Source organism: Nocardia sp. NPDC005745 (assembly GCF_040630775.1).
In the GTDB taxonomy this organism is placed as follows: Bacteria; Actinomycetota; Actinomycetes; order Mycobacteriales; family Mycobacteriaceae; genus Nocardia.
Window position 1 is genome coordinate 1 of sequence record NZ_JBEXYF010000029.1, and the last position, 56,271, is coordinate 56,271.

Genomic DNA, 56,271 nt, shown 5'->3' on the forward strand with positions numbered 1-56,271 from the left:
GCGCGGCCACCGCACCGTCACTGCGATGACGGCGGTCCGTCGGCCGAATTCACCGTAGAGAGCACGATCGTGAGACAGCGACCTCTGCGCCCGCATCGGGCCGCTACGCCCCCATCATCTGTCCGCTACGCCCCCAGTACTCCCTTGCCCGCCGCGTGGCCGGGTTCGGCGAGGCGTGGTCAGCCTGTACGCCAGAGGAGTTCACGACCGGGGAAATCCGCGCGCATCCGGCCGAGATCTACGGGGCGGAGGTCTCCCAACTGTTTGAGCGATCGGATGGTAGGCGCGGCCGCGGCGGGTCAAGGTGCCGCAGTGCGAACACGCGGGAAACCGGTCGACGCAGCGGGGGCAGGCGCGGTGCGCGCCGGCGATGTAGCGGATATCAGTGGTGTAGCGGCTGCACTGGAAACAGATGTCGAACAGACCGGAGGCGTTCTCCGGTCTGGCGTTCAGGGGCAACAAGGGGTTGGTGAAGTGAGTTGACGCACCGCAAACAGCGAGTCGGCGGGCTCGCGTGAGGCGTTGTCACCGCATTCGTCGGTTACGACAGAACCCTGCCGACCGACCGGGGGACTGTGGCTATGCCGCGTCGCCGACTGTCACGACCGCGTGGGCGGCGTGTTCGAGAGCGAGCAGGCGGTCGTCGGCGTGGCCGTGCCAGCGGGCCTCGAGGTCGCCTCCCCAGCGTGAATGTGCGAGAACGAGTGGGAAACCAGTTCGCCGCCTCCGGTGATTGACCGGCGCCCGGCGGTGGGGGAGGGTGGAGCGATGGCGGGAGGCGAGCTGCGTCACGGGGTCGAACTGTCCAATCTCGATCAGCCGTTGTTCGACGAGGCCGAGGCGAGCAAACGGGATCTGGTGGACTATCTGGAGTTCGCCGGGGAACGGTTGCTGCGGGTGCTGCGCGGACGGCCGCTCTCGGTGGTACGGGTGCGGCCGGGACAGGAGCCGTTCACCCAGAAAAATCTCCCGAAGTACACGCCGGAGTGGGTGGCGCGGACGAAGGTCTGGGCGGAGAGTTCGCGGCGGGAGATCACCTACGCGCTCTGCGACGACCTGCGGACTCTGATCTGGTTCGGCAATCAACGGGCGGTCGAATACCACCCGACCCTGTTCCTCGCGGAATCCGCACCGGAACCCACACATCTTGTGCTCGATCTCGATCCCTCACCGGGACAGACTTTCGCCGACGCCGTGGCAGGTGCCCGGCTGATCCGGGAAGCGCTGGCTGCCGACGGGTTGTCCGCAGCGGTGAAGACGAGCGGTTCCAAGGGTTTACATGTGTTCGTGCCGGTGGTGCCGGGGACCGATGTCGAGGACGCAGCCGCGGCGACGCGGGCCGTGGCGGCGCGAGCCGAGCGGATCGATCCGTCGATCGGCACCACCGCGTTCATCCGGGAAGATCGTCACGGCAAGGTCTTTCTCGACGCCACCCGTGCGGGCGGCGCCACCGTGGCCGCCGCATACAGTCCGCGTATCCGTGCGGGTGTCACCGTGTCGTTCCCGCTGCGCTGGTCGGATCTCGACGAGGTGACGCCGACTGATTTCACTGTCCGGACCGTGCCGGGCCTGCTCGGCGACGACGATCCCTGGCAGTCGGAAATGCCTGCCCCGCAGCATCTTCCTGCGGATCTGGTCGAGGAGGGACATACGATTCCAGTGGCCCGGGTTCAGGCGATGCACGAGGGCAAACGACGTGCCAGGGCGCGGCGGAGCGAATGATCGGTGCAGGATCGAGCGTCCCGTCCATGCCGCCGGGGCAGGCGTTTCAGGTTGCCGTCGTCGGCGCCCCTGGACCGGTCCGCTGACGGGTCCGGCGTGCAATCTGCGTTTCGATCCAGGGCGCAAGGCCGCGATCAGCAGCGATGGGCCTCGCCGCATCCGCCAGCGGTCGCGAACTCGCTGTGCGGTCGGCTAGGAGCCGTGCCGCGGAGTGATCCAACCGGCCGGCGTGCGGGCGAGGACAGGCCGCCCAGCTGACTTCGATGGGTGCCGGGCGAGAAATCGCCGAACGTCACGCGAGGCAGATCAGGAACGCGTTGACGTTAACGGCCGGCGGAAGGATCAAGGGTAAGCACGGCGGGGCCGAGAACCCGGCCATAACTTCTTGTCGCTCCGGTGCGGGCATGGGTTCGGCGGTGGCCGTGGCCGAAGCGGCTGCGATGGCGGCGGCGATCACCAGGGCCGTCGCCCCGGCGCGCAACTTCTTGTGCATGACGAACCTCGCTGTCGTCGGTGCCGGGCTCCTCGCTCCCCGGCGAATTCGGCTGCTCGATGGATGCTCGGGCCGCCGGGTGACCGGACCCGGCGACAGAGCGGATTCGGTGCTCACCCGCTCTGATCGATTACCTCGCTCTTCGAGGCCATCCGCAAGGGCCGCTCGGCGAACTGCACCATCGCGTGTAAGACTATTCTCTCTATTAGAGAATCTCGATATCAGAGATTCCGGAGGAGGGAGACCCGATGTCGGCACCGAGCACGCGCGAGGCGACCCTGGGCGCGCTGCGTGAGGAGTTGCGTAAGCATGCGACCCAGACGGTGGTGTTCCATTCGGCCGTGGCCGCACGGCTCGGCATCACGGTCACCGATCTCAGTGCGCTGAACCTGCTGAGCATGCTGGGGCCGCTCACCCCGGGGCAGTTGGCGGATCGGCTCGGCATCACCCGCGGCGGCGCGATCACCACCGTCGTCGACCGGCTGGAACGCGCGGGATACGTGCGCAGGAGCCGGGATTCGGAAGACCGGCGGCGGGTCCGGGTGGAACTCGTCGCGGTGCGGGCGGAGGTGGCGGTGGCGCCGCTGTTCGGTGAGCTCGCCGCGCTCGACGGAGGCCTGCCGGACGATGACGCGACCTTGCTGACCCTGCTGACTTTCGTTCGCGACGTCAACTCGGCGCTCGTCCGCGCGACCGGCCGTGTCTCCGAGGCGCACGCGGTCTGACCGCGCATCGACACCGTCCCGAAGTGTCGCTTTCTAAAATGAGAATGCTATTCTCAAACTGGTGCAAGCGATGCCGCGACAGGGAAGAGGGCCGAGATGCTGTTCGAGTTCGACGCCGACCAGCGACTATTGCGCGAGACGGCGCGTGAGGTCACGGCGAAGCAGTGTCCACCCGCCCTGATCCGGGACATCGTGGACAAGGAACTCGAACCCGGCCCGTTGTGGCAGACCTATGTCGACGTCGGCTGGACCGAACTGACCGATCCGGCCCTCGGCGTCGAATTGGCCATCGTGCTCGAAGAACTCGGACGCGCCACCGACCCCACTCCTTTCCTGGCGTCGATGACCCAGTTCGCCCCGCTCGTCCCGGGCGCGGGACGGATCGAACGACCCTGCACGGCGGTGCATTCCGGCGTCGCCGTCCGGCGCGACGGCTCGGGTTGGCGGTTGGACGGCACCGCGCGCAACGTGCTCGACGGCGACCGGGCGGAGCGTTTCGCCGTGGTCACCGCCGCCGGTGTGTTCGTGGTGCCGGCCGAGGCGGTAACCGCCGACCGCACGTCGGTCTTCGATCCGGTGCTGCATGTCGCGGAGGTCCGGTTCGCCGGTGTGCGGGTCACCGATGCGGATCGCAGCGGGGCAGATCCCGAACGCGCCCGTCAGCACGCGCTCACCGGGCTCGCGCTGACCACCGTCGGCGCCTGTCAGCGCATTCTCGATCTCGCCTTGGAGCACGTGCGCGGCCGTCGCCAGTTCGACAGGCTGATCGGATCGTTCCAGGCGGTGCAGCACAAGGCGGCCGATATGCACATCGCGATCGAGCGCGCCCGCGCGCTGGGATTCTTCGCCGCGTTGTGCCTTGCCGCGGACGACCCGCGGCGGCGGATGGCGGCGTCCATGGCCAAGGCGTCCGCGGGGGAGTGCCAGGCGCTGGTCTTCCGCCATGGGCTCCAGCTGTTCGGCGCCATGGGATTCACCTGGGAGAACGACCTACAGTTCGCGCTCAAGCGGGCCAAGGCCGGCGAGCTGATGCTCGGCGGCGCGGCCGAACACCGGGCGCTGATCGCCGAGGAGTACCGTGCAGCTCACCTTTGATCCCGACGTCGAGGCGTTCCGCGCCGAATTCGTCGCGTTCCTCACCGCCCATCTGCCGAGCGAAGCCGAGGCCACGGAGCGCTCCCTCTCCAGCGCGCACGTGCCGGAATGGGCGCGGCGCTGGCAACGCCTGCTGTTCGACAACGGCTGGCTGCTTCCGGCGAATCCGCCGGAGTTCGGCGGGCGCAACGCCACGGTGCTGCAGCAGTACGTGCATCTGGAGGAGCTGTCCAAGCGGCGGATCTACCACAGCTTCAATCCGCAGGGTGTCGGGATCGTCGCGGCCTCGCTGCTGTCGTTCGGCACCGAGGAGCAGAAGCGGCGCTGGGCGGTGCCGATCCTGCGGGCCGAGATCACCGCCGCGCTGGGCATGAGCGAGCCGGGAGCCGGTTCGGACCTGGCCTCGCTGCGCACCAGGGCGGTGCGGGACGGGGACGAGTACGTCGTCGACGGCCAGAAGGTGTGGACCTCCGGCGCCCATGCGGCCGACGTGCTGCTGACCTTCGTGCGCACCGATCCCACGGCGCCGAAGCACCGGGGCATCAGTGTCCTGCTGATTCCGACCGACTCGCCCGGCGTGACGCGACGCCCGTTCCCCTCGGTGTGCTCGCCGGACGATCTGGATTTCAACGAGGTCTACTTCGAGGGTGTCCGGGTGCCCGCGGCGAACCTGATCGGCGCGCCGAACCAGGGCTGGTCGGTGGCCACCGGCTCCCTCGGTCACGAACGCACGCTGCTGTGGCTGGGATACGCCGACCGGCTGGAGGATCTGCTGGGAGACTTCCGGCCCCGGACCGTGTTCGACCGCGACGCGTACGCGAAGCTGGTCATGGACGCGTACGCCCTGCGATTGCTCGGGTCGGCGGCCCTGGCGCGGGAGGCTCGCGGGGAGCAGGATGTGCCCGCCCTCTCGATTCTCAAAGTTCTGGGTTCGGAAGCCGTGCAATCGGCGTCGGAACAAGCGCTGAACGCCGTCGGGGTGGAGGGGCTGGCCCACCCCGCGATGAGCTCCCGCCCGAATTTCCTGAATCTGGACCACTTCTCCGCCGGTTGGTTCGAGCGCTACATCCGGAGTTTCGCGGGCACCATCGCCGGCGGCACCTCGGAGATCCAGCGGACGATCATCGCCGAGCGCGTGCTCGGTCTGCCGCGCGGCTGAACCGCGAAAGCCGTTGCCGCCTCGGCACTTCCACGCGGAAGGGCCGAGGCGGCAACGACGGCGAGCGCTAGTGTTCGACTTGGACGCCGAAGGTGTTGAAGGCCATGGCCAGCGTCGTGTAGCCGCCGACCGTGAAGACGAGATCCATGCGTTGGCGCTCGTCGAGACGTTCGCCCAAGGCGGCCCAGGTTTCATCGGACAGCGCCGACTTCTCGCCGAGTTCGTCCACGGCCCGCAGCAGCAGGCGGTCGAAATCGTCGTCGGCGGCCGCCTCGCCCCGGGCCGCGGCGACATCACCTTCGGTGAGTCCGGCCGCGGCGCCCATTCGGGCGTGGTGATGCCACTCGTACTCGCACCCGCGCTGATGGGCTACCCGCAGGATGGCCAGTTCGCGCAGCCGTGGCGCGAGCGTGGACCCGAACAGCAGATGGACATTGAAGCCGAGGAAGGCCTTCGTCAGGGCCGGATGGCGGACCATGGTCGCGAGGGCGTTTCCCGCCGCCGCGGGGTTGCGGCGGTCGGCGGGCAGCATGCGGGACAACGCGGCGTTCACCGTGTCGTCCCACTGGTCCTCCGGAAGTGGGCTCACCTTCATCGCCTTCTCCTATCCTTTATGAGAATGTCACTTTCATATTTGGTTACTACGTTTTCAAACTCTTCCACCGTAGTCAACGTACGAGGCACGCAGCCGTTCGGCACCGACTGTCGCGAAGGACGCAGGGTGATTCGTTGGGTGAAGTCCGCCTCCTCTCCCGCCCGTCGCTCCGGGCGCCGCCGAGTATTGATTCTCTCTCGAAGAGAAGATACCTTTCATTTGGCGAGAGTGTGTTACCGAAGGTGGTCGGCCGCCTCCGCGGGGCATCACCCCGCCGCTCGGAGATCGGCCGATGGCCCAGTGCAGGGAGGGTGAGCATGGCTGCTCGAGACTTCGAATCCGTCGACCGGGGCTTCGGTGGAGCGCAGTCGGTCACCGGGTGGCGCGCCCACGCGCGCAAGCATCTGCTGCGATACCGGCTGGCGGTGGTCGCGGCGAACGCCGTCGATGTGGTGCGCCACGCCGGCGGCTGGCTGTGCGACCGGACGATGGCGGGCTGGGAGGTGACCGTGCTGCTCGCGGACTGCACCGACGCGCGAGCGCTGCAAATCCTCGGCGCCACCGTCCTGGATCTCGAGCGCTCGCTGGCCACGCCCGTGCACGACACCTGGCCGCATGCGGTGGCGGTGGCCCCGGAGCTGTTCGCCGCCGACGCCCGGGTCCGGCAGGGGGTACTGGACTGCCTGGACCACGGGCTGATCGAAGTCGCGCTGTGGGGCGAGGGGTTACCCGCGGAACTCGACCGCAGGCTCGGTGCGGTGCATCACCCGCTGAGCGTCGCCGCGCAGGCATTCAAGAGCTGTGCGCTGACCGCGGCGGGTGTGCCCGCTTCCGACGTCGGCGCTGCCGAGGTGTTCCGCAGCGGGGAACTGCTATTGACCGGACTTTGGGGCGGCACCGACCTCGTCACGGCGGGCTGAACGCGAGAAGCGCGGACGGGGCCGGGATTCGCCCGCCCGGCCCGCGACTCGGACTATGGCCGCGCCGGAGTCGGACCGGTGGGGCTCGTGGAGACCTGAGGGTTCCCCTGCCAGCCGCATGGAAGCCCACAACTCGGCCTGACCTCGGTCTCGACCCGTCCGTCGCGCAGTTCCCGCACGGTCGCCGACGCCTGGGCGGGGTATCCGCAGTCGGGGCATTTCGCGAAGTAGTCGAGCACCTCCCGCACCGTCACGCGCAGCGGAGCGTCGGTGTCCGGCGTGGCCTTCCTCGGCCGGTCGTGTTTCCACAAGCGTGCGCGGATTTCACGGGCTCGCGGTGCGCCCGCCCGGGTGCTCTCGGGGCGGCGCGGTGAACCAGAAGCGGGCAAACTCTGCTCGGTGTGCCCGAAGGGCACGGAATGACCCCGTGCGAAACCGGTTTCGCTGTGCGCGGTCGGCGCGCTGCCTTCTTCCATATCTTCGAGAATATCATTCTCCTGTTTGGAAAAAAGTATTCCGAACATGGGGAGTGTGAACCTGGCCGCCGGATCGCGCGTGCATCGCCGGTTCGGGCTGTGCGCGCCCGCGAGCCGCAATCAGCCGAGGTTCGCGGTCAACGGGGGCAGATCGAGGGTGGTGCGGATCCCGGGCGGCGCGGCGCAGAGGTAGGTGACGGCGTTGACCGCGCGGTTGGCCGCGTATCGCGGCGACATAGCGCTCATCCGGCTCGGGTCCACCGGGTAGCGCAGATCCATCTCGATCGGTGTCTCGCCGTCGATGGCCACATGCCATCCGGTCTCGCGCACCGGCCAGCCCGGCCGCAGCGCGGAGGTGCAGTACCACGTGGACCGCAAGCGCAGCAGGACGCGGCCGCCGCCCCGTCCGGAGAGCGTGATGCGCTGTGCGGCCACGGTCCCCGCCGCCAGCGTGGTGAACTCCAGCGGCACGTCGTGCTCGGCGAGCGCGACCTCGCCGACCACTTCGAACGCGTCGAGGGGCAGGCGGACGGCGTCGGCGACGAGCCGCAACGACGGACCGAAGGTATGGGTGGCGTGGGCGAGGCGCTGTTCGTCGAACGGTGCGGGCGCGGTACCGAAACCCATTGTCTCCACGAGCAATCGCGACGTACCCGGGCGGGCGAGGTCGACACTCTCCTCGATCGTCAGCCGGTCGATCCTGCGCTGGACCGAGCTGAGTGCGACGGGAAGCGTTTCGGTCACGAAACCCGGCGCGATGCCCGTGCTCAGGATCGAGGCCCCGCCGAACCAGCACGCCGCCTCGATCCGCGCGCATACCTCGGGGTCCACGGTGTCGGGGTGCCGCAGGTCGCCGTGCGTGGTGACCACGTTGACGCCGGCGACCAAGAGACGGCAGACGTCGTCCACGTCGAAAATGCGCGGCATGTACAGCACGCAGTCGGCGCCGAGTGCCAGGATCTCTTCGACGTCCGTGGTCGCGGCGACGCCGGTGGTGCTGCCGGATCCGCACAGGACGCCCGCGTCGACGCCTGCCTTGGCGGGATCGTGCACCCGAACACCCGCGAGCACGAGGTCGGGATGGTCGAGCACGGCGCGCAACGCGTGCGCCCCTACGCCGCCGGTTGCCCACTGGATGACCCGATAGGGGCCTCGCGTGGCGTCGTGACCGTGCGGCCGGCGATTCGGGTCCATGGGGCATCCGTTCCGTAGTCGGGGAGGGGGAGTTACGGCCGGAACCTGAGCAGGCCCTCCTGCGCGAACGAGGCGACGAGCGTCCCGTCTCGGTCGAAGACGTCGCCCTTGCCGAAACAGCGGCCGTGTGCGACGAGTGGACTGTGGTGGCGCAACAGCAACCACTCATCGGTGCGGAACGCGCGGTGGAACCAGATCGAATGGGTGATCGTCGCCGAGGTGAACGCGGTGCCGTTGCCGCTCTGGCCGAATCCTTCCAACGGGCGCAACGCGGTTCCGATGGGGCTCAGGTCGGTCGCGTAGGCGGTCAAAGCGGCGTGCAAGTCCTCGGGTACCCGCGGGGTTCGCATCCACAGCTCGTAGTCGGGCGGATGCGCGTCGGTCGAATCGAGGTCGGTGGTCGATCGGGTCTCCCAAGGCAGGATCGGCAAGTCGGTGCGGTGCCGCGGTCCGGGCACAGCCGGGATGCCCGGAACGGTCTGGTGCTCCGGACCGTCCTCATGGGCATGCATCGAGACGACCGCGGTGGCGACGACGTCCCGCTTCTGCCGGGCCGTGACGGTGAGCGCGGCGAACGAGCGGCCTTCGTGCTGGCGCTGCACGATGTAGAAGACCGGCGAGTCGCCCTTTCCCTCGTGGGCGAACACCACGTGCAGGGATTTGACCGCCTTGGCGGGGCAGGCGCACATGGCCGCACGCACGATCTGCGCCAGTAGCTGCCCGCCGTACAGCCAACCGTGGTCCAGCCGCTGGCCGGGACCCTCGTACACGGTCAGCGTCTCGCGGCGGCGGCCGCCGGTCCCGGGCCGGGTTTCCGCCCCTCCAGACGACGGTGAGGTCGGCCGCTGGCGGAGGTCGAGGCAGGTGAGCAGCTCACTCCAGAGGTCAGGCATACCTAAATTGTATGCCGATTCTCGAAAAGGAGAATAAAATTTCCCGAAGCGGCCGCGACCGGCTAGACCGGGTCGAAGGCCGAGATCCGCCATGCGCTGTCGGCTTTGCGTAGGGTGACCCGGACGCTGCTGGCGGCCAGGGCCGGGTCGGGTTTCTCCGCGCTCGTGGTGCTCTGGTTGATGAACACCAGGACCACCGCCTCGTCCTGCCGCTGTTCCGACACCGCGGCGCGCACGACGGTGGCGGTGGTCCGGACCGACTTCTGCTTGGCGGCGGGCGCCACGACCTGCTGGGTGAACTGGCTGTAATACGACAGGAAGTCGCCGGTGAGAAAGGACTTCGCGGAATCCAGATCCCGGTCGAGGGTGTCGGGGGCGTAGGACAGCAGCGCCACCGTGCCGCGCGAGGCGGCATCGAGCGCCGCCGCGGCGTCGTCATCGGTCCGGCTGTCGGGCCGGTACTGCAGGAAGAACAAACACGCCGCGGTAGCGACCGAGGCGACGACGAGTACGGCGAGCAGGACCGGAACGTACTCGGTCCGCAGCGTGCGGGACAAACCGCGCGCTGAGCCCGACTTCCGGATGCGCGTCGTTTCGGGAGATTTCGTGTCCGTCGGCTCGTGCGCGTTCTGCTCGGTTCCGGTCTCGCGCGCGGCGACCGATGCGCTGTCGGTGGTCACGGTACGAACTCGACTTTCGACATCTTGAGCTGATCTCCGTCCCGGGTCACGGTCACGCTCAGCCGCCAGGCGCGAGGTTCTTGGCTTGCCCCGGCGGAATTGGTGACCTGCGAGGTCGCGGCGACGAGGACGACCGCGGAATCCTTCGTCATCGACTCGATCGCGGTGGCGTTCACCCTGCCCTCGGTGGCGACCTGCGATTGCTGGATCACCGTCGTGAAATCGGCAGCCCGCGCTTGGAAGTCGCCGCGGAAGGATCCGGTGGAATTGTCCAGGACCCGCTGCACGTCCTCGTTCGCCCGTTTGAAGTCGAGGGTCGTCAAAGCGACGACGCCTTGCCGTGCGGCGGCGGTGAATTCCGCTGCGCGCCGGTCGTTCTCGGTGATGTCGCGATGGTGCCGGATCGAGTATCCGCTGCCGGCAAGTGCCAGGGCGATCACGACGAGGGCGGCGGCGACCATCGTGGAACGACTGCGGAGGCGGCGAACGAGAGTGAAGCGGAGGCGGGCGCTGCGCGGAAGCGATTCGGCCCCGGCCGGATGCGTGATGTCACCGGGGGCGTCGTCCGTCGAGGTGATCGGCTGCGCCGGATCGGCCGAGTGCGTTTCTGGGAGGTGGCCCGGCGTCTGCTCGTCGCCGGGGCCGTCCCCTGCGGTCACCTGCGGTGAAGGCGCTTGTGCGCTCTTCGTTTCCGCGGCGATGGGCCGCCGTGGGGCGGTGCGCGCTCGGCGGCGGGACTCGGCCGCGCGAACGCGGGCGCGGGCCGCCTCGGCGAGCGCCTCGGCTGCTCGTGCCTCCGCCTCCGCGGCCTCGGCGGCCAGCGTGAGTTCTTCGGCGTCGGCCTCGTCGAGCGGGCTGCCGGCCGGGGCCTGTTCATCACCGTCCGGCAGGGGTGGCGATTCGACGGTGCGTCCGGTGCTCGGGCTCATCACCACCTCCGCGGTGTCGCAACGGATCGTCGAGCGGGACTGTCGTCACGAGTCCGATTGCGTCGATTTGACGAGAATGACGTTATCACAGTGGCGGGTGTACGAGCCCGAATCGGCCGCCGATACTGCCAATAAAGGCCAATTGGCTTGCGAAAATGTCATTTTCAGATAATTGCGGACTGCGGCCGCGCCACCTTCGGTCAGGCCACCGGTCCGCGCATGCGGATCAATCCTCACGTGAGAGTCGCGCGGCCCTCACGTGAGAGTCGCGCGGCCCTCACGTGAGCGTCGCGCGGCGACGACCTGCCGGACCGCCGTGGTGTCCGCGCCGAGCGCGGAGGCGCGCGAAGCGGGGCGGGGTGGCGGCGTCGGTGCGAGGGCGGCGTACGGCGCGTCGGCGGGGCACGGTTGCGTCGCCGCGTACGTCGCGCGACGGCGGCCATGGACACCTCGATCAGCTCGCCTCCGCCGCGGGCGAGCGACTCGGCGACCGCGCGTGAGGACTCCGACCCGGTGAGTGGATGGGCGATCGCGTTCCGACGCCGACGGAGCTGCATTGCGGGAGCTGCTCGAGGTTGCGGACGTGGTACTGGAGGGTTTCCGCCCGGCCGCCCTGATGCGCAGGGGGCTCGGTCCCGATCGCATCGCGCACCGCCCCGGCCGGGTATGGCTGCGCGCCACCGCCTACGGCACCGACGGCCAGGACGCCGACCGCCTCGGATTCGGGGATGACACTGCGGTGGCCGGTGGGCTGGTCGGCGTCGGCGATGCGGGCCCCGTCTTCGTGGGGTTCGTGCCGACCGCCACGACGACTCCCGGTGGCGCCGCGTCGGTACCCGCGTCCGGTGCGGTGGTCGCCTCGATCACTCGGAACACCAGTCTTCGGCCTTCCTCGTGCGTCGGCATCCTCGCCGGTGGCGGCTGCGAAATGGCTCCCCGGCCGCCCTTCCCTCCAGTGTGAATATGTTATTCTCCAAGATCGAGAATGACAATATCGTCGTGCGGAGGGTGCGGAATGAGCGTTTCGCTCTTGCTGGACATGGCTGCGTCGAGCAACCCGGATCGGCTCGCGGTGGTGTGCGACGAGGTGCGCTGGACCACGTCCGAGCTGAGCGCGCGCGTCCAGGGTGCGGCCGCGGCGATCGCGAACTCCGGCGCGCGGAGCGTGGCCTACGTCGGTACCGGCGGACATCTGCTGCCGTTGTTGATCTTCGGATCGGCGGGCGCGGGTATTCCGTTCACGCCCTTGAACTATCGGCTCGCCGCCGACGCCTTGGCCGAACTGATCGCTCGGCTGGAGGATCCGCTGGTGGTCTGTGACGAGGAGTACCACGACATCGTGGCGGCCTCCGGCGCCAGGATCATGCGCTCGTCCGCCTTGGGCGGGGCGGCGGCCGCCGCCGTCGATCCGGTCACCGACGCCGAGCCGCCCGATCCGGATCAGGTGGCCGTCGTGCTGTTCACCTCCGGGACGACCTCCAAGCCCAAGGCGGTCGAGCTCTCGCACAACAACCTGGTCAGCTACATCACCGGGACGGTCGAATTCGACTCTGCCGAACCCGCGGACGCGGCGCTGATCTGCGTGCCGCCCTACCACATCGCCGGTGTCGGCGCTGCGCTGTCCAACCTGTACGCGGGCCGAACGATGGTGTACCTGCGGAACTTCGACGCGGCGCGGTGGATCGAGCTGGTCGCCGGTGCGTCGGTCACCACCGCGACCGTGGTGCCGACCATGCTCGATCGCATCGTGACGGAATTGGAGCGCTCGGGGGCGAGGTTGCCCACCCTGCGCACCCTCGCCTACGGCGGATCCAAAGTCGCGCTGCCGCTGGTTCGCAAAGCACTCGACCTGCTGCCCGAAGTGGGTTTCGTCAACGCCTACGGCCTGACCGAGACCAGTTCCACGATCGCGGTGCTCGGACCGGAGGACCACCGGGCCGCGTACCGCTGCGCCGACCCGGCGGTCGCGCGGCGGCTCGGCTCGGTGGGGCAGCCGGTGCCCGGTATCGAGGTGCAGATCCGGGACGGTCACGGCCGGGTGCTGCCCACCTGCGCGACCGGGGAGCTGTTCGTCCGAGGGCCTCAGGTGTCCGGCCGGTACACCGGGATCGGCTCGGTGCTGGACGACGAAGGGTGGTTCCCGACCAAGGATGTGGCGATGCTCGACGCGGACGGCTACCTGTTCATCGGCGGCCGCTCCGACGACACGATCATCCGCGGCGGCGAGAACATCGCGCCTGCCGAGATCGAGGATGTACTGGTGGAGCACCCGGCGGTGCGCGAGGTGGCGGTGATCGGCGTGGAGGACGCGCAGTGGGGCCAGAGCATCGTGGCGGTGGTGGTGCCCGCCGACGGCGCCGCACCGGACCCGGAGCAACTGCGCGACTACGTCCGGGCCGGGCTGCGCGGCTCCCGCACGCCCGACCGGGTCGTCTTCCGGGATTCGCTGCCCGCGACACCGACCGGGAAGGTGTTGCGCCGCGCACTCGTCGACGAGTACGGCCCGCAGCCCGCGGCGGATGTCGCCGTCGATACGTAGTCACCGTCAGGAAAGGATGACAATGGTCAAGAACGGCACTCGCCTGCGCAGCCAGGTGTGCGACACCGAGGTGATCGTGGTGAAGGCGGCGGACAGTCTCGCGGACCTGCGCGCCGGGGGCGTTCCGATGATTCCGATCGGCGCCGAACGTCCTGCGGGCGCCGAGCCCGCCGCGGGCTGCGCCGACGGCAATCTGATGGGCAAGCGCTACGTCGACGATTCCGGCGCGGAGATCCTCGTGACGAAGGCCGGGATCGGCACGCTCAGCGTAGGCGCCACACCGTTGGCGCTGAAGGAAGCAAAGCCCCTCCCGGCCAGCGACTGACCTGACCGCGGGCCGTGGGAAGGCCGGATCCGGTGCTTCCCACGGCCCATCGTCGTCTCCCGGAAAACAGCGTCGCAGGCAGTCTGCGGCACATGGGTGCAGCCCGGTGGAAACGGCTTCCGCGCAACGATTTTCGCACTGGCCGCAGGGCACTCACCGCTGGATGTCTCGACCCTCGCCGTGTCGGTGTAGCGCCCGCGGCGGACTGACGGATCCACCGGGGGCGCGTCGAAGGCGTCGCCCCGGTGACTCATCGCCGTGCCACCGCCAGCATCTCCTCGACGGAGAAGAACTTGACCCGGGGCCGAGCGGCCGCGGCGCCGCGCTCGCGCTCCGCGGCATCGATGGCACGCCACCCCGGCCAGCCGACCGCGTCGGCGCCCCGCTCGGCCAGCCGCGCGCGCAAAGCCGCCCGGTCGGCCACCTCACGGGACAGGGCTCCACTGTGGAAGTCGGCCAGCAGCGCCGCGACGGTTTCCCCGGCGCAAGCGCGGTTGGTGCCGATCACACCGCGCGGCCCGCGTTTGATCCATCCGGTGACGTAGACGCCGGGAAGCGCGACGCCGGTGCCGTCGACGACACGGCCCTGGTCGTTGGGCACGGTGCCGGTGCGCGCGTCATACGGAAGGCCGTCGACCGGACTTCCCGTGTAGCCGATCGACCGCAGCACCAGAGCGGTCTCGATCGAGTCGGTGTCGCCGTCGGGGGAGGCCGCGACGAACGCTCCCTCGGCGGTGATGTGGTTGCGGACGATACGCACGTGCTCCACCCGTTCGCCGCCGACGATCTCGACCGGCGAGGTAAGGAACCGGAACAGGATCCGCTTGTTGCCGGAAGTGGTGGAGCGTGCGGCGAATTCGCGCGCGATCTCCAATTTGAGCGTCGTCTCCACGTCGTCGTCCGGGTGCGCGGCGAGGTCGCCGCCCTCGATGATCACGTCGACACCGGTGAGATGTCCGAGCGCGTGGAACTCGCCCACCGAGAACGCGGCGTCGCGCGGACCGCGGCGCCCGAGGACGACGACCTCCTCGATGCGGCTGTGCGCCAGGGCTTCCAAGGCGTATTCGGCGATATCGGTGGCGGCGAGGTCCTCCGGCGTCATCAGTAGTACCCGGGCCACGTCCAGCGCGACGTTCCCGTTTCCTACGATCACCGCCCGGCGCGACGACAGGTCGAATCGGTGCGCGGCATGGTCGGGGTGACCGTTGTACCAGCCGACGAAATCGGCGGCCGCGTGGTGGCCGGGCAGATGCTCGCCGGGGATGCCGAGATCGCGGCTCGCGGAGGCGCCGACCGCGTAGATCACCGCGTGATGGTGGGCCAGCAGATCGGCATGGGTCAGCGTCCGTCCGATCTCCACATTGAGATGGCAGCCGAAGCGATTGTCGGCGAAGGCGGCATCGAAGATTCGCACCACCGACTTCGTGCGTTGGTGGTCGGGCGCCACGCCGGCCCGGATCAGGCCGAACGGCGTCGGCAGGCGCTCGAAGAGGTCGACCTCGACGCCGCTGTCGAGGAGTTCGGCCGCGGCGTAGCAGGCCGCGGGCCCCGCGCCGACGACCGCCACGCGCAGTGTGCCCTGAGCGATCGGCGCGCGGGTACTCGGCGGCTCGATCACCCCCGGCTCCAACGGGTGGCGGCGGAAGTACGCCGCGTTGATCTCCCTGAACCGTTCCAATTCGGGCGGAAGGTCGTACTCGGAGTAGATCGCGTCGACCGGGCACTCATCGACACAGGCGCCGCAATCGATACAGGTCTCCGGATCGATGAACAGCATCTGGGTGCCGGGTGCGTCGGCCCCCTCGGTGGGGCGGATGCAGTCGACCGGGCATGCCGCCACGCAACTGGCGTCTTTGCAGCAGTTCTGTGTGATGACGTAAGCCACCGGCTGACCTCCTCGAAGCATGGCGCGAACCGCCAGGGCCACCGGAAGTGTAAGTCAGATTGTCTCTCTGCCAGAATATAATTCTCTCTCAGGGCATGCGGCGGCCCGTGATGCCGTGGGCGCAGAAGGTCCAGACCTCCTCGGGCGTGAGCGGTTTCGCGTCGGGATCCGCGTTCGCCGGCTGCGAGGTGAACATCACCGTATGCATGATCATCGCGGCGAGACGGCGCGGATTGGCGGCCGCGGTGAGCCTTCCCGCCGTCTGCGCGTCCGTCATCAGCTCGGTGAACAGGGCGAACAGCGACGCATGCGCCATTCTGACCTCCGTGGGATGGGAGCTGAGCAGCTGCGGTGAGAACTCGGTGAACAGCGGCCGCCGCGCGTCCGGATCCGGCCGGCACAACTGGAACAGCAGCTCCACCGCCGTCCGCAATCGGTCCAGTGGTTCGCCGCTGTTGATGGTGGCCGCCCGGATCTGCTCCACGGTGCGGCCCAACGCGTCCTCGTAGAGTGCGAGCAGCAGTTCGTGCTTGCCGTCGAACTGTAGATAGAAGCTGCGCAACGACTGCCGCGACCGGTCGACGACCTCCTGGACGGTGAAATCCGTACTGCCCTTCTCGGTGATGATCGCCTGCGCCGCGTCCAGGAACCGTTGCACTCGCTGACCGGCCCGCAGCTTCGCTGTTCGCAGCGATCGCTCCACCGCGCGCTGCTTCCAGGCAGGCTCGCGCCGCCCCTCCACGTCAGTCATGGTCGCCGCGTCCCTCGCGCCGACTCGCCCGCATTCGCCGCGAATCACGCATCACCGCATGGTACCCGTTCGGAACCCTCATTCTTCGCCTCCGGCGCTTGGTATCTGAGAAGTGAAACTTTTATTATCTTGAATGAAGAATCTTATTCTCAATAAGATGCGAGGGAACGGGTTTCCCGGACAGTCGTCGAGGAGGACGATCGGATGTTGCTGGAGTTCGACTCCGATCAGCGTTTGTGGCAGGACACCGTGCGCCAGGTGCTCGCGCGGCACTGTCCCGCCGCGCTGATCAGGGACATCGCCGATCGTGGCGCGGATGCCGGGCCCCTCTGGAAGGTCTATCGCGACCAGGGGTGGACCTCGCTGACCGACCCGGGTGACACGGTCGAGCTGACGATCGTGCTGGAAGAACTGGGGCGAGCCACCGATCCGACCCCGTACCTGGCCACGATGACCCACTACGCGCCCCTGACCGGTGAGCCCGACCCCGCGACGGCGGCAACCGCGGTGTTCGACGGCATCTCGGCGCACCACGACGGCGCGACATGGATCTTGAACGGCACCGCCCAGGTGCTCGACGGCGACCGGGCCGAACGGGTGGCGGTCGCTACCCCGGCCGGGGTGTTCGTACTTCCCGCGGATCGAGTCGCCGCGCGCCGGATCACGGTCTTCGACCCGCTGCTGCACGTCGCCCAGGTGACGCTGGAACAGGTACGCGTCGACGCGGGCGACCGGCTCGACCGCGATGTGCGGCACGCCAGGGAGGTCGCGCTCACCGGCCTGGCGGCCACCATGGTGGGAGCGTGTCAGCGGGTGCTGGACCTGGTCGTCGAGCATGTCGGCGTGCGCCGCCAGTTCGGGAAGCCGATCGGCGCGTTCCAAGCGGTCGCGCACAAAGCCGCCGACATGCACGTCGCCGTACAGCGTGCGCGCGCGCTGACCTATTGGGCCGCGTTGACCGTCTCCGCGGGCGATCCGCGCCGGCATCTGGCCGCCGTCATGGCCAAGGCGGCCGCGGGCGAGTGCCAGGCGGTGGTTTTCCGGCACGGCCTTCAGCTCTTCGGCGCCATGGGCTACACCTGGGAGAACGATGTGCAGTTCGCGATGAAACGGGCCAAGGCCGGGGAACTGCTCCTCGGTGGCGCCGACGAGCATCGCGCCACGATTGCGAGGGAGTACCGTGCAGCTGAGCTTCGATGACGATGTGGAAGCGTTCCGCGCCGAGTTCGTCGAATTCCTCGACCGGCATCTGCCGCCGCAGGCCGCGGCGGGCGAACGTCCGCGATCGACCTCCCATATCCCCGACTGGGCGCGGCGGTGGCAGCGGTTGCTGTTCGAGCACGGCTGGCTGGTGCCGGGCTACCCGCCGGAGTTCGGCGGCCGCGACGCGGGAATCCTCCAGCAGTACGTGCACCGGGAGGAGCTGGCCCGGCGCGGCATCTACGAGAACTTCAATCCGCAGGGCGTCGGCATCGTCGCCGCCTCGCTGATCACCTTCGGAACGCCGGAGCAGCAGCGGCGCTGGGCGGTGCCGATCCTGCGCGGCGACCTCACCGCCTCGCTCGGGATGAGCGAGCCGGAGGCGGGCTCGGATCTGGCCGGCCTGCGCACCAGGGCGCTCCTGCGCGGTGACCGGTTCGTCGTGGACGGGCACAAGATCTGGACCTCGGGCGCGCACGATGCCGACGTCGTGCTCGCGTTCGTGCGGACCGATCCCGACGCGCCGAAACACCGGGGCATCTCGGCCCTGCTCGTGCCGACCGATCTGCCCGGAGTGCGCTGCCGTCCGTTCGCCTCGGTGTGCGCTCAGGACGACCTGGATTTCAACGAGGTGTTCTTCACCGAGGTGGAGGTGCCCGCCGAGAACCTGGTCGGCGAGCTGAACAAGGGCTGGCGGGTGGCCAACGGATCGCTCGGGCACGAGCGCACCCTGCTGTGGCTCAGTTTCGCCGACCGGCTCGACGGCCTGCTGGCCGACTTCCGGCCGGACACGGCCGTGGCCGCCGATCGCTACGCCGGTCTCGTGCTCGACGCGCACGCGCTGCGCCTGCTCGGATCCGACGCGCTTGCCAAGGCCGCCCGCGGCGAAGACGACGGGGCCGCGCTCTCGGTGCTCAAATTGCTGGGATCCGAAGCGGTGCAACGCGGGGCCGAACACGCCCTGGCGGCCGCGGGGCCGAACGGTCTGCCGCATCCCGATGTCACCGCGCGGCACAGCGTGTTCAACTTGGAAGAGACCGCGCCGGGCTGGTTCGAGCGGTTCGTGCGCAGTTTCGCGGGCACCATCGCGGGCGGCACCTCGGAGATCCAGCGCAACATCATCGCCGAGCGGATCCTCGGCATGCCCCGGCAGTGACGGCCCCGCCGGTCGGCGTCGGCTCACGCCTCGGCCGCGGACCGATGAACCCGTTGCGCACCCGCGCATTTCGAATCGACCGGCCGACGGTCGGGTACCGGCCGGTCGCCCGGATCACTCGATGAGCGAGATGGCGGCGCGCGGGCATTGCGCCACCGCGTCACGCACGGGGGATTCGACTTCCGGGGTCACCTCCGGCCGCAGAACGTGCAGTTCGTCTTTGTCGTCCAGTTCGAACACCTCGGGGATGATGCCCATGCAGATGCCGTTGCTCTCGCAGGCCCGGTAATCGACCTGGATCCTCATCGCGCCGCCTTCGTCTCGCAGTGTGACCGGCCCGACGTGCGAGCCGACGATGCCGTGGTTGCGGTGTGTTCGCTCACCGAAGCGGCTCCTGGTCTGCCCGGCGGATCGCCGCCGCGGTGTGCCGATGTGCGCCGCCCCGCGTGCCGTGCTCATTCATCGAAGCGGCTCCAGGCCCGCCCCGTCGGTCGCCGGAACCGACGTCGAAGCCGATGGGGCAGGGGCGGTTCCGGGTTCGGGCATCGCGATGATGGCGTGCGCGGGGCAATCCAGCAGCGCGCGCAGCACCGCGTCCTGGTCGGCCGCGGCCACGACACCGGTCCCCTCCAGCGAGGCGTAGCCCCAGTCGTCGAGCGAGAAGTGCGCGGGCGCGTGCTTGGCGCACAGGCCGAATCCGTCACACAGCGTGCGGTCGAGACGAATCCTCATCAGGCCACCCCTTCCACGTCGAAGGGCCGCTCGGCCACCCGGACACCGCGGGCGCAGAGGGGGCACCGGCCGTCGAGATGCCCGCTGACCTCCGCGCCGAACCGTGCCAGCAGTGTGGCCGCCATGTTGGCCGCGCCGTCGAGGGTTCCGCACGCGCCGCGGCCGCGCAGCACCACCGACCATCGCCGCAATCGTTCGATGTCCGCGGCGCTGGCCTGCCCGTCCCGCAGCGCGGTGGCCGCCGCCGCCATCGCGGCGGTCCCGTTGAAGCAGGACCCGCACTGGCCCGCGTTCTCGCGGTCGAAGTAGCTCAGCACCGCCGCGGCCACGGCGACGGGGCATTCGTCGGTGAGCACCGAGATCGCCCCGCACCCGAGCCCGCTGCCGAGGGCTCGGATCGACTCGTGGTCCAGGGTGGCCGTCAGCACCGCGCGGTCGAGCATGCCCGCGAAATAGCCGCCCATCAGTGCGCCGCGCACGCTCTCGGACGCCACGCCGTGCAGGGCGAGGACATCGGTGAATCTCGTGCCGTGCGGCAGTTCGTACAGTGCGGGCGGACGCCCGCCTCCCGTGACGGTGGCCAGGAAGGTTCCCGGGGATTGCTCGGTGCCCACCGCACGGAACGCGGCGGCGCCGTGCCGCTGGATGAACGGCAGATGCGCCAGGGTCTCCACATTGCCGACCATCGTCGGCAGCCCGCCGACCCCTTGTTCGAACGGGCGCGGCGGCTTGTCGGAGGGCTTAGCGGGGCCGCCGTTGATCGCCCGGATCGCCGCGGTCTCCTCACCGGCGACATAGGCCGGGTCGACGGTGACCAATTCGATGGCGACCTCGCCGATTCCGGCGGCGTCGAGTTCGGACAGCGCGGCATCGATACGGCGCGCGGCCGCCGGATCCGAGACGTAGACGTAGGCCCGACGCGCGCCGACGATAGCCGCTGCCAGGCGCACTCCATCCAGCACCAGGTGCGGGCGGTGACGCATCAGCCACTTGTCCTTGACGGAGGCGGGTTCGCCCTCCTCGCCGTTGGCCACGACGACGGTCTCGCGCCCGCGCCGCCCGGCGGCCCGGACGCCGGTGAGTTTGATCGCGATCGGGAATGCCGCGCCGCCACGGCCGAGCAGCCCGCTGCCCCGCACCTCTTCCAGCACCGCCTCGACCGAGCCGAGCGGCAGATAGCCTCCGGCCCCCCGGTACGCGGCGAGATCTTCGGCGCTGTCGCTCATCCGCAGCAGGCGCGGCACGCAGCCGGGCGCGGGGGCCACGGTGAGCCCTGCGACCGGCTCGGCAGTTTCTGGCATGGCAACCTCTTCTGGCTGTATTCCGAGCGAGGGACGCCCCGTCGTCCGGTTGCGGCGGTTACGCTTTCCGCCATGAGAACCGCGGTGCTGCGTATCAATGTCGACCCGGCCGGGCAGCTCACCGCGGCGCAGATGGTGGACGGGTCGGCCGAGCTGCGCGCCCACGCCGCCTCGATTCCCGCCCAGCTCATGGACGACGATCCGGCGGCGCGGCCCGCGGGAGGACGTGAAGTCCGATTGCTGGTCGAGACAGACGATCCCGACGCCGCGATGGGCGAGGCGGTGCGGGTGTGCGCCGCGGCGTTCGGCACCGCCCCGGTGGCGGGTGTGGTGACCTTCGTCAGCCGAGGGACCGATGACGACGCCCACGGCGTCCTGGCCGGTTTCGGCGTGACCGGTGAGATCACCCGGGCGCCGGACGCCGACGGCTTCGACGTGGTGTCGGTGACGCTGCTCGAGTCCGACCTGGAACGGGTGCCGGAGAGCCGGATCCACACCGCCCTGGAGGCATCGTTGAACTGCGAGGTACGGATCCTCACCCGGTGAACGGGGCGGGCGGGGGCGGGGCGACGATGGGGGCCCGGCCATCAGCCGTCCAGGAACTTCAGGATCGCGGGCGCCGCAAGCACCCAGGTGTCGAACATGTTGTAGCGGCCGGCCTTCCCGGCGGCGCGTTCCTCGATCGCGCGCTCCCAGGCATCCTCCGGCCACGGTGGATCGATCAGCGTCGAGCCCTCGATCAGGCAGCTCACCTCGAGTGACGTGCGTTTGGGATGGTCGAGATCGCCCGCCCCGCCACGGATGATCAACGTGGGGACGCGGATGCGGTCGAACATCTCGTCGTCCACGCCGGGGATCGTCTGTCCCGGCTTCGGGACATAGGCGCCCAGCCAGCGCAACGACAGTTTCACGAACTCGTCGCGGTCCAGGTTCAGCAGGCGTTGCTCGTTCGCGGGGTTCGCGGCGATGCGCTCGCGCCACTCCCGCATCCGCGGCAAGCCCGCGACGCCGCTTCCGCGCACGACCTGCAGGCTGGGCAGCACGTAATACGCGCCCAGGTTGAACACCCCGTAGATGCCGCCCACGATGTTCCAGAGGACCAGTTTGCTCACCCGGTCGGGGTAGAGCATGGCCGTGAGCATCGAGTCGCGGGCGCCGCCGGATCCGCCCGCTAGCACGCACGGGCCCGCGCCCAGCGCGGCGAGCAGGCCGTCGAGCGTCTCCGCCCGCATGTGCGACTCCGTCTGCCCGTAGAACTGCACATCGGAACCGCCGCAGTTGGGGCGGTCCCACAGCAGCACCGTGTAGCCGCCGGCGACGATGGCTTCGGCCAGCGGGCGTAACCCCGGCACGTCCATGCCGAACCGGCCTCCCGGCGTCAGGACGACGAGTTCGCCGCGGTCACCGAGGACCTCGTACACCACTCTGCCGCCGTTGATCTCCACCGAGGACACGCCCGCGGCGCCGATTTCGCTGTTCACGCGGCGCCTCAGGCCATGACCACGACGTCGTCGCCGACGATCCGGACGGGATAGGTGCGAATGCTCCACTCGGGTTTCACCGCGGTGGTGCCGGTCGCCAGTTCGAAACCCCACTGGTGCCAGGGGCAGTAGATGTATTCCTTGTCCCGCACCATGACCGCGTCGCCGGGAACGGACTCGTCGAGGACTGTGCGTCCGCGGACGCGGCCCGCGCACAGCGGACCTCCTTCGTGCGGACAGTAGTTCGCGATGGCGTAGAAGGTCCCGTCGACGTTGTACACGCCGACCCCGTGCCGGCCGATCGGCACCACCTTGGACGAGCCCGGGGGGATCTCGTCGACGGTCGCGACGACGTGCTCGCGCCCTTGTGCCAGCCGTGGCGTCTCGGATTCGTCCGGCACTCAGAACACCCGCCTCTGGCCGTCGATTGCGGGCACCGTCTCCGGAAGGTGATAGGTCTCGATGCCGTTGCGGTACATCACGCGGTCGCGGGCGTATGCCGGGAGGTGTTTGACCAGCCATCGCGGGTCGTCGAAGGTCCAGTGCGGGTAGTCCGAGGAGTACAGCAGGATCTTGTCCGCCTCCATCCATTCGAACGCCCGGGTGAGTTCGGTCTTGTCCTCGGGATAGTCCAGCGGCTGGGTGGTGAATCTGATGTGCTGCTTGACGTATTCCGACGGCTTGCGCCGAATTCCGGTCCAGGACTTGCGCGCTGCGTAGATCGCGTCCATCCGCCACATCAGGGGCAGAATCCAGGTGAAGGCATGCTCCACGAACACGATTCGCAGCGTCGGGAAACGGTCGAACACCCCGTCGAAGATCAGGCTCATGATCTGGTTCGCCGCCAGCAACGAGTAGGTGACCATGAAATCGTGGTTGTAGCTGGGGAATCCGACCGGCGGCATGGGCATCGTCTCGTAGGCGCCGCGGCCGAGATGGCAGCTGACCACCAGATCGTGCTTGGTGGCCGCCGCCCAGATCGGGTCGTACCTCGGATCGCCCCAGGCCGGGCGTGGTTCGGCCTTGATGAGGATCTGCGCCATGTACGGGTGCCCGGCCCAGTGCTCGATCTCGCGGACCGCCCCCTGCGGGTCGTCGATCGCCGCGCAGATCGAGCCGCGCCACCGCTGGTGCCAGTTGTTCTCCGGGTCCAGCCAGTGGTGGGCCAGCCAGTGGTTGACTCCGGTCGCCAGCGCCTGGGTGGCCTCGGGAAGGCGGGTGGCCTTGACCGTGGGCTCGAGGATCGCGATGTCCGAGCCGGCTTCGACGATCAACTGCCGGAAGGCCAGTTCCGGGTCGCTGCCGGGGAATTCGCCGTCGGCGGGAAAGGTGTCCACCCGCATCGCGAAGGAATGCGCGTAGTCGGGCGCGTCGTAGATGATCGTCTCGCCGACCCGGTGGCTGAGAAAGTACGAGCTGCGATACGGCTCCGGGATGTACTCCACGAGTTCCCGGCGCCGTGGCACGGGGTGCACGTCCGAGTCGACAACCCGGACGGCGACCTGATCGGGCGCCGGGGCGCGGTGCTGCTGGTGCGACAGCGTCATGGTCGTCTCCCTTGTTCGCGACTACTCGGTGACCAGCCCGGCCGGGACATCGATCCCGTAGAGCTGGGCGGCGTTGCGCCAGCCGAGCTTTTCGCGCTGCTGGGTGGTGAGCGTGGACGGCAGCACATCGACATTCGCGCAGTGCCAGTGCGGATAACTGGAGCCGAACATCACCATGTCCTCCTTGCCGGTGAAACCGAGCCATTCGGAGGCCCATTCGGTGTCGCCCGGCCCGTCGAAGCTGCCGTGGACGAAGAAGACGTGACCGGGCAGGTAGTCGCTGGGCATCCGTGGCGCCCAGGGCGTCTGCTCCAGATGTGGCCTGCCGAAGGTGTCCATCCGCCAGGTGAAGGGGGTGAGCAGATCGGCCGCGCCGTCGGCCCAGACGAACCGCAGGCGAGGCAGCCGCTCGAATACTCCTTCGGCGATCATGTTCATCAGGTGGTAGACGTAGTTCAGCGACATGAACCCGAGGTACTGCTCGTAGGTGCGGGTGTGCCCCGACGGCGTGGGCGGGAAGCCGATGCTCTCGCCGGTCTCGATGTGCGCGGCCACCGGCAGCCCGGCTTCGGCCGCCGCGTCCCACAACGGCCAGAACTGCGGCTTGCCGTACAGCTCGCGCGACTGCAACGGGACACCGACCTGGACCACGCCGGGATGGTCTGCCCACCTGCGGATCTCGCGCAGCGCGCCGGGGATGTCCTCGGGGTTCACCCGGATGGTGCCGCGATAGCGGGACGCGTACGTCCCGGAATCCAGCCACCGCGACACCATCATCTCGTTGTGCGCGGACAGCATCGCCGTGGTCAGGTGCCGGTCGGGCAGGATGCCCCGGGTCATGGGATGCAGGATCGCGACGTCGACGCCCCGCGTCTCGAACAGGTGCTCGCCGACCAGGTCCGGATCGGAACCCGGGTATCCGCGGGAGGGTCGCCTGGTTCCCTCGGCGTATTCCCCGCCGGGAGCGCCGTACCAGTCCAGCTCGGCATCCGGGATGCCACGGCTCTTGTACGGCTCGCGCAGGAAGCCGCGCATGTCGTCGTTCGAGGCGAAGAAGATGTGCACGCTGGCGTCGATGAGGGGCGTGCTGGCGCCGTCGGAAAGCGTAATCATCCGATGTCTCCCGGTGGCGTCAGTCGATCCGCGCGACGCCGGGGCGCTCGGTCACCGGCGCCGCCAGTCGCTGCTCGTCGCAGATCCGCTGCAATCTGTCCAAGGTCTCCTCCAGTCCGGCGCCAAGGCGTGGCCCCGGTGTGAAGGCGGCGGGCAGATGCCGCATGCCCTGGATCACCCCGATGGTCTCGTAGTGCACGGTGCCCTCGGGATCGCAGCGGTAGTCGGGCATCCGGTCGAGCACGGCGGTGAGCATGGACTTGAACACGGTGCGCGCGACGTTCGACCCGATGCAGCGATGCACGCCGAGGCCGAAACTGAAGTGCCGGTTGCCCTTGCGATCCAGGACGACCTCGTTCGGATCGGGGAAGATCGCGGGATCGCGGTTGGCCATCGCCCAGGAGAGCCACAGGCGGTCACCCTCTTCGAACCGGGTGCCCTCGACGACGCAGTCGGCCGAGATGGTGCGCCCGTCACCCGGGGCGGGGGTGAAGAAGCGCAGGAACTCCTCGGTCGCCGGGGCCAGGAGGGTGTCGCGTTCACGGCTGAGCAGCTCGCGCTGGTCGGGATGATCCGACAGCCATTCCAGCGAGTGCGCGGTGAGTGCGGTGGTGGTGTCGAATCCGCCGCCGATGATCAGGCCGAGCATGCCCAGCAGTTCGAGGTCCGGCGCGGGCTCGCCGTCGATCCGCAGCTCCGTCAGGGCGTGCACGAGGCCGGGCCGTGGGTTCTGCTTGATCTCGGCCAGGTTGGTCAGCAGATCGATGCCCATCGCGCGGTGCATTTCGGCGACCCGTGCCGCGTCGGGCGAATCCTCCGGCGTGTACACCGAGGCGTGCACCGGCTCGCTGTAGACCGACCACTGCCGCAACGGGATTCCGAGCATGGCCAGGGTCAGCACGGCGGGAACGACATTGGCGAGGTCGTCGACGAAATCGATGCGCCCGCTCTCGATCCGCTCGTCCAGGCTCGCCCGCACGATCTCGTCGATGACCGGCTCCCAGCGCCGGACCGCGGCGGGGGACAGGTAGGGATTGAGCACTTGGCGGTAGAGCCGGTGCTCCGGATCGTCCATCTCCAGCATTCCGCCGCGCACCACCTGCGCGCGCCGGGCGGGCGGTATGGAGATCCCTTGGTAGCCCTTGCGTTCGCCGTGCAGATCGTGGTCGTTGGAGACGTGCGGGCAGCGGGCGAGTTCGAAGACCGCGTTGCCGCCGCCGGCCACCCAGTGACCGTCGTAGGTGTCGCTCCACGCGATCGGGCACTTGGCTTGCAGTTCCTCGGTGATCTCCTGGAACCGGTGCCGGTATTCCGGTGTGTGCCGGTCGAACTGGTACCGGTTCTTCTTGCGGTCCTCGTCGGCGACTGCGTCGTCAATGCTCACAATGTGTTCCTCTGCTGCTCACGGAATGCGGCGCTCCCGACGCCGAGCGCCTCAGGCGAGGGAGATGGCCCGTTCGGGGCACGATCGCACCGCTTCCCGCACCTGCTCCTGCTGGTCGCCCGGGACTTCGCCCGCGATGGCCGTCGCGTGTCCGTCGACGTCGTTCAGCTCGAATGCCGCCGGTGCGTTGATCGAGCACAGGGTGTGTTGCTGGCAGCGAGCCGGATCGACTCGGACCTTCATTGTTCGTTCCTCCGCAATCGTCGTGGGGCCACGGGCCCGGCGCGTCGATCAGCTAGGCGCCGGTGATGAACGCGACCTCGCCTTCGGCACGCCCCACAGCCGAACCTTCCGTTCTCTTCGACGGCCACGCCGTGACGACCGATCACGCATCGACCGGCACGCCGAGGCGAACACGCCGCGGTGTGCCCATACAGGTGGTGCGTCCGCCGGGCGGCCGACGTTCGCGCAGCCGGGGTCCTTGCGCACGGCTCGTCGCCGGACCGGGTGTGGGCCATCCGTCTTGTGCAAGAATCATACTTGCCGTCAATGAGAACGGTACTCTACTGAAAGTTTCGCCGCAAGCCGCGCCGGGTCAGCGGATTTCACCTGCTCAGGCGGCATTCGCGTGCGGCTCGGTGGATCGGCCGGACATTTGAGGCAATGCTGCCGACGCATTGTCGGATGAATTGATCTCGATTTAGGAGAATGATGTTTCCGTCATGGTGGGAAGAAGTTCGTCCGGACGTCTCGGCCGACGCCGGCCGTGCGGCAGGGTCGTTGCCCGCCGATGCCGAACGGCCGCGCACGACGGCGCGCCGGTCCCGAGAAGTGAGTGAGAGTGCCGAGATGCGAACGGTTCCCGAGGAATTGCGAGTCCGCTACGAGCGGGAGGGCTGGTGGCGCCGGGAGACGCTGGGTGAGCTGCTGGTCCGTGGTCTCGCCGCCGCCCCCGGTACCGAGTTCCGGGTGCATTCCGATGTCCGCCCGTGGTCGGGCACGTTCGCCGATGTCGAACGCGTCGCCCGGAGGCTCGCGGCGGGCCTGCGGGCGCGTGGCGTCGGTCCGGGTGACGCGATCGCGTTCCAGTTGCCGAACTGGATGGAGGCCGCCGCGACCTTCTGGGCCTCCGCGATCCTCGGCACGGTGGTGGTGCCGATCGTCCACTTCTACGGCCGCAGAGAAGTCGGGCACATCCTCGAGGTCGTCCGTCCCGCCGTGTTCATCACGGCCCACCGGTTCGGCAGGCTGAGTTTCGACCCCGAGGTGAGCGCCGGGGTTCCGCTGGTCGGGCTGGTCGAGATCGATTTCGATCACCTGCTCGCCGACGAGCCCATGGCGGGGGTGGCCGCCGTGGATCCGGCGAGTCCCGCCCTGATCGCCTTCACATCGGGAACCACCAGCGCGCCGAAGGGCGTCGTGCACAGTCATCAGACACTGGGCTGTGAAGCCAGGCAGCTCGCCGAGCGGACCGCGTCGGATCGGGGCAAGCAGCTCACGGCCACCCCGGTGGGGCACTTCATCGGCATGGTCGGCGCCTTCCTGATTCCGGTGTTGCACGCCGAGCCGGTGCACCTGGCCGACGTCTGGGACCCGGGCCGCGCGCTGGCGCTGATGCGCAGCGACGGCATCTCGATCGGGGGCGGTCCGCCCTACTTCGTCACCAGCTTGCTCGACCACCCGGACTTCACCCCCGAGCATCTGCGGCACGTCCGATATGTCGGACTCGGCGGATCCGCTGTCCCGGTCTCGGTGACCCGCAGGCTCGCCGATCTCGGCCTCGTCCCGTTCCGCGCCTACGGCAGTACCGAGCATCCGTCGATCACCGGGTCGCGGTACACGGCGCCCGAGGCGGAACGGCTCTACACCGACGGCAGGCCGATGCCGGGTGTGGAGATCCGGCTGGCCGAGGACGGCGAAATCCTCAGCCGTGGGCCCGATCTGTGCCTCGGCTACACCGATGACCTGCTCACCGGCCGCGCCTTCGACGCGGACGGCTGGTATCACACCGGTGACATCGGTGTCCTCGGCGCGGACGGCTGCCTCACGGTCACCGACCGCAAATCCGACGTGATCATCCGCGGCGGCGAGAACATCAGCGCGCTGGAAGTGGAGGAGGTGCTCGCCGAACTGCCCGCGGTCGCCGAAGCGGTGGTCGTGGCCGTGCCGGACGAGCGCTTCGGCGAGACGGTCGGCGCCGTGCTGCGCATCCGGCCGGGGCGCGTGCTGCCGTCCGCGGAGGAGGTGCGCGCGCACTTCGCCGCCGCGGGCATCGCGCGCCAGAAGTGGCCCGAGCGGTTGTTCGAGGTCGAGGACTATCCGCGGACGGCGAGCGGCAAGGTGCAGAAACATCTCGTCCGGGCGGGGATTGCCACATCCGCGAGATGAGAATACCATTCTTCTCAGATGCGAATGGAGGTCTCGCTACTTCGGGCGACCACGGGTCGCTCGAAGCATCCGCCCGGCGGATTCGCCGTTCCCCACACGCATTCCTCCGGGCCCCGGCTCGGAGTCGACCGTGCCGATCCGATCCGGGCGCCCGCGCGGTCTCGACTTCGAATCCGTCGGCTCGGTAGGGGCCTCGAAGCGCCCGCCGAGTCCGGCTCGAACGAGCGGGTCCGGAGCGCCAGAGGCTCACCCGTGCAGCCGAAAGGAAGTCGCGCAGTGCCTTCGCAGCAGCAGGAACGGTCCGCCACCACGGCGGACACCGAGGTCGACGTCGTGGTCCTCGGGACCGGCGCCGCCGGCCTGACCGCCGCCCTCGGTGCGGCGGTGCACGGCGCGTCGGTGGCGGTCTTCGAGAAGGCGGCGACCGTCGGCGGGACGAGCGCGGTGTCGGGCGGAATCGCGTGGATTCCCGCCCACGACCGCTGCGTCGACGGACCGCTGAGCGTGGCCGACGCGCTGAGTTACCTGCACGCCCAATCGCTGGACTCGATGGACGACGAGCTGGTCGAGGTCTTCGTGCGCACCGGTGCGGCGATGGTCGACTTCGTCGAGGCGCACAGCGGTGTGCGCTTCGAGATCGCCGACGGCTTCCCGGACTACAAACCGGAACTGCCCGGCGGCAGGCCCGGCGGCGGCCGCTCGCTGAGTCCGGTCGCCTTCGACCCGGCCCGGCTCGGGGTGTGGCGCGACCGCATCACCGCCTTCCCGGCGGACTGGAGCAACGTCGGATTCGACGCCGAGACGCGCGCCCGGCTGCACGCCACGGTCGCCGACGAGTCGGCGGACCTCTGCGTAGCCGGAACCGCGCTCGTCGCGGGCTTGCTCGCCGGCGTGCTCGACGCCGGAGTGATCCCACGAACCGGGGCAAGGGCCACGGAGTTGATCGCCGAGGACGGCGCCGTCACCGGTGTCCGGATCGTCACGGCCGCAGGGGAATCGACGATCCGGGCGCGCAGCGGTGTCGTCCTGGCAACCGGCGGATTCGAATGGGACCCCACCCTGATCCGCTCCTACCTGCGCGGCCCGATGCACGGCGCCGTGTCGCCGCCGAACAACACCGGAGACGGGCTGCGCATGGCGATGGCGCTCGGCGCGGACCTCGGCACGATGAGCGAGGCATGGTGGGTGCCGATCGTCCGGATTCCCGGCGACACCATCGAGGGCAAGCCGCGCAGCCGCAGTGTGCGCCTCGAACGGACGCGCCCGCGCAGCATCATGGTCAATCGCGCGGGCAGGCGGTTCGTCAACGAGGCGTCGGAGTACAACTCGATGGCAGGTGCGTTCCACTATCTCGATCCCAAGGGCGGCTACGTCAACGATCCCGGCTGGATCGTCTTCGACGCCGTCCATCTGCGACGCTACGGCTTCCTCGGTATCGCGCCCGGCGATCCGGTCCCCGAATGGTTCTGCGAATCCGCGGATCTCGCCGAGCTCGGGAAGAAGACCGGTATAGACCCGGACGGTCTCGCCGCGACCGTGTCCGAGTGGAATCGTCACGTCGCCGCCGAGGTCGACCCCGATTTCGGGCGCGGCTCGAGCGCCTACGACGGCTGGTGGGGCGACGAGCGCGCCGCCACCGTCGCCGGCCGCACCCTCGGTCCGATCGATACCGCTCCCTACTACGCCGTGCCCGTCACCGTCGGGGCGATGGGAACCAAGGGCGGCCCGCGCACCGACCGGGACGGACGGGTACGGCACGTCAGCGGGAGGGTCATCCCCGGGCTGTTCGCCGCGGGCAACGCGATGGCCGGGGTGACCGGCCGGGCCTACGGCGGAGCGGGCGGAACCATCGGCCCCGGGATGGTGTGGGGCTTTCGCGCCGGATACGCCGCGGCGACCGGCAAATCGGTCGAGATCTGAGCACAGAGCGAGAGGCATCGCGCCTGCCCCGCCGCGATGGCGAACAGGCCGGGTTCTACGGAGGATAACGAGTTGCCGGAATACGAGAGCATCTGGAGCGATCTCCAAGGCGTCCCCTTCACCCAGGGATACCTGGACGTCGGCGGCGTCCGGACCCGCTACCTGCACGCGGGCGATCCGACCTACCCGGCTCTCGTTCTGCTGCACGGGTCCGGGGGGCACGCCGAAGCCTACGTCCGCAATCTGGAGTCCCACGCCGCGCACTTCTCGACGTGGTCGATCGACATGCTGGGACACGGCTACACCGGCAAACCCGGACATCCGCTGGAGATCTCGCACTACGTCGAGCACGTCATCGGATTCCTCGACGCGGTGGGCGCGCGCCGCGCCTGCGTCAGCGGCGAGTCGCTGGGCGGCTGGGTGGCCGCCCGCGTGGCGATCGATCATCCCGAGCGCGTCGGCCGCTTGGTGCTCAACACCGCGGGCGGGTCCCAGGCCGACCCGGAGGTGATGCGCCGCATCGTCACACTGTCGATGGCGGCGGCCACCGATCCCACCTGGGAGACGGTGCAGGCCAGGATCAAGTGGCTGATGGCCGACAAGTCGAAGGACTACGACGACGTGGTCGCCAGCAGGCAGCGCATCTACCGGCAACCGGGCTTCGCCGCCGCCATGCGCGACATCATGGCCTTGCAGGATCCGGAGATCCGGCGGCGAAACCTGCTGGGGCCCGGTGACTACGGCCGGATCACCGCACCGACCCTGGTGCTGTGGACCAGCGACGACCCCACCGCAGACGTCGGTGCGGGCAGGCGGATCGCGTCGATGATCCCCGGTGCGCGCTTCGAAGTGCTGCCGGACTGCGGGCACTGGCCGCAGTACGAGGACGCCGAGACCTTCAACGCCCTGCACCTCGACTTCCTGCTGGGCGGCTGACCATGGCCGAGCGGAGGATCTTCACCGCGCCCGACGTCGACGTGCTCGTCGTGGGTGCGGGCCCGGTCGGCTTGACGCTGGCCAACATGCTCGGGATGTACGGTGTGCGCGCCCGGGTGGTCGAGGAACGCCCGAGCCTCATCGACTACCCGCGCGGCGTCGGCCTGGACGACGAATCGCTGCGCACGTTCCAGGCGATCGGGTTGGCCGACCGCGTTCTGCCGCACACCACCCCGAACCAGATCATGCGGTTCGTCGACGCCCGGCGCAGGCTGCTCGCCGAGATCGCCCCCACCGACGAGCAGTTCGGCTGGCCGAAACGCAACGGGTTCGTCCAGCCGCTGGTCGACGCCGAACTGCTCGCCGGGCTGGCCCGTTACCCGCACGTCGAGGTGGCCTGGGGGACGGCCATGACCTCGTGCGCGGAGGCAGGCGGGCGGGTGACGGTCGAACTCGCCACCGACAGCGGGCCGTCCACCGTGACCGCGCGATACGTGGTGGGCTGCGACGGCGGGCGCAGCGCCACCCGGCGGCAGATGGGGGTCTCCTTCGAAGGCACCACCTCGCCGACGCGCTGGCTGGTGGTCGATCTCGCCTCGGATCCGCTGGGGCATCCCAACATCGAGGTCGCGGCCGATCCGGCGCGGCCGAACGTGTCGGTGTCGATCGCGCACGGCATCCGGCGCTTCGAGTTCATGATCCACGACGACGAACCCGACGAACTGGCCGAGGATCCGGCGTTCGTGGCGCGGATGGTCGCGCCGTTCGTCCCGCATCCCGAGCGGCTCGAGGTCATCCGGCGCCGGGTCTACACGCACCACTCCCGGATCGCGAGCGCCTTCCGGCGCGGCCGCCTGCTGCTGGCGGGCGACGCCGCGCACCTGATGCCGGTGTGGCAGGGGCAGGGCTACAACAGCGGGATCAGGGACGCGGCCAACCTCGGGTGGAAACTCGCCGCCGTCGTCCGGGGGCAGGCGGGCGACGCCCTGCTCGACAGCTACGACCTGGAGCGCCGCAAGCACGCCAGGGCGATGATCGATCTCTCGACGATGGTCGGCCGGGTGATCTCGCCGACCGATCGCAAGGTGGCGGCGGTCCGCGACGCGCTGGTTCGTGCCGCGGCCGCGATTCCCCCGGTGAAACGCTATGTGCTGGGCATGCGGTTCAAGCCGATGCCACGCTACGAGCGCGGGGCGGTGGTGCACGACTGGTCCCGTTCGCCGAGGTCCTCGGTCGGCACGCTGTTCGTGCAGCCCCGGGTGGACACCAGAGACCGCCCCGACGTCCTGCTCGACGAGGTGCTCGGACCGTGGTTCGCCGTGCTGTGCTGGAACAACCGGCCCCGCGATGTGCTCGGAGCGACGGCGTTCGAACGATGGAAAGCCCTGGGAGCGCGGTTCTTCGAGGCCCGCCCGTCCGCCCAGTTGCGCTGGACCGGTCACGACGACCCCGACGTCGTCATCGTGGGCGACCGCACCGGCGCGCTGAAACGCTGGTTCGACGGCCAGCTCGACTCGGTGGTGTTCCTGCGGCCGGACCGTTGCGTGGCGGGGGCGTCCATCGCGCAACAGGCGCCGGAACTGAGCGCGGCCCTGCTCGACACGCTCCACCTGCTCCGAGGAGGAAACGATGCCGCTGGCCGTGTGCTGCGTCTCGCACAGCCCTCTTCTTGACCTGCCCGGACCGGAACGGGAGCTGCTCGAGGACATCGAGTCGGCCCTCGACGAGGCGTCGCGGTTCGTGCGCGACTTCGACCCGGAACTGGTCGTGGTGTTCGCGCCCGACCACTACAACGGGTTCTTCTACAAGCTCATGCCGCCGTTCTGCATCGGCACGGCGGCTACCGGAGTCGGCGACTACGGCACGCACGCCGGGCCGCTGGACGTCCCCGCCGACCTGGCGGCCGAGCTGGCCGAGGCGGTGCTCGCGGCCGGAGTCGACGTGGCCGTCTCGATGACGATGGACGTCGATCACGGGACGGTCCAGCCGTTGCAGCGGCTGCTGGGCGCCGCGACCGCGCGACCGGTCGTCCCGATCTTCGTCAACTCGGTGGCCGTGCCGCTCGGTCCGCTGCGTCGCGCCAGAGCGCTCGGCGCGGCCGTCGGCGCGCACCTGGCGACACTCGGCAAGCGGGTGCTGGTGCTCGGTTCGGGCGGGCTCTCCCACGACCCACCGGTGCCCGCGCTGGCCACGGCCACCGGACCCGTGCGGGAGCGGATCGTGCACGGCGGGCACATAACGCCGCAGCAGCGAAATACCCGGCAGGAGAGGGTGATCGAAGCCGCCCGCGAATTCGCCGCCGGGCGCGGCGGGCTCCGGCCGCTCAACCCCGAGTGGGACGGGCGCTTTCTCGAGATCCTCGACCACGGGCGGCTCGACGAGTTCGACGACTGGGCCAACGCGGCGATCACCGAGGCGGCGGGCAACTCCGCGCACGAGGTGCGCACCTGGGTCGCCGCCTTCGCCGCGCTGGCAAGCCAGGGACCGTACCGGACGACGGTGCGCTACTACCGATCCGCTCCCGCGCTGATCGCCGGATTCGCCGTGCGAACCGCCCTCACGGACGTGGGCCGGGACAACGATTCGACCGCCGGGAGGCGAGCGTGACATCCGAACCGATCGACGCACCCGCGTCCGGCACCGCGAAGTCCGGAAACGCTGGAGAACCAACCGGTTTCGACCGTTCCGTCGATGTCCTGATCGTCGGCTCCGGCGGCGGCGGGCTGACCGCCGCGCTCGCCGCCGAGGCGGCCGGATTGTCCGTCCTGGTGGTCGAGAAGGCGGCCTACTACGGCGGATCGACCGCGCTGTCGGGCGGCGGCATCTGGGTGCCCGGCGCCCCGGCGCAGAGGCGCGACGGCTACACACCCGATCCCGACGGGGTGGTGGCGTACCTGCGCGCGATCACCGAAGGCCTGGTCGGCGACGCGCGCCTGCGGGCCTATGTCGCGAAGGCTCCGCAGATGATGGAATTCCTCGAACAACGCAGTCCGTGGCTGCGGTTCGTGTGGAAGCCCGGCTACGCCGACTACTACCCGGAACTGCCCGGCGGCTCCGCGCAGGGCAGCACCATCAACGTGCCGCCGATCGATCTGCGCATGCTCGGCGACGAAGAGCGGAACCTGCTGCGTCCGCTGGCCCTGGCCCCGAAGGGAATCTGGCTGGGGCCTAAGGATCTGCGGCTGTTCTACCAGGTGCGCCAGTCCTGGCGCGGCAAAGCCGTGCTGGTGAAGCTGGTCTGGCGGATGTTCCGCGCCAGGGTGTTCGGTGACCGGATCGCCGCCATCGGCCAATCCCTGGTGGCCCGGCTGCGGCTCGCACTGCGGGAGAACGACATCCCGCTCTGGCTGAACGCGCCGATGACCTCCCTGATCACCGGAGCCGACGGCGGCGTGGTCGGCGCGGTGGTCGAGCGCGACGGGCAGCCGTCGCGGATCCGGGCCGAACGCGGCGTGATCCTGGCCACCGGCGGCTTCGATCACGACATGGCCTGGCGCAAGGAGCACCAGCCGGTCGTGGACCAGGACTGGAGTTTCGGCAATCCGCAGTCCATGGGCGACGGCATCCGCGCCGGGCAGCAGGTCGGCGCCGCCACCGACCTGATGGACGAGGCATGGTGGTTCCCGGCCATCCAATGGCCGGACGGCCGGCTGCAATTCATGCTCAACGAGCGCATGATGCCTGCCCAGTTCATCGTCAACGGCGCGGGCAAGCGCTACATCAACGAGGCCGCGCCGTACATGGATTTCGGCCACGCGATGATCGAGGGCCAGCGGTCGGGTACCACGCACATCCCGAGCTGGCTGATCACCGACGTGCGCTCCTGGCGCCGCTACGTCGTAGCCGGGCACCTGCCGTTGCCGAAGATCCCGTTCGCGCCGGTGCCGACCGGGCGGAAGATCCCGCAGGCCTGGCTGGACTCGGGCGTCGTCGTGGCGGCGAACTCCTGGACGGAACTCGCTGCGAAGATCGGCGTGCCCGAAGATCGCCTGCGCGCCACCGCGAAGCGATTCGACGAACTCGCCCGCAACGGCCACGACGACGACTTCCAGCGCGGCGACAGCGTCTACGACAACTACTACGGCGACCCCACCCTGCCCAACCCCAACCTGTATCCGCTGGGCAAGCCCCCGTACTACGCGTTCCGGATCATCCTCGGCGATCTCGGCACCTCGGGCGGCCTGCGCACCGACGAGCACGCCAGGGTGCTGCGGTCCGACGGCACCGTCGTCCCGGGTCTCTACGCCGTGGGCAACACCTCCGCGGCGGTCATGGGCCGCAGTTACGCGGGCGCGGGCGCCACGATCGGGCCCGCGATGACGTTCGGCTATGTCGCGGTCGAGCACCTGGCGGGTAGCACGACGGCGGACCACACCGAATCCGCCGGCGACAACTCGACGTTCGATTCCATCGGAGGAAGTAAGTAGATGAAGATATCCCTGTTCTACGAATTCGCGCTGCCGCGGCCGTGGGTGCCGGACGACGAGCGACTGCTCTTCAAGGAAGGTCTCGCGGAGGTGGAGGCCGCCGACAAGGCGGGGTTCTCCACCGTCTGGCTGACCGAGCACCACTTCCTCGAGGAGTACTGCCATTCCACCGCGCCGGAGATCTTCCTGGCCGCCGCCAGCCAGCGGACCGAGAACATCCGGCTCGGTTTCGGCGTCATGCATCTGCCTCCGGCGATCAACCATCCGGCCCGGGTCGCCGAACGGGTCGCCACACTCGACCTGATCTCCGATGGACGGGTGGAATTCGGCACCGGCGAATCGTCGTCGGTGGGTGAACTCGGCGGATTCGACATCGATCCCGCCGACAAGCGCGGGCAGTGGGAGGAGGCCCTGGAGGTCGCCATCCGCTGCATGATCGAGGAGCCGTTCACCGGTTTCGAGGGCGAGCACATCCAGATGCCCGCGCGCAATGTGATTCCCAAGCCGCACCAGCGCGCGCATCCCCCGGTGTGGGTGGCCTGTACCCGGCCTTCCTCGGTGCAGATGGCGGCGCGGTTGGGCGCGGGTGCGCTGAGCTTCGCCTACACCGGCCCCGGGCCGCTGGCGGATCGGGTCCGCGGGTACTACCAGGAGTTCGAGGACAAGGCCGAGCCGTGGCTGCCGGTGCTCAACCCGAACATCCTGGCCATCGGCGGCGATCTGTCGATGATGGTCGCGCCCACCGACGAGCAGGCTCTCCAGCGACTGGGACTCGGCGGCGGGTTCTTCTCCTTCGGGATCATGCACTACTACATGACCGGCCAGCACACCCCCGGTCGCACGGGTGTGTGGGAGCGCTACCTCGACGCCGTCGCGGAGGACGAGACGCTGGCCTACGGGCCGGGCCGGGGCGCCATCGGATCGCCGGACACCGTACGCGAATTCCTGCGCGGCTACGAGGAGAGCGGCGTCGACGAGATCATCCTGCTGCTGAACCCGCGCAGCCACGAAGCCACCATGGAGTCCATCGAACTCATGGGCGAGCACGTGCTGCCGGAGTTCATCGAGCGCGACGAGAAGACCGTCGCCGCGAAGGCCAAGCGCCTCGAGCCGGTCATCGAGAAGGTCGAGGCGCGGCGTAAGCCGTTGGCCTCCCCGGCGTTCGACGAGAACTACGCGTTCGGCGGCCTGCCCACCGGCCGGGGCGGCTCCTTCACCGCCAGCGAGATCCCCGAAGCCATGGCCGAGATCAACGAGGGCCGGGTGCAAGCCGCGCAACGCGCCAAGGAAGAAGCGCAGTGATCCCCGGACGAGAGGGAGACAGAGGAGATGCCCGAGGGCGAACGAGCCGATGAGCTGTGGCGCTACGACGGCAAGCGAGTCGTCGTGACCGGATGCTCGTCCGGGATCGGCGCCTGCGTGGCCCGTCAGGTCAGGGCACTCGGCGGCCGCGTGACCGGTCTGGACGTGGCGGAGCCGGCCGGTGAACTCGACGAATTCCATCGAGTGGACATGGCCGATGCCGCGTCGATCGAACGCGCCGTCGCCACGCTCGTCGGCCGCGTCGACTCCCTGTTCAACGTCGCGGGCGTCTCCTCGGGCATCGGCGACCCGATCCGCGTGGTCACGATCAATTTCCTCGGCCTGCGGCAGTTCACCGATGCGCTGGCGCGGTCGATGGCGCCGGGAGCCACGATCGCGAGCGTGTCCTCGCTCGCGGCGGCCGGCTATCTCGAGCACCGCGAACAGGTCGGCGGCCTGCTGGACACCCCGGATATGCACGCCGGAATCGCCTGGTGCGAAGCCCATCCCGACGCCGTGGCCGACGGCGGTTATCGGTTGTCGAAGGAAGCGATCATCTACTACACGATGCGTAACGCCGTCGCGCTGGGGGCGCGCGGCATCCGGATCAATTGCACGGGTCCGGGAGTGACAGAGACGCCCATCCTGGAGCAACTGCGCTCGGCCTACGGCCAGGAATATCTCGACACCATTCCCAAGCCGCTGGGCCGGGTCTGCGAACCGGCCGAACAAGCGGCCGCCTTGCTGTTCCTCAACAGCCGGGCGGCGAGTTATGTCACCGGCCAGGTGCTCTGGGTCGACGGCGGGAACGTGGGCGCCCGGATCGCCGGTGTGGACGCAGGCTCATGACCGCCGGAGCGCCGGCACTCAGCGTGAAAGGAGAAGCAGCGTGGCCGATCTGACGGAATTCCGGCGTGTCGCCGACGGTGTACGCAATTGGGGCCGATGGGGCGCCGCCGACGAACTCGGCACGCTCAATCTCATCACCCCGGACAAGGTCACCGAGGCGGCTCGCCTGGTACGGCACGGACGGGTGTTCCCGCTCGGCGTCGACTTCGGCTCGTCCGGACCGCAGGGCGCGTTCAAGTTCCGGCACAACCCCGTGCACGTGATGACGGTGGACGGCGGCGACGCGCGAACCCTGACCGAGTACGGCCCGAAGTGGCTGCGCAACAGCGTCGGACGCGAACTCAGCGGCTTCTTCGAGGACAACCCGTTCCGCTTCAACGACGACCTGATCATCATGCCGCTTCAGGCCGCGACGCAGTGGGATGCGCTGTCGCACGTCTACTACGACGACCACCTGTACAACGGTTTCCCGGCGAGCTCGGTCACCAGTCTGGGCGCGTACCACTGCGGGATCGACAAAGTCGACGGCAAGGGCATCACGACCCGCGGCGTGCTGCTGGATCTGGTCCGCCACCGCGGCGCCGACACCTTTCTCGCGGCGGGCGACCCGATCACTCCCGACGAGCTGGACGAGGTCGCCGAGGCGCAGGGCGTCGAGGTCGGACGCGGCGACATCGTGCTGATCCGCACCGGCTGGTGGGCTCGCTTCCTCGAGGCGGGCGACGGCACCGAACCGTACTCGGGCCTGGACTGGCGGTGCGCGACGTGGCTGCACGAACGGGAGATCGCGGCCGTGGCCGCGGACAACCTCATGGTCGAGGACCCGGTGTCCGGAGTGGACGGCACCTTCCTGCCGCTGCACATGCTCTGCCTGCGGGACATGGGCCTGATGCTCGGCGAGTACTGGGATCTCACCGCGCTCGCGGCCGACTGCGCCGCGGACGGCGTCTACGAATTCCAGCTCGTCGCACCGCCGTTGCGCGTGATCGGCGCCGTCGGATCCCCCATCAATCCGATCGCCATCAAGTAGGGACCCAGAGGAAGCACGAGGTATCGGTCATGACCGCAGGCGCGAGAAGTGCGACCGCCCCCGAGGTGGCCGGTGACGGGCGGCCGTTCGTCGTCGGCGTCGGCGGCACGTTGCGGGCGGGTTCGTCGACGGAGCGAGCGCTGCGGCACTGCCTGGCGGCCGTGGAACGCCACGGCGGGCGCACCGCGCTGTTCTGTGGTGAGGAGATCAACCTGCCGATGTACAACCCGCACGACCCGGTCCGCACCGAGCGAGCGACCGCGCTGGTGGAGGCGCTGCGCAGCGCGGACGCGGTGGTGATCGGCTCGCCCGGCTACCACGGCGGCGTCTCCGGCCTGGTGAAGAACGCCCTCGACTACATCGAGGATCTGCGCGGGGACGCGACGGTGTACCTGGACAACAAACCGTGGGGCTGCATCACCTGCGCCTACGGCTGGCAGGCCGCCGTGGGAACGCTCGGACAGTTGCGGGTGATCGGTCACGCGTTGCGGGCGTGGCCGACTCCGCTCGGCGTCGCGATCAATTCCGCGGAGCCGATCTGGGATGCCGAAGGCAGGCTGACCGACGAGACGGTCAGCGCTCAGCTCGAGCTGCTCGCCACGCAGGTGCTGACCTTCGCCCCGGCAGGCGAGGCCCGCGCATGACGACCTCGCCCCGGCAGGCGGCCCGGGCCGGGGTGGCCGAGGCGACGGCCGCCCTCCGGGACGGGCGGATGATCCTCGTCCTCGGCGAGGCGGACGGTGGGTGCCGGGGCGATCTGGTGATGGCGGCGCAACGCATGACGGCCGAAGCGGCCAAGGCCATGACCACCATCGGATGCGGGCTCATCCACGTATCGATGCGCTCGGCGGTGCTGGACGCGCTCGGGATACCGCCGGCCGATCCGACCTCCACCGGGCCGGGCCGCGAGCTGTTCCGGGTGTCGGTGGGCCTGGCCGGAACCGAGGCGGGCGGCGTCCGTGCCTCCCACCGCGCCCACACGATTCGCGCGCTCGCCGACCCGGCGAGCACGCCGAACACGTTCACCAGGCCCGGACACGTCTTCCCGCTCGGCTGCGCCGCCGGTGGTGTGCTCTCGGTGCCCGCCTCCCCGGAGGCCGCGGTCGACTTGGTCGAGCTGGCCGGAATGGCGCCCGTGGGCGTGCTGTGCGAGGTCTGCGGCGCCGACGGCGAACAAGCCGGGCGGACCGAACTGCTCGACCTCGGTCGCGAACACGGGCTGCCGGTGGTGTCGATCGATGACCTGGTCGCCTACCGCCGCCGCGAGCTGTGCCGGGTGCGCCGCCGCGGCGTCGCTCGGATTCCGCTGCCGATGGGGGAGTTCCGAGCGATCGGATTCACCGACGGACTGGATCGCGAACACGTCGCGTTCGTGCACGGCGATCCGTCGGCGGACCTCGCGCCGCTGGTATGCCTGCACTTCGAATGCCTCGCCGGTGACGTCTTCGGCTCCCGGCACTGCGGATGCCGGGCCGAACTCGATCACGCACTGGATCGCATCGCGCGGTCCGCCGGCGGCGTGCTCGTCTACATCCGCGCGCGCGGCACCGCCGTGCGGGATACCTTGCGCGCTTGCCGACCGGATGTCGAAACCCGCTGTGCACTGCCGCATTCCGCCGACCACAACGACGTCCGATCGGCGTTCGACATTCTCGAGGAACTCGGGTTGCGCGAAGTCCGGTTGCTCGGCGATGCGGTCGACACCGCGGTCGAACCGGAGCAGGTGCGCATCGTCGAACGAATTCCGTTGTCGGACAACCACCGAGGCGCGGTGACTCGCGCGCCGACGCACATCGACCGGATAGGAAGCGTCTCGTGATCGCGCAGCGCAGAACCGTCGTGGTGGACGGCTGCACAACCGCCTACCTGGAAGCGGGAGCGGGTGAACCGGTGGTGCTGCTGCACGGCGGCGAGTTCGGCGCCTGCGCGGAACTGGGCTGGGAGCGCACCATCGACGCCCTCGCCCCGCGCTACCGGGTGCTGGCACCGGACATGCTCGGCTTCGGCGGCTCGGCGAAAGTGGTCGACTTCAACGACGGCCGCGGTCTGCGGATCCGGCACATCGCACGCTTCCTCGCGATCCTCGGCGTCGAGTCGGCGCACTTCGTCGGCAATTCCATGGGCGCGATCAACCTGCTCGTCGACGCGACCTCGACGGCGCCGAAGCTCCCGATGCGCAGCCTGGTGGCGATCTGCGGAGGCGGGGAGATCCAGCGCAACGAGCACATGCGAGCGCTCTACGACTACGACGCCACGCTGTCCGGGATGCGAGCCATCGTCCGGGCGCTGTTCCACGCGGAGTCGTACCCGGCCGACGAGGATTATGTTCGGAGACGATACGAATCGAGTATCGCCCCCGGTGCGTGGGAGGCGTTGGCGGCCGCGCGGTTTCGCCGTCCGGGGGCGGAGGCGCCGCCCGCCCCGTCGAGTGAGCGGGCCTACGAGCGCATCCGCGTGCCCGTCCTCCTCGTCGAAGGCGCCTGCGACAAGTTGCTGCCCGCGGGCTGGTCCGCGGATATCGCGGCGCGCATCCCGGACGGACGTTCCGTCGCCGTGGCGAGTGCGGGGCACTGTCCCCAGATCGAGCAGCCCGAGGTCGTCAACGACCTGCTGCCGGCATTCCTCGGTGAGCTGACGAAAGGAAATATGGCATGACCGACGAATTGGCGGGCAAGGTCGCCGTCGTCACCGGCGGCGCGTCGGGTATCGGCAGCGCGATCGTGGCGCGGTTCGTCGCCGAAGGCGCCCGTGTCGTGGTCGCCGACGTCGATTCCGAACGCGGCGCGGCGTCGGTGGCCGGCTATGGCGCGGCGGCGATCTTCGAGCAGATCGACGTCGCCGATCCGGCGCAGGTCGAGCGGCTCGTGGACCGCGCGGTGCGGACCTTCGGCGGACTGGACGTGATGTGCAACAACGCGGGCATCTCCGGCAAGATGCACAGGAGCCTGCTGCACGACGATCTCGCCGACTTCCACCGGGTGCTCGGTGTGAACCTGCTCGGCGTCATGGCGGGCACCCGCTTCGCGGCCCGGCACATGGCCGACAACGGCGGCGGCTCGATCGTCAACGTGTCCTCGGTCGGGGGCATCCAGGCGGGCGGGGGAGTGCAGAGCTACCGGGCGTCCAAGGCGGCGGTCGTGCACTTCACCAAATCGGCGGCGATCGAGCTGGCGCAGTTCGGCATTCGCGTCAACTGCATCGCGCCCGGCAACATACCGACTTCGTTGCTCGCCTCCTCGGCGGCGACGATGTCGGCCGAGCACGGCGAACGGTTCACCACGGCGATGCGCGAGTCCATGCGGGCCGACCGCCCGCTGCCGCGCGAAGGCACGCCCGAGGATGTCGCGGAGGTCGCCGTGTATTTCGGCAGCGACCGATCGGGGTACGTCACCGGCACGATGTTGCCGGTGGACGGCGGCACGGTCGCGGGTAAACCCCTGAAACCGCGCAAGAAGCCGGCGGAGCAGTCCGTCGCCGCGGGCCCGCGATGACCCGCCGCACCGGAGTTCTCGTCGTCGGAGCCTCGGCCGCGGGCCTGGCCACCGTGGAGGCGCTGCGGCGGGGCGGGTACCGCGACCGCATCACATTGCTGGGCGCCGAGCCGCACCTGCCCTACGATCGCCCGCCGCTGTCCAAGCAGATCCTCTCCGGCGCCTGGCGGCCCGAGCGCACTCTCCTGCGTGCGCCCCGCCTGCTGGCCGAACTCGACATCGACGTCGCCCTCGGTTCGCCCGCCCTCGCGCTGGACGCCGCCACCCGCACCGTGCACACGGCGACCGGCGCGGTGACAGCCGAGAACATCGTGATCGCCACCGGAGCGCGACCGCGAAGGCTGCCCGCGCCGCCCGGACTACGCGGCGTCCACGTACTGCGCACGCTCGACGACGCGCTCACGCTGCGCGACGACCTGGCGACCCGCGCGCGCGTGGTCGTGGTGGGCGAGGGTGTGCTCGGCGCGGAAATCGCCGCCACCGCACGGCAGTCCGGCCACGACGTCACGATGACGGGTCCGCAGCGCGCCCCGATGGCGGCGCAGCTCGGCGTTCCGGTAGCGGACCTGCTCGCCGATCTGCACACCGGCAACGGAGTCCGCCTGCGGCTCGGCGTCGGCGTCTCCGGTCTCACCGACCGCGACGGCGAAGTCACCGGCGTCGTCCTGGAGACGTCCGAGACGCTGCCCGCGGACCTGGTGGTGGTCGCGATCGGGGCGGTGCCCGCCACCGAGTGGCTGGTCGGCAGCGGGCTTTCCCTCGCCGACGGTGTGGTCTGCGATGCGTGCTGCCGCGCCGCCGACGGCGTCTACGCCGTCGGCGACGTCGCCCGGTGGCACCATCCCGCGCTGCGGACGACCCTCCGGTTGGAGAACCGCACGAACGCGACCGAACAAGCAGGGGTGGTCGCGGCGAACATCCTCGGCGCCGAGCGGGCGTATCAGCCGATTCCGTACTTCTGGAGCGATCAATTCGGCACCAAGATCCAGGTGTACGGGACGATCACGGCCGACGCGCGGGCCACGATCGTCGACGGCGACCCGGACGACGGCCGGTTCGTCGCGCGCTTCGAGCGAGGCGGGGGCGTCACCGCGGTGCTGGGCTGGAACATGCCCAAGCAGGCCAGGATCCAGCGCCAACAGGTGGCCGATGCGCACGCCCTGCTCGTCTCGCCCCCGACCCCCGCTCACTCCCCGTAGGAAAGTAGGTCCCGATGAAAGTGACTGTCGATCAAGTCAAATGCGTCGCGGCCGGGCATTGCGTCATGCACGCGGCCGACGTCTTCGATCAGCGAGACGAGGACGGCATCGTCGTCCTGCTCGACGAGAACCCGCCGGACGAACTCGCCGAGGACGTGCGCCGAGCCGCGGCGGTCTGCCCGGCCATGGCCATCCACATCGAGGAATGAACCGGCAGTCCGCGGTTCTTCCGCATCCGATCACCCAGGAGCGAACAGTGTCCGAAGCATTGACCGATACGACCACCGCCGCCACGGAGTTCCCCGACTATCCCATGCCCAGGTCGGCCGGATGCCCGTTCGCGCCGCCACCCGAGGCGTTGCGGCTGGGCCGGGGCAAGCCGCTCAACCGTGTCCGCATCTGGGACGGCAGCACCCCCTGGCTGGTCACCGGATATGCCGAATTCAAGGCCCTGATGTCGGATCCGAGGGTCAGCGTGGACGATCATCGGCCCGGCTTCCCGCACTGGAACGAGGGCATGGCGGCGATCGTGGACAGCAGGCCGAAGTCGCTGTTCACCACCGACGGCGAGGAGCACAGCCGGTACCGGCGGATGCTCACGAAGCCGTTCACCTTCAAGCGGGTGGAAGCGCTGCGGCCGGTCATCCAGCAGATCACCGACGAGCACATCGACCGGCTGCTGGCCGGGCCGCAGCCCGCCGACCTGGTCGAAGCGCTGGCGCTGCCGGTGCCGACGCTGATGATCAGCGAGATGCTCGGCGTGCCCTACGAGGACCACGAGTTCTTCCAGAAGCACGCCACCGTCAACGTCGACCGGTACGCGACCAAGGAGCAGGCCGCAGAGGGTCGCGCGGGGCTGGCGCGGTATCTGGTCGACCTGGTGAAGAAGAAGTTGGAAAGCCCCGCCGAGGACGTGGTGTCCGATATCGCGGAGCGGGTGCGCGCCGGGGAGATCGATATGAAGGAGGCCGCCCAGCTGGGGACCGGCCTGCTGATCGCGGGCCACGAGACAAGCGCCAACATGATCTCGCTCGGAGCCCTGGCCCTGATGCGCAACCCCGATCAGTTCGCCCTGTTGCGTGATACCGACGATCCGAAGATCGTCGTCAACGCGGTCGAGGAGCTGTTGCGCTACCTCAGCATCATCCAGAACGGACAGCGGCGCATCGCGATCGAGGACATCGAGATCGCGGGGGAGACCGTCCGGGCCGGAGACGGCCTGATCTTCGACCTCGCGCCGGCCAACTGGGACGAAAAGGCCTGGGAGCAGCCGGATCGGCTGGATCTGCGCAGGGCCGCCGGCCAGCACCTCGGGTTCGGCTTCGGCCCGCACCAGTGCGTCGGGCAGCAGCTCGCCCGGGCCGAACTACAGATCGTCTTCCGGACGCTGGTTCGGCGCATTCCCACACTGCGCTTGGCGATTCCGTTCGAGGAAGTCCAGTTCAAGCACGACCGGCTCGCCTACGGGTTGTACGAGCTGCCGGTGAGCTGGTAGGGCGTCGAGCCGAATGCGCTCGGCCGCCAGGTTTCCTGACGGGCCACTGAGAATTTCAACTCCAAGAAAGAGAAGAGGCGAACCACTGTGACCACAAGCGCGGCCAGCGACGTCTACTACGACCCGTACGACGTCGATCTCAATGCCGATCCCTATTCGATGTTCAAACGGCTCCGCGAGGACATGCCGCTGTACTACAACGAGAAGCACGACTTCTACGCGGTCAGTCGCCACGCGGATGTCAACGCGGCGTTGCTGGACAAGGACACCTACAGCTCCGCGCGCGGTGCGATCATCGAACTGATCAAAGCGAACATCGAGATTCCCTCCGGCGTGCTGATCTTCGAGGATCCGCCGATCCACGACATCCACCGCAGCCTGCTCTCGCGCATGTTCACCCCGCGCAAGATCCGCGCGCTGGAGGACAAGATCCGTGAGTTCTGCGCGCTCAGTCTCGATCCGCACGTCGGTACCGGACAGCTGGACTTCATCGCCGACATCGGCGCGCAGATGCCGATGCGCACCATCGGCATGCTGCTCGGCATCCCGGAGGAGGATCAGGAGGCCATCCGCGACTTCGCGAACGAGCAGATGCGGACCGAGGAGGGCAAGCCGATGAAGGCCGCCGCTGAGGGCATGGCCGGCGGCGACATCTTCGCCGCCTACATCGACTGGCGCGCCGAGCATCCCTCCGACGACATCATGACCGAACTGCTCAACGTCGAGTTCGAGGACGAGACCGGCGCCGTGCGCAAGCTGCGCCGCGAGGAGTTGCTCACGTACGTGAACGTGGTCTCCGGCGCGGGCAACGAGACAACGACCCGGCTGATCGGCTGGGCGGGCAAGGTTCTCGCGGAGCATCCGGACCAGCGCCGCGAGCTCGTGGCGAACCCGCGGTTGATTCCGAACGCCATCGAAGAGCTGCTGCGCTTCGAACCACCCGCGCCGCATGTGGCGCGGTATGTGACCCGCGATGTCGAGGTGCACGGCCGGACCGTGCCGGAGGGCAGCGCCATGATGATGCTCATCGGCGCGGCAAACCGGGACCACCGGCAATTCCCGCCGGACGGCGATGTCTTCGACATCCACCGCGACACCCGCCAGCACCTCTCGTTCAGCGTCGGCACGCACTACTGCCTCGGATCGGCGCTGGCTCGCCTGGAGGGACGGATCGCGCTCGAGGAGATCCTCGCGCGGTTCCCCGAGTGGGAGGTGGACCTGGCGAACGCGAAGCTGTCGCCCACCTCGACCGTCCGCGGCTGGGAAACGTTGCCCGCGTTCACCTCCTGAACCGGTTCCGGTGCCGCGCATGGCGGATGCGAGTGCCCCACATGGATTCCGCGGGCGCCCGGGTGACGGAGGGGAGACCCGGACCGAAGATCAGCGAGCCGGCCGCGGCTGCCTCGGGACTCGGGTTCGCTCCCGCGGTACCGGTTCCGGCTCGCAGCCGGTGATGCCGCACGCCGCGCACAGCCGCTTCGCGACGGTGGGTGTCATCCGCGCCGTGCAGAGTCGAGCGCGGAGGTCGTCCAAGCGCTGCGCGGGATGAGAACGCGTCCGAGTAGCTGCGGAATGGTGGGTTGCTCTCCCAGGGCGAGGGCGCCGACCAGCGTCAGCATGAGCATGGCCGCATTCACCGCGCGACGGCGGGAAAGCCTCCGATGACGCCGTCGGCCTCCAGCGCGCGGATCTCCGTCTCGGTCAGGCCGAGGGCGGTGAGCAGTTCCGTGTTGTGCTCGCCGAGCAGGGGCGCGTGCTTCCGGTGGAAGCGCCGCGGACCGGCCGAGGACCGGAACGGCACCGTGCTGTGCCCGGCCGTCCGGGCGACGGGGTGGGCGACCGGCTCGAAGAAGTCACGGAACCGCAGCTGTGGCAGTTCGGTCTGCCGATGCGGCTGCATGACCTTCGCGACCGGGACACCGGCGTTCCAGAGGACGCGGACGATCTCGTCGCTGTCGCGCTGCGCGCACCATTCGGCGAGCCGCTCGTCGATCAGGTCGTGCCTGCGGCGGCGCCCCGGTCCGGAGGAGAGTTCGGGATCCAAGGCCCAGAACGGGGTGCCGAGCGCTTCGCGCAATCGCCGCCACTGCGCGTCGGTGGCGACCGCGATCGCCACCCAGCAATCCTCCCGGCCGAATTCGTCCACTCCCGCCGCTCGATAGAGATTCTGTGGCGCCGCGCAGGGGCCGCGGTTGCCGTCCCGCTCCAGCAGCGCGCCGTAGGCCGAGTACTCGATCACTTGCTCGGCGGACACATTGAGCGCGGCCTCGACCATAGCGGCCTCCACCAGCACTCCCTGACCGGTGCGCCGCCGGTGTTCCAGGGCCAGCAGCAGGGCGTTGAGCGCGTGCACGCCCGCATTGGGATCACCGATGGAGTAGGGCTCCACGGGGTTCTGGTCCGAATAACCGGTCAGCCAGGTCAAGCCGGACGTGTCCTCGATGACGTACGCGAAGGCGGGATTGTCGCGCCAGGGACCGTCGAGGCCGAATCCCGGCATCCGGACCATGATCGTGTCCGGACGCCGTTCCCGCACGGCCGGGTAGTCCAGGCCGATCTGTTCCAGGACGCGGGGCGTGTAGTTCTCGACGATCACATCGCACGTGGCGGCCAGCCGCTTCAACAGATCCCGCCCTCGCTCGGAACGGAAGTCCAGCGTGAGGCTTTTTTTGCCGGTGTTGAGCCCGGAGAAGATCGGGGACTTCTCCCACCATTGATCTTCGGTCGGCGGCACACCCGCGATGAGGCGGGTGCCGTCGGGTCGCCCGGCCGACTCCACATGGATGACCTCCGCGCCGAGCATGGCGAGGAAGTGGGTGCACGACGGTCCTGCCCAGAACGTCGTGAGATCCAGGACGCGAAGTTCGCGGAACGGCAACGGATCCGGCACGCCGACACGGGCCGTGCTCGCGCGCTCGCGGCGCCGGGCTCGATACTCCTCGGTGTGCTCGCCGAGCCGGGGAGCGGGTTGCGGGTCGCGCAACAGCGTGGGCCGGGTGCGGTACGGCGGGCCCGGCTGGACGAAGCCGTCCCGCGGGTTGACCGTGAAGAACTTGCGCGCCACATGATGATCCATGGTGGGCGCGTCGGCCCCGTTGACCACGGGACCGTTGGGAATGCGGAAGGCCGTCGCCAGGTCGCGGATCACCTCGGCGGGCTGCTCGGCCATCCAGGCGAAGATCTCCGGCGCTTTCTCGTTGGCCCGCTGGGTGATCGCGGGGTTGGGGTCTTCCTCGATCCACTCCGGATGCCCCACCATCGCGCACAGGTCGAACCACTGCTGCGCGGTGCCGCAGCCCACCGCCACCAAGCCGTCGGCGGCGGTCGCGACCCCGGGCACGCTGCGCCGTCGTTCCGTGCGGAACGGCCGTCCGAGAGCGTCGAAGAACGAGACCGGGAAATAGGTGAGCCCGAGGATCTGGGTTTCCAGCACGGACAGGTCGACCAGTTCACCGGCACCGGTTCCGAGCGTGCGCAGCCGCGAGGTCATGGTGGCCGCGCAGGCGTAGGCGCCGGCGAACCACTCACCGATCCGGCCGCCCACGTACACCGGAGCGCGGTCCGGCGCACCCCGGCCGAGCCCGACGATGCCGCCGGACCAGGCCTGCAGGGTGAACTCGGTGGCCGGGCGATCGTGCCACGGCCCGTCGAGACCGAAGGGGGTGATCGCGGTGACCACCAGGTGCCGGTGCGTGCGTCGCAGCGCGGCGGCGGTGAACCGGGGATGCTCGGTGAGCCGCGACCCCGGGGACCACACCACGATGTCGGCCGAGGCCAGCAGACCGTCGACGAGTTCCAGGTCGGCGGGCGCGCCTGGGTCGGCCACCACACTCTTCTTCGAACAGGCCAGGAAAGCGAACAGCGCGCCGTCGGCGCCGGGGCCGAGTTCGGCGTGCGAGGCCGACCAGCGCCGGAGCGGATCCCCCTCCGGCGCTTCGGCTTTGATGACTTCCGCGCCGCCGTCGGCCAGTAGTTTGGTGCAATACGCACCGGCGATCCCGGACGAGAGGTCGACCACCACGCATCCGCGCAACGGCGGCTCGACGGGGCGTTCGGCGCTGCTTGCGGATTCCTTCGATGCCATGACCCTCACCGTTCCGATCCCCGGCGCGCGGCGGAGTCAGACCCGCTTCTCGCGACCCGACTTGCTGAGCCGGAACTCCGGCGGGAACTGCGCGTCGTTGTCCTTGACCGAGTTGTTGAGCCCGCCCTCGAAGGCGTTGTCCAGCATGAGTTCGTCGTCGTCGGCGTGGATGTGGCCGCCCATCGACTCGAAGAACCCGCTCAGCAAACTGCCCATGTACTCGCCTTGGTGCTGCTTCATCACCTCGAAGAAGACCTTCTGCATGAAGACCGTGTCGGTGGGGCGGTTGCGCGCACAGGCCCGCGCGTACTTCTCGGTCTCGGCCTCGAGTTCCGCCCGGGGCACGACCTTGTTCAAAAAGTTGCACTCGTACATCTCCCGCGCCGTGAACGCCCGGCCGGTGAAGACCATCTCCTGGAACCGGCGCAGGCCCATGGTCTGCGCCCACGTCCACATCCGCGGTCCCCAGCCGTAGTACCGGAAGGACGGGTGACCGAAGAGGGCGTCGTCGGAGGAGATCACCAGGTCGGCGTCGGCGGCCTGGTAGAAGTGCCAGCCGTAGCAGTAGCCCTTCACCTCCAGGATGCTGATCTTCTTGAACTCCTGCAGGCTGCGGCAACCGGCTTGGGCATTGGCGTACCACTGGCTGATCGTGGCGCCGTGCCGGAAGGACTCCTTGGGCGGATACCGCACCTCGTCCTCGCCGATCTTGTACTCGCTCAACCGCGGACCCTGGGTCGGCGCGTTCTGCACCGCCATGAACTCGGGGAGGTCGGCTCCGGTGCCCAGATCGTCGCCCGCGCCGCGCACGACGAGCACCTTCACCTCGTCGTCGACGTTCGCGCGGTGCAACAGGTCGGCGTAGCGCAGGCGCGCCGCGATGGTGGGCGCGTTGAGATGGTCGGGCCGGTCGAACGTGATGGTCGCGATCCTGGTCTCGGGGTCCTTCTCGTAGCGGATGATCTCCTCCGCCGAGGGCTGCTCGGTACCGGGCATGGGCGGGCTCCTTTGCCGAAGTCGAAATGTGTCCGGAACCTCGTGCCGGACACGGCTGTTCGGTGCTCCGGCGGTTCCGGAGCGCCGAACCCTAGTGCTCCCAGTGCGGAGCGACGGTGAGCACCTCGGCGCCGTCCTCGGTGATCAGCACCGCGTCGCGTCCGAACACCGCCCCGACCCCCGATTCCCACACGTACGCGGTGACGGCCAGCACCATGCCCGGTTCCAGGCGTTCGGTCTCGGCACTCGCCCGCAGCTGGGACGTCACCACCGGCGGATCGAAACCCATGCCGAGTCCACGCGCGACCGGCATCGGCGGCAGCGGTTCGCCCGCGATCTCGTAGGCGGCGAGCAGATCCGTGCCTGCCGATCCGGGACGGCAGGCCTCGATCAGGCGCGCCCACAATCCGTCCCAGCGCCGGTACAGCTTGCGGACGCCGTCGTCGCCTTCCCCGCCGACCGGCCAGGTGCGGCCCACCTCGCCGATGTAGCCCTCGCCGAGGACACCGGAGGAGAAGGCCACCAGATCGCCCGGTCGCACGCGCCGGTCCGCGCCCGCCCGGCGCCACGGGTGCTCCCGTGAGGTCACCCAGGCCGAATCCTGCGACGCGGGGGTGCTGACGCCGCCGGCGGTCATCGCTTCCAGCAGCGCACCGATCAGCGCCTGTTCGGTGACCTCCGGCGCGAGCCGGGCCACCGCCGCGGACAGACCGGTCTCGGCGATCCGGAGCGTGCCGCGCAGAACCTCCACCTCGTGGGCGGTCTTGATGCGGCGCGCGGCGCGCATCGCGAGCTCACCGTCCACCAATTCGGCGGCGGGGAAGGCGGTCGGCAGCAGTTTCGCGAAGGTGGGCGACAGCGCGTCGGTGCCGACCCGCCGCGCGGTGGCGGCTCCCTCGATGCCGCGCAGCACGGCGATGGTGTTCACCGGGTTCCACGCGATGCCGTAGAGGTGCTCGTGCGGGATGTCGTCGGGCACGCCTTCGTCCCAGGTGCTCAGCAGATGCACCGCGCGCGTCCGCCGCACCACCGTCGCCACCGGACCGAACGGGCGGGTGCCCGCGACCCACAGTTGCGGTGTGCCCGACACGTAGCGGGCGTTGGCCTGACGTCCGAGAACGAGGACGTCCAGATCATGGGCTTCCATCTGTGCGAGGGCACGATCGCGCCGCCCATGTCGCAGGGCGCGATCGTCCGGCACGACCTCAATGGCCATAGGGGGCATAGGGATAGTCGGTGAGGGCCGTCCAGCCCTCCTCGGTGATCACGATGATTTCCTCGCTTCGGTAGCCGCCGGTGCCGTCCTCCCAGACGACCGGCTCCAGAACCAGCACCATGTCGGTTCGGAACACGAAGTTCTCGTCGAACTCGTCGCCGAGATCGGTGCCGATCATCGGCATCTCGGCGGCGCTCACGCCGATTCCGTGTCCCAGGTAGAAATGCGGCAGCCACGGCTTGGCGCCGCCGTTGGCGGCGATCGCCGCCCGGGCGAGGTCGGCCGCGGTGGCGCCGGCCCGGGTCACGTCCAGCACCGCGGTGAGGATCTCCCGCCAGCGCTCGAACTGCCGCTGCTGGCGTGCGTCGGGCTCGGTGCCCACCGTCCAGGTGCGGCCGAAATCGGAGCAGTAGCCGCCGTAGGTGATGCTGACATCGGTCCAGAGCACGTCGCCCGCGGCCAGTTCTCGCTCGGTGGTCAGCAGCGGGAGGGCGAGATCGCCGTGCGTGGTCCAGACGCCGTCGGCCTTGGTCTCCGGCATCACCTGCCAGATGGCGTCGAGCATGGTGGCGGTGGCGCCCAGCTCGAAGGCCCGGCGCACGAAGTTCGCCGACAGGTCGATCTGCCTGCGCCCCGGCGCCAGCGCCGCCTGTACGTCGACCATGGCCTGCTCGGTGATCCGGCACGCGGTGCGGATGCAGGCGATCTCGTCGGGCGTCTTGATCAGTTTCGCGGCGCCGATCACGGTGGCGGCGTCCGACGGAGGGCCCCCGGGGAACAGCGTGGACCGCGCGCGCAGCATGGCGCCGGTGCACTCGTCCACCGCGATGGCCGACCCGGCCGGAACGAGATCGGCGATCAGCCGCGCGAAAGCCGCCACGCCTTCGTCGAATTCGAGGTAGACGGGTCCGTGCAGGTGATCGGCGGGAAGATCCGACTCCGCCGAGGTTCCTTCCCGGAAGGGCAGGAACAGGTGCGGCCACGGATCGCCCGCCACGACCACGGCGACGGGCCGCTCGACGTGGGCGAGCCCGGCGTCGCCGAGCGGCCAGTTCGCACCGGTCGAATACACGACGTTGCTGTTGTTCAGCAGGATCAGGGCGTCGACGCCCTGCTCGGCCATGACGGATCGCAGCCGCGCTCCGGTGTCGCGCCGCATGCGGGCGCGATCCGGTACCTCGGGGATCTCGAGGGACGAGGTGGCCGCGACGGGGGACGACGTCATGACAGACCCAGGAATTCCGCCACGTTGCCGCTGACGATCCGGGCGGCGTCCTGGGCGCCGACGGCCTGCACGACGGCTTCCAGGGACTTCTCCGAGTAACCGAAGGTGCTCTCGTTGTGCGGGTAGTCCGACGACCACATGACCCGGTCGCGGCCGATGTGGTCGATCAGCGACAGGCCGAGCGGGTCCACCATGAACGACGCGCGCATGTGGTTGTCCCAGTAGTGGCGCACGTCGTGCTCGACCGGACGATCGAGCATGTGCTGGAAGGAGGCCAGCATGTGCTCGGCGTCCTGGATCGCCGAAGGCACCCAGTTCACCCCGCCCTCGAACCAGCCGATGCTGAGGCCGGGATGCCGGTCGATGATGCCGCTGAAGATGTACTTGGAGAACAGCTCACGGAACGGGGCGACGTTGTGCATCATGCCGACGGCGACACTGTTCACCTCGCAGGGGCTCGACAGCGGCGACTCACCGATGTGGTGGGAGACCGGCACACCGGACTCCTCGATCGCGTCCCACACCGGGATCATCGCGGTGCTCGCGTAGTCGATGACGTTGCCCTCGTCGTCCTTGCCGGCCGACAGCGGCAGCAGGAAAGTCTTGAGTCCCAGCGACTTCAGTTCCGCGAGGGTGCGGCGCGCGCCGTCGGCGTCCCACCAATTGATCAGCCCGACGCCGTAGAAGGTGCCGCCGGACTGCTCCTGCAACTCCGCGATGTAGGCGTTGTACACCCGGAAGGAGAGCTCTCGAATCTCCTTGTCCGGGTAGAACAGCAGTGCGAGCAGGGCGTTGGGGAACGCGAGTTCCTTGGCGATGCCGTCGGCGCGCAGATCGGCGATGCGTGCGTCCAGGTTGGCGCTGCCGGATCCGTCCAGCGGGTCGTACTGCATCAGCACGTGGCTGAAGTCGCCGGGCAGGAACGACCTGCCCTTGCGGCCCAGCTGGTAGGCGCCGTCCTCGTACCACACGCGCGGGGCGCGGTCCCTGAGCGATTCCGGGAATCGCTCGTAGAAGATGTCGTGCGCCAGCGAGATGTGGTTGTCCGCCGAGAACACCTCGGTGCCGGGCGGCAGGCCCACCGAGCCCTCGGCGTGGCCGCGGCGGTCTTTCGGCGGACCGAATCCGCCGGGCGGGTACAACGAGGCACTGCTGGTCGGAACCGACATCTTGACCCTCCCATGGATCTGTTCGCTGCACGGAACCGCGGTCACACGTCGGCGGGGTGGCGAACGCGGACTTCGGCGGCGGCGTGTTGGACCGCGGCCGCGGATCCGCCCGGCTTCGGTGGCCGGGCTCGCGACAACCCGCGCGGCGGCGATCCTGCTGGATCGCCGCGGCTCCATCGTGGGAATGACGTTATCACATTAAGAGAAGGAGACCTACACATTCCGTTGTAAAGCCGCATGGATTCCAGTTTTACCAGCGAGAATGTAATTATCACTCAGAGTGGTGGGAATGGAACTGAGGCGTCCATGGATGGGCGAAGCTTGCCGCTGTCGGCGTCGAGCTCCAGCGCTGAGGCAAGGGAGTTGTTTCCAGGGAGCCCGCAAGGGCCTGAGACCCTTGTCACATCGGCAAAACCAACCTACTGTGTGTTCACTAGGTTTGATCGAAACAGGGATTCCCGTGACCACTCCTCGTCCATATGCCTCCCTGCTGGCCAAAGGCGAAGACCGCAGGCAGCGCATCCTCGCCGTCGCTCAGCGACTGCTCACCCGAAACGGTTGGCGCAGTACGACGCTGGCGCAGATCGCCCGGGAAGCCGGCGTGAGTCCGGCCGGACTGCTGCACCATTTCCCGTCCAAGGAGCAACTCCTGCACGCCGTGCTCGATGCTCGCGACGCCGACGACGCCCGCGAAGCCGACGTGACCGGAGACCTGTTCTCGGAGATCCGCAAGGTCGCCGATCGTATCCAGCGCTCACCGGAACTGGTGGGCACCTTCGTAGTACTGCTGGTGGAGAACCTGCTGCCCGAGGCTCCACTGCACGAGCGCCTGCTCGACCGTTGGAAGGTGGCCGTCGGCATCGTCGCCGACGTGATCCGTCGCAACCAGGAGATCGGACGGTTCCGGCCCGATTTCGATCCCGACACCCGGGCCGTGGAAATCGTCGCTTTCATCAATGGAATGGAGATCTCATGGATGCTCGACCACTCGATCCCGCTGGCCGAGGTGTTCCACGAGTACACCAGGTCACTGGCCCGCGACTTCGCGCCGGATGGGGAACGATGAGATACCGGCTCGACGTCGTCGCGACCAGCGTCGTCGATGTCGTCGAACACGCCGGCGGCTGGCTGTTCGACCGCTCCGTCGCCGGATGGGACGTCACGGTGCTCGTCGCCGACCTGTCGGATACGCGGCCGCTGCGCATCCTCGGCGCGGAGGTGCTGGAACTCGAGCAGGTGCTCGCCTCGCGGGGGCAGGGGCGTCAGCCGCACGCGCTCGCGGTCGCCGCCGACGTCTGCGAATGTGATCGCCGGGCGCGAAGGGGGCTGTTGAATGCCCTGGACGATGGTGGCGTTCAGGTGGTGGTCTGGGGTGAGGGCTGGCCGTCGCCCCCGGAACATCGGGTCGATCCGGTGCTGCACCGGCTCAGTGTGGCCGCGCAAGCGTTCAAAGCCCAGGCGCTGACCGCGGCGGCGGTTCCGGCCGCCTCGGTCGGAACCACCGAGGTCTTCCGCAGTGGGCTGTCGGCGTTCCCTCCGATCGGCGCCGACCTCAGTCCCGTCGGCTGACCCCCTGCTCCGTCTCGAAACCGCCTCGCGCGCAGCTGATCCCGGCCGTTGCGCACCCCGTTCTCCGTGCCGCCGCTGCTGGTGACCGTGTGGCGCCCGGTCGGCCGGCTGGGTAGAGCCGCCTGCTTCCGGTGGGGCCCATCATGGGAAGGGTAGGCCCGCGCCCCGAGTCCACCCTCCTCTGTGTATTGAATTCTCATATGAGGTGTGTCACCGTGTGCATATATGAGAATGGCATTTTCCACCACCGAGAGGGTGATTAATGCAATCCGAGGCCGATACGACGCGAAGGCGTCACCGCCTTCTGCCGGGACACGAGGTGCGCAGCACGATCACTCGGGCTGCGGCGGGTCCGATGCAGGCCGTCGGAGGGCTGTTCGCCATGTCGGCGGACGCGGTGCGGTTCTTGTTCCGAAGACCGTTCCAGACCAGGGAATTCCTCGAGCAGTCGTGGTTCATCGTGCGGGTCTCGCTGGTGCCGACGCTGCTCGTGGCGATCCCGTTCACGGTGCTGGTGAGCTTCACGCTCAACATCCTGCTGCGCGAACTCGGCGCCGCGGATCTCAGCGGCGCGGGCGCCGCGTTCGGCGCGGTGACCCAGGTGGGTCCGATGGTCACGGTGCTGATCGTCGCCGGGTCCGGCGCGACGGCGATGTGCGCCGACCTCGGCTCGCGCACCA

Annotated in this window: 54 protein-coding genes and 1 pseudogene (1 of these 55 only partly in view); 31 read left to right on the forward strand and 24 right to left on the reverse strand. The window is 69.2% G+C overall.

The genetic code is table 11. The features are described from left to right. Positions 1 to 768: 768 nt before the first annotated feature. The gene (locus ABZ420_RS26165) at positions 769 to 1,722 is read left to right on the forward strand and encodes an ATP-dependent DNA ligase (protein WP_357127755.1); all 954 of its coding nucleotides are present in this window, start codon (positions 769 to 771) and stop codon (positions 1,720 to 1,722) included. Between the two features lie 292 nt (positions 1,723 to 2,014). Here the strand turns inward: ABZ420_RS26165 and ABZ420_RS26170 are convergent, their stop codons facing one another. Next, positions 2,015 to 2,215 carry a hypothetical protein gene (locus tag ABZ420_RS26170; RefSeq protein ID WP_357127758.1) on the reverse strand — a complete coding sequence of 67 codons (201 nt, stop codon included), beginning with the start codon at positions 2,213 to 2,215 and terminating at the stop codon, positions 2,015 to 2,017. 248 nt (positions 2,216 to 2,463) lie between these two features. On the opposite strand from ABZ420_RS26170, the gene ABZ420_RS26175 reads away from it, so the two are divergent. From ABZ420_RS26175 to ABZ420_RS26185, 3 genes are all read left to right on the forward strand, one after another. Continuing rightward, positions 2,464 to 2,940 (forward strand): MarR family transcriptional regulator, encoded by a 477-nt coding sequence (locus ABZ420_RS26175; RefSeq protein WP_357127761.1) that lies wholly within the window; start codon positions 2,464 to 2,466, stop codon positions 2,938 to 2,940. A gap of 96 nt (positions 2,941 to 3,036) precedes the next feature. Beyond that, positions 3,037 to 4,035 (forward strand): acyl-CoA dehydrogenase family protein, encoded by a 999-nt coding sequence (locus ABZ420_RS26180; RefSeq protein WP_357127764.1) that lies wholly within the window; start codon positions 3,037 to 3,039, stop codon positions 4,033 to 4,035. Continuing rightward, positions 4,019 to 5,194, forward strand: a complete 1,176-nt coding sequence (locus tag ABZ420_RS26185; RefSeq protein ID WP_357127767.1) for an acyl-CoA dehydrogenase family protein — start codon at positions 4,019 to 4,021, stop codon at positions 5,192 to 5,194. Before ABZ420_RS26180 ends, ABZ420_RS26185 begins: the two co-directional genes overlap by 17 nt. A gap of 67 nt (positions 5,195 to 5,261) precedes the next feature. Here the strand turns inward: ABZ420_RS26185 and ABZ420_RS26190 are convergent, their stop codons facing one another. After that, positions 5,262 to 5,789 carry a carboxymuconolactone decarboxylase family protein gene (locus ABZ420_RS26190; protein WP_357127770.1) on the reverse strand — a complete coding sequence of 176 codons (528 nt, stop codon included), beginning with the start codon at positions 5,787 to 5,789 and terminating at the stop codon, positions 5,262 to 5,264. Positions 5,790 to 6,196: 407 nt separating this feature from the next. On the opposite strand from ABZ420_RS26190, the gene ABZ420_RS26195 reads away from it, so the two are divergent. Continuing rightward, the gene (locus ABZ420_RS26195) at positions 6,197 to 6,709 is read left to right on the forward strand and encodes a hypothetical protein (protein ID WP_357128008.1); all 513 of its coding nucleotides are present in this window, start codon (positions 6,197 to 6,199) and stop codon (positions 6,707 to 6,709) included. A gap of 53 nt (positions 6,710 to 6,762) precedes the next feature. Here ABZ420_RS26195 and ABZ420_RS26200 read toward each other — a convergent pair whose 3' ends face one another. The 5 genes from ABZ420_RS26200 to ABZ420_RS26220 form a co-directional block, all read right to left on the reverse strand. Further along, on the reverse strand, positions 6,763 to 7,185 hold the full coding sequence (locus ABZ420_RS26200; RefSeq protein WP_357127773.1) for a hypothetical protein: 423 nt from the start codon (positions 7,183 to 7,185) through the stop codon (positions 6,763 to 6,765). A gap of 120 nt (positions 7,186 to 7,305) precedes the next feature. Continuing rightward, on the reverse strand, positions 7,306 to 8,379 hold the full coding sequence (locus ABZ420_RS26205; protein ID WP_357127776.1) for a dihydrodipicolinate reductase: 1,074 nt from the start codon (positions 8,377 to 8,379) through the stop codon (positions 7,306 to 7,308). Positions 8,380 to 8,411: 32 nt separating this feature from the next. Next, entirely contained in the window at positions 8,412 to 9,272 is an 861-nt protein-coding gene (locus ABZ420_RS26210) for an acyl-CoA thioesterase domain-containing protein (protein ID WP_357127779.1), read from the reverse strand. A 62-nt stretch (positions 9,273 to 9,334) separates the two neighbouring features. Then, the gene (locus ABZ420_RS26215) at positions 9,335 to 9,856 is read right to left on the reverse strand and encodes a twin-arginine translocation pathway signal (protein ID WP_357128011.1); all 522 of its coding nucleotides are present in this window, start codon (positions 9,854 to 9,856) and stop codon (positions 9,335 to 9,337) included. 92 nt (positions 9,857 to 9,948) lie between these two features. Then, positions 9,949 to 10,881 carry a hypothetical protein gene (locus tag ABZ420_RS26220; RefSeq protein ID WP_357127782.1) on the reverse strand — a complete coding sequence of 311 codons (933 nt, stop codon included), beginning with the start codon at positions 10,879 to 10,881 and terminating at the stop codon, positions 9,949 to 9,951. Positions 10,882 to 11,437: 556 nt separating this feature from the next. Between ABZ420_RS26220 and ABZ420_RS26225 the strand changes: the two are divergent. The 3 genes and pseudogenes from ABZ420_RS26225 to ABZ420_RS26235 all read left to right on the forward strand — a co-directional run. Continuing rightward, positions 11,438 to 11,671: pseudogene (locus ABZ420_RS26225) on the forward strand (CoA transferase); the annotation flags it as partial. 225 nt (positions 11,672 to 11,896) lie between these two features. Continuing rightward, a complete protein-coding gene (locus tag ABZ420_RS26230) occupies positions 11,897 to 13,420 on the forward strand; it encodes a fatty acid--CoA ligase family protein (RefSeq protein ID WP_357127785.1) in 1,524 nt (507 codons plus the stop codon). 22 nt (positions 13,421 to 13,442) lie between these two features. Then, positions 13,443 to 13,745, forward strand: coding sequence for a hypothetical protein (locus ABZ420_RS26235; RefSeq protein ID WP_357128012.1), 303 nt, complete (start codon positions 13,443 to 13,445; stop codon positions 13,743 to 13,745). A 250-nt stretch (positions 13,746 to 13,995) separates the two neighbouring features. On the opposite strand, the gene ABZ420_RS26240 is transcribed toward ABZ420_RS26235, so the two are convergent. Beyond that, positions 13,996 to 15,630 carry an FAD-dependent oxidoreductase gene (locus tag ABZ420_RS26240; RefSeq protein WP_357127788.1) on the reverse strand — a complete coding sequence of 545 codons (1,635 nt, stop codon included), beginning with the start codon at positions 15,628 to 15,630 and terminating at the stop codon, positions 13,996 to 13,998. Positions 15,631 to 15,718: 88 nt separating this feature from the next. Then, complete coding sequence (locus tag ABZ420_RS26245; protein ID WP_357127791.1) at positions 15,719 to 16,381, reverse strand: TetR/AcrR family transcriptional regulator; 663 nt, start codon at positions 16,379 to 16,381, stop codon at positions 15,719 to 15,721. Between the two features lie 204 nt (positions 16,382 to 16,585). On the opposite strand from ABZ420_RS26245, the gene ABZ420_RS26250 reads away from it, so the two are divergent. Further along, a complete protein-coding gene (locus tag ABZ420_RS26250) occupies positions 16,586 to 17,581 on the forward strand; it encodes an acyl-CoA dehydrogenase family protein (RefSeq protein WP_357127794.1) in 996 nt (331 codons plus the stop codon). Beyond that, positions 17,562 to 18,737 (forward strand): acyl-CoA dehydrogenase family protein, encoded by a 1,176-nt coding sequence (locus ABZ420_RS26255; RefSeq protein ID WP_357127797.1) that lies wholly within the window; start codon positions 17,562 to 17,564, stop codon positions 18,735 to 18,737. The genes ABZ420_RS26250 and ABZ420_RS26255 overlap by 20 nt, the downstream gene beginning before the upstream one ends. A gap of 114 nt (positions 18,738 to 18,851) precedes the next feature. Here ABZ420_RS26255 and ABZ420_RS26260 read toward each other — a convergent pair whose 3' ends face one another. The 3 genes from ABZ420_RS26260 to ABZ420_RS26270 all read right to left on the reverse strand — a co-directional run bounded on the left by ABZ420_RS26260 (position 18,852) and on the right by ABZ420_RS26270 (position 20,770). Then, complete coding sequence (locus tag ABZ420_RS26260) at positions 18,852 to 19,043, reverse strand: ferredoxin (protein ID WP_357128015.1); 192 nt, start codon at positions 19,041 to 19,043, stop codon at positions 18,852 to 18,854. A 153-nt stretch (positions 19,044 to 19,196) separates the two neighbouring features. Continuing rightward, positions 19,197 to 19,469 carry a ferredoxin gene (locus tag ABZ420_RS26265; RefSeq protein ID WP_357127800.1) on the reverse strand — a complete coding sequence of 91 codons (273 nt, stop codon included), beginning with the start codon at positions 19,467 to 19,469 and terminating at the stop codon, positions 19,197 to 19,199. Continuing rightward, a complete protein-coding gene (locus tag ABZ420_RS26270; protein ID WP_357127803.1) occupies positions 19,469 to 20,770 on the reverse strand; it encodes an NADH-ubiquinone oxidoreductase-F iron-sulfur binding region domain-containing protein in 1,302 nt (433 codons plus the stop codon). The genes ABZ420_RS26265 and ABZ420_RS26270 overlap by 1 nt, the downstream gene beginning before the upstream one ends. Positions 20,771 to 20,842: 72 nt before the next feature. On the opposite strand from ABZ420_RS26270, the gene ABZ420_RS26275 reads away from it, so the two are divergent. Next, on the forward strand, positions 20,843 to 21,316 hold the full coding sequence (locus tag ABZ420_RS26275; RefSeq protein ID WP_357127806.1) for a hypothetical protein: 474 nt from the start codon (positions 20,843 to 20,845) through the stop codon (positions 21,314 to 21,316). A gap of 41 nt (positions 21,317 to 21,357) precedes the next feature. Here ABZ420_RS26275 and ABZ420_RS26280 read toward each other — a convergent pair whose 3' ends face one another. From ABZ420_RS26280 to ABZ420_RS26305, 6 genes are read right to left on the reverse strand one after another with little or no spacing between them, the layout of a single operon-like run. Next, entirely contained in the window at positions 21,358 to 22,224 is an 867-nt protein-coding gene (locus ABZ420_RS26280; protein ID WP_357128017.1) for an alpha/beta hydrolase, read from the reverse strand. 35 nt (positions 22,225 to 22,259) lie between these two features. Then, a complete protein-coding gene (locus tag ABZ420_RS26285) occupies positions 22,260 to 22,652 on the reverse strand; it encodes a Rieske 2Fe-2S domain-containing protein (protein ID WP_357127809.1) in 393 nt (130 codons plus the stop codon). Further along, entirely contained in the window at positions 22,653 to 23,798 is a 1,146-nt protein-coding gene (locus ABZ420_RS26290) for an amidohydrolase family protein (protein WP_357127812.1), read from the reverse strand. 21 nt (positions 23,799 to 23,819) lie between these two features. Beyond that, a complete protein-coding gene (locus tag ABZ420_RS26295; RefSeq protein ID WP_357127815.1) occupies positions 23,820 to 24,911 on the reverse strand; it encodes an amidohydrolase family protein in 1,092 nt (363 codons plus the stop codon). A gap of 19 nt (positions 24,912 to 24,930) precedes the next feature. Then, a complete protein-coding gene (locus ABZ420_RS26300) occupies positions 24,931 to 26,295 on the reverse strand; it encodes a cytochrome P450 (protein ID WP_357127818.1) in 1,365 nt (454 codons plus the stop codon). A gap of 51 nt (positions 26,296 to 26,346) precedes the next feature. Next, positions 26,347 to 26,538, reverse strand: coding sequence for a ferredoxin (locus tag ABZ420_RS26305; protein ID WP_357127821.1), 192 nt, complete (start codon positions 26,536 to 26,538; stop codon positions 26,347 to 26,349). A gap of 606 nt (positions 26,539 to 27,144) precedes the next feature. Between ABZ420_RS26305 and ABZ420_RS26310 the strand changes: the two genes are divergently transcribed. The 17 genes from ABZ420_RS26310 to ABZ420_RS26390 all read left to right on the forward strand — a co-directional run bounded on the left by ABZ420_RS26310 (position 27,145) and on the right by ABZ420_RS26390 (position 46,622). After that, the gene (locus ABZ420_RS26310) at positions 27,145 to 28,683 is read left to right on the forward strand and encodes an AMP-binding protein (RefSeq protein ID WP_357127824.1); all 1,539 of its coding nucleotides are present in this window, start codon (positions 27,145 to 27,147) and stop codon (positions 28,681 to 28,683) included. Positions 28,684 to 28,959: 276 nt separating this feature from the next. Then, a complete protein-coding gene (locus ABZ420_RS26315; RefSeq protein WP_357127827.1) occupies positions 28,960 to 30,603 on the forward strand; it encodes an FAD-dependent oxidoreductase in 1,644 nt (547 codons plus the stop codon). Between the two features lie 72 nt (positions 30,604 to 30,675). After that, on the forward strand, positions 30,676 to 31,539 hold the full coding sequence (locus ABZ420_RS26320; RefSeq protein ID WP_357127830.1) for an alpha/beta hydrolase: 864 nt from the start codon (positions 30,676 to 30,678) through the stop codon (positions 31,537 to 31,539). A gap of 2 nt (positions 31,540 to 31,541) precedes the next feature. After that, positions 31,542 to 33,212 (forward strand): bifunctional 3-(3-hydroxy-phenyl)propionate/3-hydroxycinnamic acid hydroxylase, encoded by a 1,671-nt coding sequence (locus ABZ420_RS26325; protein WP_357127833.1) that lies wholly within the window; start codon positions 31,542 to 31,544, stop codon positions 33,210 to 33,212. After that, a complete protein-coding gene (locus ABZ420_RS26330; RefSeq protein WP_357127836.1) occupies positions 33,169 to 34,146 on the forward strand; it encodes a 3-carboxyethylcatechol 2,3-dioxygenase in 978 nt (325 codons plus the stop codon). The genes ABZ420_RS26325 and ABZ420_RS26330 overlap by 44 nt, the downstream gene beginning before the upstream one ends. Before the next feature lie 11 nt (positions 34,147 to 34,157). Continuing rightward, on the forward strand, positions 34,158 to 35,966 hold the full coding sequence (locus ABZ420_RS26335) for an FAD-binding protein (protein ID WP_357128019.1): 1,809 nt from the start codon (positions 34,158 to 34,160) through the stop codon (positions 35,964 to 35,966). Next, the gene (locus tag ABZ420_RS26340; RefSeq protein WP_357127839.1) at positions 35,967 to 37,268 is read left to right on the forward strand and encodes an LLM class flavin-dependent oxidoreductase; all 1,302 of its coding nucleotides are present in this window, start codon (positions 35,967 to 35,969) and stop codon (positions 37,266 to 37,268) included. Between the two features lie 27 nt (positions 37,269 to 37,295). After that, a complete protein-coding gene (locus ABZ420_RS26345; protein WP_357127842.1) occupies positions 37,296 to 38,117 on the forward strand; it encodes a coniferyl-alcohol dehydrogenase in 822 nt (273 codons plus the stop codon). A 40-nt stretch (positions 38,118 to 38,157) separates the two neighbouring features. Beyond that, on the forward strand, positions 38,158 to 39,147 hold the full coding sequence (locus ABZ420_RS26350) for a cyclase family protein (RefSeq protein WP_357127845.1): 990 nt from the start codon (positions 38,158 to 38,160) through the stop codon (positions 39,145 to 39,147). A gap of 29 nt (positions 39,148 to 39,176) precedes the next feature. Continuing rightward, positions 39,177 to 39,791 (forward strand): NAD(P)H-dependent oxidoreductase, encoded by a 615-nt coding sequence (locus ABZ420_RS26355; protein WP_357127848.1) that lies wholly within the window; start codon positions 39,177 to 39,179, stop codon positions 39,789 to 39,791. Continuing rightward, positions 39,788 to 40,966 carry a 3,4-dihydroxy-2-butanone-4-phosphate synthase gene (locus tag ABZ420_RS26360; protein WP_357127851.1) on the forward strand — a complete coding sequence of 393 codons (1,179 nt, stop codon included), beginning with the start codon at positions 39,788 to 39,790 and terminating at the stop codon, positions 40,964 to 40,966. Before ABZ420_RS26355 ends, ABZ420_RS26360 begins: the two co-directional genes overlap by 4 nt. After that, a complete protein-coding gene (locus ABZ420_RS26365; protein ID WP_357127854.1) occupies positions 40,963 to 41,802 on the forward strand; it encodes an alpha/beta hydrolase in 840 nt (279 codons plus the stop codon). Before ABZ420_RS26360 ends, ABZ420_RS26365 begins: the two co-directional genes overlap by 4 nt. Then, positions 41,799 to 42,638, forward strand: coding sequence for an SDR family oxidoreductase (locus ABZ420_RS26370; protein ID WP_357127857.1), 840 nt, complete (start codon positions 41,799 to 41,801; stop codon positions 42,636 to 42,638). The genes ABZ420_RS26365 and ABZ420_RS26370 overlap by 4 nt, the downstream gene beginning before the upstream one ends. Beyond that, positions 42,635 to 43,837 carry an FAD/NAD(P)-binding oxidoreductase gene (locus ABZ420_RS26375; protein WP_357127860.1) on the forward strand — a complete coding sequence of 401 codons (1,203 nt, stop codon included), beginning with the start codon at positions 42,635 to 42,637 and terminating at the stop codon, positions 43,835 to 43,837. The genes ABZ420_RS26370 and ABZ420_RS26375 overlap by 4 nt, the downstream gene beginning before the upstream one ends. A gap of 14 nt (positions 43,838 to 43,851) precedes the next feature. Beyond that, positions 43,852 to 44,046 (forward strand): ferredoxin, encoded by a 195-nt coding sequence (locus tag ABZ420_RS26380; RefSeq protein ID WP_357127863.1) that lies wholly within the window; start codon positions 43,852 to 43,854, stop codon positions 44,044 to 44,046. Between the two features lie 47 nt (positions 44,047 to 44,093). Next, entirely contained in the window at positions 44,094 to 45,332 is a 1,239-nt protein-coding gene (locus ABZ420_RS26385) for a cytochrome P450 (protein WP_357127866.1), read from the forward strand. Between the two features lie 87 nt (positions 45,333 to 45,419). Beyond that, positions 45,420 to 46,622: a cytochrome P450 gene (locus ABZ420_RS26390; protein WP_357127870.1), complete on the forward strand. Its 1,203-nt coding sequence runs from the start codon at positions 45,420 to 45,422 to the stop codon at positions 46,620 to 46,622. 203 nt (positions 46,623 to 46,825) lie between these two features. Here ABZ420_RS26390 and ABZ420_RS26395 read toward each other — a convergent pair whose 3' ends face one another. The 6 genes from ABZ420_RS26395 to ABZ420_RS26420 form a co-directional block, all read right to left on the reverse strand. Further along, complete coding sequence (locus ABZ420_RS26395) at positions 46,826 to 46,957, reverse strand: hypothetical protein (RefSeq protein ID WP_357127873.1); 132 nt, start codon at positions 46,955 to 46,957, stop codon at positions 46,826 to 46,828. An 8-nt stretch (positions 46,958 to 46,965) separates the two neighbouring features. Further along, on the reverse strand, positions 46,966 to 49,416 hold the full coding sequence (locus tag ABZ420_RS26400) for a CoA transferase (RefSeq protein ID WP_357127876.1): 2,451 nt from the start codon (positions 49,414 to 49,416) through the stop codon (positions 46,966 to 46,968). 36 nt (positions 49,417 to 49,452) lie between these two features. After that, positions 49,453 to 50,412, reverse strand: a complete 960-nt coding sequence (locus ABZ420_RS26405; RefSeq protein WP_357127879.1) for an enoyl-CoA hydratase/isomerase family protein — start codon at positions 50,410 to 50,412, stop codon at positions 49,453 to 49,455. Between the two features lie 91 nt (positions 50,413 to 50,503). Then, positions 50,504 to 51,628, reverse strand: coding sequence for a M24 family metallopeptidase (locus tag ABZ420_RS26410; RefSeq protein ID WP_357127882.1), 1,125 nt, complete (start codon positions 51,626 to 51,628; stop codon positions 50,504 to 50,506). Beyond that, entirely contained in the window at positions 51,618 to 52,853 is a 1,236-nt protein-coding gene (locus ABZ420_RS26415; RefSeq protein WP_357127885.1) for a M24 family metallopeptidase, read from the reverse strand. Before ABZ420_RS26415 ends, ABZ420_RS26410 begins: the two co-directional genes overlap by 11 nt. Next, on the reverse strand, positions 52,850 to 54,022 hold the full coding sequence (locus ABZ420_RS26420) for an amidohydrolase family protein (protein ID WP_357127888.1): 1,173 nt from the start codon (positions 54,020 to 54,022) through the stop codon (positions 52,850 to 52,852). The genes ABZ420_RS26415 and ABZ420_RS26420 overlap by 4 nt, the downstream gene beginning before the upstream one ends. 460 nt (positions 54,023 to 54,482) lie before the next feature. Between ABZ420_RS26420 and ABZ420_RS26425 the strand changes: the two genes are divergently transcribed. From ABZ420_RS26425 to ABZ420_RS26435, 3 genes are all read left to right on the forward strand, one after another. Beyond that, positions 54,483 to 55,088, forward strand: a complete 606-nt coding sequence (locus ABZ420_RS26425; RefSeq protein WP_357127891.1) for a helix-turn-helix domain-containing protein — start codon at positions 54,483 to 54,485, stop codon at positions 55,086 to 55,088. Further along, positions 55,085 to 55,591: a hypothetical protein gene (locus tag ABZ420_RS26430; protein WP_357127894.1), complete on the forward strand. Its 507-nt coding sequence runs from the start codon at positions 55,085 to 55,087 to the stop codon at positions 55,589 to 55,591. Before ABZ420_RS26425 ends, ABZ420_RS26430 begins: the two co-directional genes overlap by 4 nt. A gap of 355 nt (positions 55,592 to 55,946) precedes the next feature. Beyond that, positions 55,947 to 56,271, forward strand: the beginning of a protein-coding gene (locus ABZ420_RS26435) for an ABC transporter permease (RefSeq protein ID WP_227955026.1). It continues 416 nt past the right edge of the window; only the first 325 of its 741 coding nucleotides appear in the window; it begins with the start codon at positions 55,947 to 55,949; its stop codon lies off the right edge, out of view.

What these genes read in the sequence shown, in the direction of transcription:
- ABZ420_RS26250 (WP_357127794.1), top strand. Translation starts at nt 16,586, where the DNA reads ATGTTGCTGGAGTTCGACTCCGATCAGCGTTTGTGGCAGGACACCGTG.
- ABZ420_RS26420 (WP_357127888.1), bottom strand. Translation starts at nt 54,022, where the DNA reads ATGTCGGTTCCGACCAGCAGTGCCTCGTTGTACCCGCCCGGCGGATTC.
- ABZ420_RS26210 (WP_357127779.1), bottom strand. Translation starts at nt 9,272, where the DNA reads ATGCCTGACCTCTGGAGTGAGCTGCTCACCTGCCTCGACCTCCGCCAG.
- ABZ420_RS26165 (WP_357127755.1), top strand. Translation starts at nt 769, where the DNA reads ATGGCGGGAGGCGAGCTGCGTCACGGGGTCGAACTGTCCAATCTCGAT.
- ABZ420_RS26325 (WP_357127833.1), top strand. Translation starts at nt 31,542, where the DNA reads ATGGCCGAGCGGAGGATCTTCACCGCGCCCGACGTCGACGTGCTCGTC.
- ABZ420_RS26190 (WP_357127770.1), bottom strand. Translation starts at nt 5,789, where the DNA reads ATGAAGGTGAGCCCACTTCCGGAGGACCAGTGGGACGACACGGTGAAC.
- ABZ420_RS26205 (WP_357127776.1), bottom strand. Translation starts at nt 8,379, where the DNA reads ATGGACCCGAATCGCCGGCCGCACGGTCACGACGCCACGCGAGGCCCC.
- ABZ420_RS26330 (WP_357127836.1), top strand. Translation starts at nt 33,169, where the DNA reads ATGCCGCTGGCCGTGTGCTGCGTCTCGCACAGCCCTCTTCTTGACCTG.
- ABZ420_RS26295 (WP_357127815.1), bottom strand. Translation starts at nt 24,911, where the DNA reads ATGATTACGCTTTCCGACGGCGCCAGCACGCCCCTCATCGACGCCAGC.
- ABZ420_RS26305 (WP_357127821.1), bottom strand. Translation starts at nt 26,538, where the DNA reads ATGAAGGTCCGAGTCGATCCGGCTCGCTGCCAGCAACACACCCTGTGC.
- ABZ420_RS26200 (WP_357127773.1), bottom strand. Translation starts at nt 7,185, where the DNA reads ATGGAAGAAGGCAGCGCGCCGACCGCGCACAGCGAAACCGGTTTCGCA.
- ABZ420_RS26270 (WP_357127803.1), bottom strand. Translation starts at nt 20,770, where the DNA reads ATGCCAGAAACTGCCGAGCCGGTCGCAGGGCTCACCGTGGCCCCCGCG.
- ABZ420_RS26360 (WP_357127851.1), top strand. Translation starts at nt 39,788, where the DNA reads ATGACGACCTCGCCCCGGCAGGCGGCCCGGGCCGGGGTGGCCGAGGCG.
- ABZ420_RS26245 (WP_357127791.1), bottom strand. Translation starts at nt 16,381, where the DNA reads ATGACTGACGTGGAGGGGCGGCGCGAGCCTGCCTGGAAGCAGCGCGCG.
- ABZ420_RS26400 (WP_357127876.1), bottom strand. Translation starts at nt 49,416, where the DNA reads ATGGCATCGAAGGAATCCGCAAGCAGCGCCGAACGCCCCGTCGAGCCG.
- ABZ420_RS26410 (WP_357127882.1), bottom strand. Translation starts at nt 51,628, where the DNA reads ATGGCCATTGAGGTCGTGCCGGACGATCGCGCCCTGCGACATGGGCGG.
- ABZ420_RS26260 (WP_357128015.1), bottom strand. Translation starts at nt 19,043, where the DNA reads ATGAGGATCCAGGTCGATTACCGGGCCTGCGAGAGCAACGGCATCTGC.
- ABZ420_RS26230 (WP_357127785.1), top strand. Translation starts at nt 11,897, where the DNA reads ATGAGCGTTTCGCTCTTGCTGGACATGGCTGCGTCGAGCAACCCGGAT.
- ABZ420_RS26275 (WP_357127806.1), top strand. Translation starts at nt 20,843, where the DNA reads ATGAGAACCGCGGTGCTGCGTATCAATGTCGACCCGGCCGGGCAGCTC.
- ABZ420_RS26380 (WP_357127863.1), top strand. Translation starts at nt 43,852, where the DNA reads ATGAAAGTGACTGTCGATCAAGTCAAATGCGTCGCGGCCGGGCATTGC.
- ABZ420_RS26340 (WP_357127839.1), top strand. Translation starts at nt 35,967, where the DNA reads ATGAAGATATCCCTGTTCTACGAATTCGCGCTGCCGCGGCCGTGGGTG.
- ABZ420_RS26265 (WP_357127800.1), bottom strand. Translation starts at nt 19,469, where the DNA reads ATGAGGATTCGTCTCGACCGCACGCTGTGTGACGGATTCGGCCTGTGC.
- ABZ420_RS26355 (WP_357127848.1), top strand. Translation starts at nt 39,177, where the DNA reads ATGACCGCAGGCGCGAGAAGTGCGACCGCCCCCGAGGTGGCCGGTGAC.
- ABZ420_RS26175 (WP_357127761.1), top strand. Translation starts at nt 2,464, where the DNA reads ATGTCGGCACCGAGCACGCGCGAGGCGACCCTGGGCGCGCTGCGTGAG.
- ABZ420_RS26370 (WP_357127857.1), top strand. Translation starts at nt 41,799, where the DNA reads ATGACCGACGAATTGGCGGGCAAGGTCGCCGTCGTCACCGGCGGCGCG.
- ABZ420_RS26220 (WP_357127782.1), bottom strand. Translation starts at nt 10,881, where the DNA reads ATGAGCCCGAGCACCGGACGCACCGTCGAATCGCCACCCCTGCCGGAC.
- ABZ420_RS26310 (WP_357127824.1), top strand. Translation starts at nt 27,145, where the DNA reads ATGCGAACGGTTCCCGAGGAATTGCGAGTCCGCTACGAGCGGGAGGGC.
- ABZ420_RS26180 (WP_357127764.1), top strand. Translation starts at nt 3,037, where the DNA reads ATGCTGTTCGAGTTCGACGCCGACCAGCGACTATTGCGCGAGACGGCG.
- ABZ420_RS26170 (WP_357127758.1), bottom strand. Translation starts at nt 2,215, where the DNA reads ATGCACAAGAAGTTGCGCGCCGGGGCGACGGCCCTGGTGATCGCCGCC.
- ABZ420_RS26415 (WP_357127885.1), bottom strand. Translation starts at nt 52,853, where the DNA reads ATGACGTCGTCCCCCGTCGCGGCCACCTCGTCCCTCGAGATCCCCGAG.
- ABZ420_RS26405 (WP_357127879.1), bottom strand. Translation starts at nt 50,412, where the DNA reads ATGCCCGGTACCGAGCAGCCCTCGGCGGAGGAGATCATCCGCTACGAG.
- ABZ420_RS26395 (WP_357127873.1), bottom strand. Translation starts at nt 46,957, where the DNA reads ATGCTCATGCTGACGCTGGTCGGCGCCCTCGCCCTGGGAGAGCAACCC.
- ABZ420_RS26375 (WP_357127860.1), top strand. Translation starts at nt 42,635, where the DNA reads ATGACCCGCCGCACCGGAGTTCTCGTCGTCGGAGCCTCGGCCGCGGGC.
- ABZ420_RS26235 (WP_357128012.1), top strand. Translation starts at nt 13,443, where the DNA reads ATGGTCAAGAACGGCACTCGCCTGCGCAGCCAGGTGTGCGACACCGAG.
- ABZ420_RS26430 (WP_357127894.1), top strand. Translation starts at nt 55,085, where the DNA reads ATGAGATACCGGCTCGACGTCGTCGCGACCAGCGTCGTCGATGTCGTC.
- ABZ420_RS26290 (WP_357127812.1), bottom strand. Translation starts at nt 23,798, where the DNA reads ATGACGCTGTCGCACCAGCAGCACCGCGCCCCGGCGCCCGATCAGGTC.
- ABZ420_RS26345 (WP_357127842.1), top strand. Translation starts at nt 37,296, where the DNA reads ATGCCCGAGGGCGAACGAGCCGATGAGCTGTGGCGCTACGACGGCAAG.